At 69.9% G+C, this 57671-nt stretch carries 49 protein-coding genes (2 of these 49 running past the window's edge); 23 read left to right on the top strand and 26 right to left on the bottom strand.

Annotated elements, in window-relative coordinates; genetic code table 11:
* The 3 genes in view from AB0B96_RS03940 to AB0B96_RS03930 are tightly spaced (at most 1 nt apart) and all read right to left on the bottom strand, a layout consistent with a single transcriptional unit that may run on beyond the window.
* A protein-coding gene (locus tag AB0B96_RS03940) for an ATPase, T2SS/T4P/T4SS family (protein WP_362896293.1) crosses the window boundary here: on the bottom strand, window positions 1-61 show its beginning. The gene continues 1241 nt to the left of window position 1, outside the view; 61 of the gene's 1302 nt are visible here — the first part of the coding sequence; its start codon is at window positions 59-61; its stop codon lies beyond the left edge, outside the window.
* Window positions 58-888 (bottom strand): hypothetical protein, encoded by an 831-nt coding sequence (locus tag AB0B96_RS03935; protein WP_362896291.1) that lies wholly within the window; start codon window positions 886-888, stop codon window positions 58-60. The genes AB0B96_RS03940 and AB0B96_RS03935 overlap by 4 nt, the downstream gene beginning before the upstream one ends.
* 1 nt (window position 889) lies before the next feature.
* Window positions 890-1591, bottom strand: coding sequence for a hypothetical protein (locus tag AB0B96_RS03930; RefSeq protein WP_362502529.1), 702 nt, complete (start codon window positions 1589-1591; stop codon window positions 890-892).
* A gap of 562 nt (window positions 1592-2153) precedes the next feature.
* Here AB0B96_RS03930 and AB0B96_RS03925 point away from each other — a divergent pair.
* A complete protein-coding gene (locus AB0B96_RS03925) occupies window positions 2154-6758 on the top strand; it encodes an FtsK/SpoIIIE domain-containing protein (protein WP_362896289.1) in 4605 nt (1534 codons plus the stop codon).
* A 130-nt stretch (window positions 6759-6888) separates the two neighbouring features.
* Here AB0B96_RS03925 and AB0B96_RS03920 read toward each other — a convergent pair whose 3' ends face one another.
* On the bottom strand, window positions 6889-7161 hold the full coding sequence (locus AB0B96_RS03920; RefSeq protein WP_350946392.1) for a WXG100 family type VII secretion target: 273 nt from the start codon (window positions 7159-7161) through the stop codon (window positions 6889-6891).
* Between the two features lie 463 nt (window positions 7162-7624).
* Between AB0B96_RS03920 and AB0B96_RS03915 the strand changes: the two genes are divergently transcribed.
* Together AB0B96_RS03915 and AB0B96_RS03910 are read left to right on the top strand one after the other, a co-directional pair.
* Window positions 7625-9382, top strand: coding sequence for a biotin carboxylase N-terminal domain-containing protein (locus AB0B96_RS03915; protein ID WP_362896287.1), 1758 nt, complete (start codon window positions 7625-7627; stop codon window positions 9380-9382).
* 263 nt (window positions 9383-9645) lie between these two features.
* Window positions 9646-11016 (top strand): hypothetical protein, encoded by a 1371-nt coding sequence (locus AB0B96_RS03910; RefSeq protein WP_362896285.1) that lies wholly within the window; start codon window positions 9646-9648, stop codon window positions 11014-11016.
* Between the two features lie 350 nt (window positions 11017-11366).
* Here the strand turns inward: AB0B96_RS03910 and AB0B96_RS03905 are convergent, their stop codons facing one another.
* The 3 genes from AB0B96_RS03905 to AB0B96_RS03895 form a co-directional block, all read right to left on the bottom strand.
* Window positions 11367-12356: a LacI family DNA-binding transcriptional regulator gene (locus AB0B96_RS03905; protein ID WP_362896283.1), complete on the bottom strand. Its 990-nt coding sequence runs from the start codon at window positions 12354-12356 to the stop codon at window positions 11367-11369.
* 11 nt (window positions 12357-12367) lie between these two features.
* The gene (locus tag AB0B96_RS03900; RefSeq protein ID WP_362896281.1) at window positions 12368-15163 is read right to left on the bottom strand and encodes a glycoside hydrolase family 3 C-terminal domain-containing protein; all 2796 of its coding nucleotides are present in this window, start codon (window positions 15161-15163) and stop codon (window positions 12368-12370) included.
* A gap of 325 nt (window positions 15164-15488) precedes the next feature.
* A complete protein-coding gene (locus tag AB0B96_RS03895) occupies window positions 15489-16694 on the bottom strand; it encodes an ROK family transcriptional regulator (protein ID WP_362896279.1) in 1206 nt (401 codons plus the stop codon).
* Between the two features lie 214 nt (window positions 16695-16908).
* Between AB0B96_RS03895 and AB0B96_RS03890 the strand changes: the two genes are divergently transcribed.
* Genes AB0B96_RS03890 through AB0B96_RS03880 form a run of 3 tightly spaced genes read left to right on the top strand, consistent with a single transcriptional unit; the run spans window position 16909 to window position 20526 of the window.
* Window positions 16909-18603: an extracellular solute-binding protein gene (locus AB0B96_RS03890; RefSeq protein WP_362896277.1), complete on the top strand. Its 1695-nt coding sequence runs from the start codon at window positions 16909-16911 to the stop codon at window positions 18601-18603.
* Window positions 18604-18646: 43 nt separating this feature from the next.
* Window positions 18647-19630, top strand: a complete 984-nt coding sequence (locus AB0B96_RS03885) for an ABC transporter permease subunit (RefSeq protein WP_362896419.1) — start codon at window positions 18647-18649, stop codon at window positions 19628-19630.
* Window positions 19627-20526, top strand: coding sequence for a carbohydrate ABC transporter permease (locus AB0B96_RS03880; RefSeq protein WP_362896275.1), 900 nt, complete (start codon window positions 19627-19629; stop codon window positions 20524-20526). Before AB0B96_RS03885 ends, AB0B96_RS03880 begins: the two co-directional genes overlap by 4 nt.
* A gap of 78 nt (window positions 20527-20604) precedes the next feature.
* Here the strand turns inward: AB0B96_RS03880 and AB0B96_RS03875 are convergent, their stop codons facing one another.
* From AB0B96_RS03875 to AB0B96_RS03825, 11 genes are all read right to left on the bottom strand, one after another.
* Window positions 20605-20928, bottom strand: coding sequence for a MerR family transcriptional regulator (locus AB0B96_RS03875; RefSeq protein ID WP_350946384.1), 324 nt, complete (start codon window positions 20926-20928; stop codon window positions 20605-20607).
* A gap of 154 nt (window positions 20929-21082) precedes the next feature.
* Window positions 21083-21538, bottom strand: coding sequence for an Hsp20/alpha crystallin family protein (locus tag AB0B96_RS03870; RefSeq protein ID WP_362896273.1), 456 nt, complete (start codon window positions 21536-21538; stop codon window positions 21083-21085).
* Window positions 21539-21663: 125 nt separating this feature from the next.
* A complete protein-coding gene (locus AB0B96_RS03865; RefSeq protein WP_362896271.1) occupies window positions 21664-22530 on the bottom strand; it encodes an aldo/keto reductase in 867 nt (288 codons plus the stop codon).
* 151 nt (window positions 22531-22681) lie between these two features.
* Window positions 22682-23116, bottom strand: coding sequence for a DUF86 domain-containing protein (locus AB0B96_RS03860; protein ID WP_362896269.1), 435 nt, complete (start codon window positions 23114-23116; stop codon window positions 22682-22684).
* Window positions 23106-23402: a nucleotidyltransferase family protein gene (locus tag AB0B96_RS03855; protein ID WP_362896267.1), complete on the bottom strand. Its 297-nt coding sequence runs from the start codon at window positions 23400-23402 to the stop codon at window positions 23106-23108. The genes AB0B96_RS03860 and AB0B96_RS03855 overlap by 11 nt, the downstream gene beginning before the upstream one ends.
* Window positions 23403-23531: 129 nt before the next feature.
* Window positions 23532-24347, bottom strand: a complete 816-nt coding sequence (locus AB0B96_RS03850; RefSeq protein ID WP_362896265.1) for a carbohydrate ABC transporter permease — start codon at window positions 24345-24347, stop codon at window positions 23532-23534.
* Entirely contained in the window at window positions 24344-25222 is an 879-nt protein-coding gene (locus AB0B96_RS03845; protein WP_362896263.1) for a sugar ABC transporter permease, read from the bottom strand. The genes AB0B96_RS03850 and AB0B96_RS03845 overlap by 4 nt, the downstream gene beginning before the upstream one ends.
* 204 nt (window positions 25223-25426) lie before the next feature.
* Entirely contained in the window at window positions 25427-26731 is a 1305-nt protein-coding gene (locus AB0B96_RS03840) for an extracellular solute-binding protein (protein WP_350943503.1), read from the bottom strand.
* 10 nt (window positions 26732-26741) lie between these two features.
* Window positions 26742-29057: a TIM-barrel domain-containing protein gene (locus AB0B96_RS03835; RefSeq protein WP_362896261.1), complete on the bottom strand. Its 2316-nt coding sequence runs from the start codon at window positions 29055-29057 to the stop codon at window positions 26742-26744.
* A 284-nt stretch (window positions 29058-29341) separates the two neighbouring features.
* Window positions 29342-30175, bottom strand: coding sequence for a permease-like cell division protein FtsX (locus AB0B96_RS03830; protein WP_362896259.1), 834 nt, complete (start codon window positions 30173-30175; stop codon window positions 29342-29344).
* A complete protein-coding gene (locus AB0B96_RS03825) occupies window positions 30168-30860 on the bottom strand; it encodes an RNA polymerase sigma factor (RefSeq protein WP_362896257.1) in 693 nt (230 codons plus the stop codon). Before AB0B96_RS03825 ends, AB0B96_RS03830 begins: the two co-directional genes overlap by 8 nt.
* Window positions 30861-31099: 239 nt before the next feature.
* Here AB0B96_RS03825 and AB0B96_RS03820 point away from each other — a divergent pair, with 239 nt between their 5' ends.
* A complete protein-coding gene (locus AB0B96_RS03820) occupies window positions 31100-33109 on the top strand; it encodes a beta-galactosidase (protein ID WP_362896255.1) in 2010 nt (669 codons plus the stop codon).
* A 65-nt stretch (window positions 33110-33174) separates the two neighbouring features.
* Here the strand turns inward: AB0B96_RS03820 and AB0B96_RS03815 are convergent, their stop codons facing one another.
* On the bottom strand, window positions 33175-33975 hold the full coding sequence (locus AB0B96_RS03815; RefSeq protein ID WP_362896253.1) for a hypothetical protein: 801 nt from the start codon (window positions 33973-33975) through the stop codon (window positions 33175-33177).
* Between the two features lie 316 nt (window positions 33976-34291).
* Here AB0B96_RS03815 and AB0B96_RS03810 point away from each other — a divergent pair, with 316 nt between their 5' ends.
* The 3 genes from AB0B96_RS03810 to AB0B96_RS03800 all read left to right on the top strand — a co-directional run bounded on the left by AB0B96_RS03810 (window position 34292) and on the right by AB0B96_RS03800 (window position 37892).
* Entirely contained in the window at window positions 34292-34438 is a 147-nt protein-coding gene (locus tag AB0B96_RS03810; protein ID WP_362896251.1) for a hypothetical protein, read from the top strand.
* A gap of 144 nt (window positions 34439-34582) precedes the next feature.
* On the top strand, window positions 34583-35830 hold the full coding sequence (locus tag AB0B96_RS03805) for a YcaO-like family protein (RefSeq protein WP_362896249.1): 1248 nt from the start codon (window positions 34583-34585) through the stop codon (window positions 35828-35830).
* Between the two features lie 259 nt (window positions 35831-36089).
* Window positions 36090-37892, top strand: a complete 1803-nt coding sequence (locus AB0B96_RS03800; protein ID WP_362896247.1) for a hypothetical protein — start codon at window positions 36090-36092, stop codon at window positions 37890-37892.
* A 143-nt stretch (window positions 37893-38035) separates the two neighbouring features.
* On the opposite strand, the gene AB0B96_RS03795 is transcribed toward AB0B96_RS03800, so the two are convergent.
* Both AB0B96_RS03795 and AB0B96_RS03790 read right to left on the bottom strand, forming a co-directional pair.
* Entirely contained in the window at window positions 38036-38365 is a 330-nt protein-coding gene (locus tag AB0B96_RS03795) for a hypothetical protein (RefSeq protein ID WP_362896245.1), read from the bottom strand.
* A gap of 116 nt (window positions 38366-38481) precedes the next feature.
* Entirely contained in the window at window positions 38482-39528 is a 1047-nt protein-coding gene (locus tag AB0B96_RS03790) for an SIS domain-containing protein (protein ID WP_362896243.1), read from the bottom strand.
* An 89-nt stretch (window positions 39529-39617) separates the two neighbouring features.
* Between AB0B96_RS03790 and AB0B96_RS03785 the strand changes: the two genes are divergently transcribed.
* The 5 genes from AB0B96_RS03785 to AB0B96_RS03765 all read left to right on the top strand — a co-directional run bounded on the left by AB0B96_RS03785 (window position 39618) and on the right by AB0B96_RS03765 (window position 44208).
* Window positions 39618-40391, top strand: coding sequence for an ATP-binding cassette domain-containing protein (locus AB0B96_RS03785; protein ID WP_362896241.1), 774 nt, complete (start codon window positions 39618-39620; stop codon window positions 40389-40391).
* Window positions 40388-41404 (top strand): ABC transporter permease, encoded by a 1017-nt coding sequence (locus tag AB0B96_RS03780; protein WP_362896239.1) that lies wholly within the window; start codon window positions 40388-40390, stop codon window positions 41402-41404. The genes AB0B96_RS03785 and AB0B96_RS03780 overlap by 4 nt, the downstream gene beginning before the upstream one ends.
* A 24-nt stretch (window positions 41405-41428) precedes the next feature.
* Window positions 41429-42412: an ABC transporter substrate-binding protein gene (locus AB0B96_RS03775; RefSeq protein WP_362896237.1), complete on the top strand. Its 984-nt coding sequence runs from the start codon at window positions 41429-41431 to the stop codon at window positions 42410-42412.
* Between the two features lie 127 nt (window positions 42413-42539).
* Window positions 42540-43304: a DeoR/GlpR family DNA-binding transcription regulator gene (locus AB0B96_RS03770; RefSeq protein ID WP_362896235.1), complete on the top strand. Its 765-nt coding sequence runs from the start codon at window positions 42540-42542 to the stop codon at window positions 43302-43304.
* A 1-nt stretch (window position 43305) separates the two neighbouring features.
* The gene (locus tag AB0B96_RS03765) at window positions 43306-44208 is read left to right on the top strand and encodes an ROK family protein (protein ID WP_362896233.1); all 903 of its coding nucleotides are present in this window, start codon (window positions 43306-43308) and stop codon (window positions 44206-44208) included.
* A 76-nt stretch (window positions 44209-44284) separates the two neighbouring features.
* On the opposite strand, the gene AB0B96_RS03760 is transcribed toward AB0B96_RS03765, so the two are convergent.
* A complete protein-coding gene (locus AB0B96_RS03760; protein ID WP_362896231.1) occupies window positions 44285-45088 on the bottom strand; it encodes an ABC transporter permease in 804 nt (267 codons plus the stop codon).
* 67 nt (window positions 45089-45155) lie between these two features.
* A complete protein-coding gene (locus AB0B96_RS03755; RefSeq protein WP_362896229.1) occupies window positions 45156-46133 on the bottom strand; it encodes an ATP-binding cassette domain-containing protein in 978 nt (325 codons plus the stop codon).
* Window positions 46134-46233: 100 nt separating this feature from the next.
* Between AB0B96_RS03755 and AB0B96_RS03750 the strand changes: the two genes are divergently transcribed.
* Genes AB0B96_RS03750 through AB0B96_RS03740 form a run of 3 tightly spaced genes read left to right on the top strand, consistent with a single transcriptional unit; the run spans window position 46234 to window position 49687 of the window.
* Window positions 46234-47379 (top strand): helix-turn-helix domain-containing protein, encoded by a 1146-nt coding sequence (locus AB0B96_RS03750; RefSeq protein WP_362896227.1) that lies wholly within the window; start codon window positions 46234-46236, stop codon window positions 47377-47379.
* On the top strand, window positions 47376-48008 hold the full coding sequence (locus tag AB0B96_RS03745) for a transcriptional regulator (protein WP_362896225.1): 633 nt from the start codon (window positions 47376-47378) through the stop codon (window positions 48006-48008). The genes AB0B96_RS03750 and AB0B96_RS03745 overlap by 4 nt, the downstream gene beginning before the upstream one ends.
* A complete protein-coding gene (locus tag AB0B96_RS03740) occupies window positions 48005-49687 on the top strand; it encodes a pyruvate, phosphate dikinase (protein WP_362896223.1) in 1683 nt (560 codons plus the stop codon). The genes AB0B96_RS03745 and AB0B96_RS03740 overlap by 4 nt, the downstream gene beginning before the upstream one ends.
* A gap of 140 nt (window positions 49688-49827) precedes the next feature.
* Here the strand turns inward: AB0B96_RS03740 and AB0B96_RS03735 are convergent, their stop codons facing one another.
* Together AB0B96_RS03735 and AB0B96_RS03730 are read right to left on the bottom strand one after the other, a co-directional pair.
* Window positions 49828-50553, bottom strand: coding sequence for an alpha/beta hydrolase (locus tag AB0B96_RS03735; protein ID WP_362896221.1), 726 nt, complete (start codon window positions 50551-50553; stop codon window positions 49828-49830).
* A gap of 308 nt (window positions 50554-50861) precedes the next feature.
* Window positions 50862-51449, bottom strand: coding sequence for a histidine phosphatase family protein (locus AB0B96_RS03730; RefSeq protein ID WP_362896219.1), 588 nt, complete (start codon window positions 51447-51449; stop codon window positions 50862-50864).
* Window positions 51450-51816: 367 nt separating this feature from the next.
* Here AB0B96_RS03730 and AB0B96_RS03725 point away from each other — a divergent pair, with 367 nt between their 5' ends.
* Window positions 51817-53013, top strand: coding sequence for a pentapeptide repeat-containing protein (locus AB0B96_RS03725; protein WP_362896217.1), 1197 nt, complete (start codon window positions 51817-51819; stop codon window positions 53011-53013).
* A gap of 43 nt (window positions 53014-53056) precedes the next feature.
* Here the strand turns inward: AB0B96_RS03725 and AB0B96_RS03720 are convergent, their stop codons facing one another.
* Entirely contained in the window at window positions 53057-54451 is a 1395-nt protein-coding gene (locus AB0B96_RS03720) for an NAD(P)H-quinone dehydrogenase (protein WP_350943476.1), read from the bottom strand.
* Window positions 54452-54604: 153 nt separating this feature from the next.
* Here AB0B96_RS03720 and AB0B96_RS03715 point away from each other — a divergent pair, with 153 nt between their 5' ends.
* The 4 genes from AB0B96_RS03715 to AB0B96_RS03700 form a co-directional block, all read left to right on the top strand.
* Window positions 54605-55057 (top strand): gamma-glutamylcyclotransferase, encoded by a 453-nt coding sequence (locus AB0B96_RS03715; RefSeq protein WP_350943474.1) that lies wholly within the window; start codon window positions 54605-54607, stop codon window positions 55055-55057.
* A 365-nt stretch (window positions 55058-55422) separates the two neighbouring features.
* Window positions 55423-56622: a chromate efflux transporter gene (gene chrA / locus AB0B96_RS03710; RefSeq protein WP_362896215.1), complete on the top strand. Its 1200-nt coding sequence runs from the start codon at window positions 55423-55425 to the stop codon at window positions 56620-56622.
* 189 nt (window positions 56623-56811) lie between these two features.
* Window positions 56812-57615 (top strand): purine-nucleoside phosphorylase, encoded by an 804-nt coding sequence (locus AB0B96_RS03705; RefSeq protein WP_362896213.1) that lies wholly within the window; start codon window positions 56812-56814, stop codon window positions 57613-57615.
* Between the two features lie 14 nt (window positions 57616-57629).
* On the top strand, window positions 57630-57671 hold the start of the coding sequence (locus tag AB0B96_RS03700; protein WP_362896211.1) for a phospho-sugar mutase. Its footprint extends 1602 nt past the window's final position; the window shows 42 of its 1644 coding nt (coding positions 1-42); the start codon lies at window positions 57630-57632; its stop codon lies off the right edge, out of view.

The raw sequence follows: 57671 nt of genomic DNA, 5'->3' as shown, positions 1-57671 counted from the left end.
GGGCGAGCCTGTCGCCGACGTCCTGCCGGAAACGCTTCACCAGCGTGTGGTCGATGGTCACGGCCTCGCTCCGCTCGACGGCTCGGCGGGCTTGACCGGCGAGCGTGCGGCCTGCTCCCGTGCGCGGAAGGCCGACTCCGCCGACTCCTGGGCGCGGAGCTGAGCGTCGAGACGGCCGCCCAGCTCCCTGGCGGTGCGGATCAGCAGGGAGCGGTCCAGACGTCCGCCCCACTGGCCGCGCAACAGCTCGGCGCCCTTGGGGTCGTGCGCGAGCCCGCTCACGAAGGCGATGTGCCTGCCGGTGCCCGCGACGATCCGGCGCACCTCGTCGATGGTCGTGCGGTACTGGCGGGGGTCGGCGATCACCACCACGCCCACCTGGGGCTCGCGCGGCATGATCTGCAGGCGTTCGCGCAGGTGGGCGACGTGGTCGAGGCTCGCCCTGGTGAACAGCACCACCAGCGCGGCCTCAGCGGTCAGCTCGGCGAGCTGCGGGTGTCCGCCGAGACGCCCGCAGTCGGCGAGCACGTCGGCGTCGGGCAGTGTGGCCAGCGCCCGGCCGAGCGGACCCCAGAGCCAGGTCAGCCCGGACGCCTGCTCGCCGTGGGTGAGCCCGGCCAGCACGTCCAGACCACCGACGATCTTCTGGGTGTGCTCGTGGATCTGGTCGGGGTGCAGGCCCCTGCGGGCCGTGGCCCCCAGGGTGAGCAGTCCGCGCGCGGGGTTGAGCACGCCGCCGTCGGCGGCGGGCAGGCGGTAGGCGAGGTCGCCGCCCGCCGGGTCGCACTCGGCGAGCAGCACCGGGCGCGGCCAGATCGCGCCGAGCGCGGTGGCCGCCGTGGTCACGCCGGGCGCGCCCTTGTCGGCGGCCAGCACGATGAGCGCCACGTCAGCGCGCTCCCGGCAGCTCGGCGAGGGCGATCTCACCCGCGGAGGCGTACGCGACGATCTGCGGCGAGACGGAGCTGTCCACGATGATGGTGACCAGGCCGTTCGCCCCCGTCCTGCCCGGCGTGCCGATCTGGTGGACGAGGGCGCTCTGCGCCAGCACCCGGCTCTCCCGGTCGGCGCCGCCGCCCTTGCTCGGCACGTGGACGACCTGGACCCGGTCGCCGCGCTCCAGGGTGCCCGGTGTCTGGCCGGGTTTGAGCGCGAGGCCGACCTGGGCCTTGCCCGGGCCGAGCTCCCTGCTGGAGGAGACCACCATGTCGCGGGTGAGGAGCGTGCCGGGCAGGAGGGTGACGCGGGCGAAGTTCTCGGTGACGCGGGCACGCTGGGACCAGGCCACGTAGCCGATGCCGGTGTCGGCGATCTGGACCTCCTTGAGCATCGCCTCGGTGAAGGGCTGTCCGGCGCCGATCTGCTGGGAGACGGCGATCGCCGAGACGCGGTCGCCGCTGCGCAGGACGAGCAGCGTGGTGGCGAGGGCGCCGCCCAGGATGAGGAGGACGGCGAGGGCGGCGAGGGCGGGTTTGCGCTCGCGTGGGGGCACGGGGAGCTTGCGCGACGCCGGACCCGACAGGGCGCCCGCCGAGGTCTGACGCTCGGCGTTCACCGGGACGCGGCCCGTTGGCTTCTCACTGGTCCTCATGGGTTAGGGGGACTCCCAGAGTGATCAAAATATGGGGAACTACTGGTCGAATTTACGCCATTATGCGCACCATGCGGACGGGCTGTCGGACAAAAGCCAGGACCCATGCTCGTTTGATAGGAACACCGCTGTCAACGCCACTTCAGAAGAAGATGTCCGTTTGGCTAGCTGACGGGAGGCTTATCCGGGTGATATGGACGGTAATTAACTCTCGCACCAATCACCCCAGCTTTTTCACCCCTCATTCCCGTGTCCGGCATGCCCGCCCCGCAAGGGGATGCCGCCGGTTTCCGGATCCGGAGCGGAGCGCGCGACTTCCCCCCGGTTCTCCGAACAGGTTTTCCACAGCCCCGCATCACGAGCAGGTCACCGCCCCGAAGCCTCCGCAGCGACAAATGCCCACTTGAGACGGTATAACCGGCCATCATCCCCAGGCAGTTATCCACAGGCTTTACCGTTTTCCACATACCGGCGGTGAGTCACGACATTGCCGCGAACACTCCCACCGGGATGGTTTTCCCTCTGTACGGTGGACCCGCGGCCCGACCCGAGGAGAGCGGCGATGCGAATCATGCTCACCGTGCTCAGCGAGCACGCCGACCGCGATGTCGTGGTCGAGGGCGACGAGACGACCACGGTGGCACGACTCGCGGAGTCCCTGGCGGGCCAGGGCGGCGAGCGACCGAGCAACGTGGTGCGGCTGACGCGCAGCAAGGCCCCGTACGGGCTGGATCGCGACTCCGCCGGGGCCGAGCCCCCGACGCTGTGGATGGACGGCCGCCCCCTCGACCCCGCCGCCCCCGCGCTCGGCCTGCTCCGCGACGGCGACCTCGTCACCCTCGACCGCTCCCTCGCGACGGCCACCCTCGCCGAGGAACCCGGCGGGATCGTGGAGATCCGGGTGGTCGGCGGACCCGCCGCGGGCTCCGTGCACCGCCTCAGCCTGGGCGTGCACACCATCGGCTCCGACCCCGCCTGCTCGGTCTCCGTGGCCGACCCCCGGCTGCCCGCGCGGGCCGCGGTGGTACGGCTCACCCCGGACGCCATCACCGTGGAACCCGGGGAGGGCACGGCGCCCCTGCTGGGCCGCGCCCCCCTGGAAGGCCCGCTGCCCTGGCCGGAACACGCCCTGCTGAGCTGCGGCGGCACCGTGCTCACCCTCAAGGCGGTGGAACCGCCCGACGCCCACCTGGACGCGCAACCCGACGGCGGGCTCGCCTACAACCGGCCGCCCAGGTTCCGGCCACCGGGCGGCGCGCGGCGCTTCGAGGTCCCGGCCGAGCCCAGGCGGGCGGAGACGATGCGGCTGCAGCTGCTCACCGCGTTCCTGCCCGCCGCGCTGGGCGTGGGCCTCGCCATCGCCCTCAAATCGCCGTACTTCCTGCTGTTCGCGTTCATGACACCACTGATCATGATCGGCCAGTGGTGGAGCGACAGGCGGCACGGCCGCAAGCAGTACCGCCAGCAGCTCAAGGAGTACAAGCAGCGGCTGGAGGTCTTCGAGGCGGCCGTGGACCGGGCGCGCGCCGACGACGAGACCGCCCGCCGCGCCGCCGCGCCCGACCCCGCCGAGGTGCTGCTCACCGTGACCGGCCCCCGGCGGCGGCTCTGGGAGCGGCGCGACCACGACCCCGACGCGCTGCGGCTGCGGGTCGGCCTCGCCGACCTCCCCGCCGACCTGGAGTTCACCCCCGAGCGCTCCGCACCGGCCGACGCCCCGCTGCCCGCGCTGCCCACCTGTCAGGCGGTACCGGTGGCGCTGGCCATGCGCCGCCTGGGCGTCGCCGGCCTCACCGGGCCGAGGAACACGACGGCGGGGGTGGCGCGCTGGCTGGTCGGCCAGGCCGCCGCCCTGCACAGCCCGCGCGACCTGGCGATCGTCGTCCTGTCCGCGCACGGCGACGGCGAGGAACGCTGGAACTGGGTCCGCTGGCTGCCGCACTGCGCCCCGCGCGGCGGCGAGGACTGCGTGGCCCTGGTCGGCGCCGACCCGGAGAGCGCGGCCCGCCGGGTGAGCGAGCTCGCCGCGCTGATCGACGAGCGCCTCGGCGACGACGCCGCCGCGGGTCCCGCGGCCAAGCTGGGCCGCATCCCGGCCGGCTGGGGCGACCTGGGCGGCGGCGCGGGCACCGGCGCCGACCAGTTGTACGCCGCCCCCGTCTACGACGAGCGTCCCTACGACGTGCTGGTCGTGCTCGACGGCGCGCAGGCACTGCGCGCCCTGCCCGGCATGCCCCAGGTGCTGCGCCAGGGTCCCAGGGCGGGCGTCCACACCCTGGCCGTCGACGGCGACCAGCGGCTGCTGCCCGAGGAGTGCGCCACCGTCGCCGCCGTGGAGGCCGACGGCACGGTGCGGCTGCGCGGCGGCGGCCTGGACGACCTCGGCGAGATCCTCGCCGACCAGGTGACGTCCGCCTGGTGCGACAGGCTGGCCCGCTCGATGGCGCCGATCCGCGACGTCAGCCGCGACGACGCCGGACTCGCCCTGCCGGACTCCGCGCGGCTGCTGGACCTGCTGGAGCTGCCCTCGCTCTCCGGCGCGGCCCTGACCGGGCGCTGGGGACGGGCCACCGAGGCCGTGGTGGGCGTGGGCCCCGAGGGGCCGTTCTCCGTCGACCTGCGCAGGGACGGGCCGCACGCGCTCATCGCGGGCACCACGGGCGCGGGCAAGTCGGAACTGCTGCAGACCCTGATCTCCTCGCTCGCGGTGGCGAACCGGCCGGACGAGATGACGTTCGTGCTCATCGACTACAAGGGCGGCGCCGCGTTCAAGGAGTGCGTGCGGCTGCCGCACACCGTCGGCATGGTGAGCGACCTAGACGGCCACCTCACCCAGCGGGCCCTCGCCTCGCTCGCCGCGGAGATCCGCCGCCGCGAGCGCCTGCTGCTCGCCGCGGGGGCGAAGGACATCGAGGACTACCACGAGCTGCGCGACACCCGCACCGCCCGCGCCTCCCGCGACCTGCTCGTCGCCGGAGGCGGCCCCCAGGTCAGGCCGCTGCGCGGGCGCACAGCGGCCTCGGCGACCTCTGCGTCCTTGGAGCCCCCGCCGCCGCTGCCCCGGCTGGTGCTGGTCATCGACGAGTTCGCGGCCATGGTGAGCGAGCTGCCCGACTTCATGACCGGGCTGGTCGACATCGCCAGGCGGGGACGCTCGCTGGGCATCCACCTCATCCTCGCCACCCAGCGGCCCGGCGGTGTGGTGACCGCCGACATCCAGGCCAACACCTCCCTGCGGATCGCCCTGCGGGTCACCGAGGCGTCGGAGTCGGCCGACGTCATCGACCGCCCCGACGCCTCGTACATCCCCAAGTCCGCGCCCGGCCGCTGCTACGTGAAGTCGGGCGCGGGAGCGGCGACGTCCGTGCAGACCGCGCGGATCGGCGGCCGGAGTCCCGGCGCCTCCGGAGGCGAGGTGAGGGTACGGGTGACGGAGGTCGGCTGGCAGGCCCTGGGACGGCCCAGGCCGGTCCACGCCGGGGCCGAGAGCGGCCACGTCACCGACCTCTCCCTGCTCGTCGACGCCCTGGTCGAGGCGGCCCGCCTGGACGGGGTCGCCGAGCAGCCGAGCCCCTGGCTCGAACCGCTCCCCGACCTCGTGACCGTCCCCGTCCTTCCCGCGACGCCCGTGCTTCCCGATGACGCGCCCCGCGCCCTGCCGTACCGCGCGGGGGTCGAGGAGGTGCCGCCGCTCGCCTTCGGGATCACCGACCTGCCCTGGGCACAGGACCGGCGCGCGCTCGCGCTCGACCTCGCCCACGGGGGGCACCTGCTCGTCGCGGGCGCCTCGCGCAGCGGTCGCTCCACCGCGCTGCGCACGCTGGCCGGGGCGATCGCCGCCGGAGCCTCCCCCGACGACGTCCACCTGCACGCGATCGACTGCGGCTCGGGATCACTGCTGCCCCTGGTGGCGATGCCGCACTGCGGGGCGGTGGTGACCCGCGACCAGCTCGACCGGGTGGAACGGCTGCTGGCCAGGCTCCGCGCGGAGGTGGGACGGCGCCAGCAACTCCTCGCCGAGGCCGGGTACGCCTCGCTCGCCGAGCTGCGCGCCGCCGAGGACGGGCCGCGGCTGCCGTGGCTGGTCCTGATGCTCGACCGGTGGGAGGGGTTCGTCGCCGCGTTCGAGGCGTACGACTACGGGCGGCTGATCGAGTCGCTGATGCAGCTGTTGCGCGAAGGCCCCGCGGTGGGACTGCGGGCCGTGGTGACCGGCGACAGGTCGGCGCTGATCGGGCAGATCTCCACGGTCTTCGACGACCGGCTGATCCTGCGGCTGGCCGACCCCACCGACTACGGCCTGGCCGGGCTGTCCATCAAGGACCTGCCGGCCACCCTCGCGCCGGGCCGCGCGCTGTCCACCGGCGAGCACGGCACGATCGAGAGCCAGATCGCGCTGCTGTGCAACGACCCCTCGGGACCGGCGCAGGTCGCCACGCTCCAGGCACTGGCCCGCTCGGCGCCGAAGATCACCGCGGAGCCGCCGATGCGGGTGGACGCGCTGCCGATGCGCGTCACCGCCGCGCAGGTCCTGGACCTCGCGCCCTCCTTCCGGCCTCCCTCACCGCTGTGGGCGCTGCTCGGCGCGGGAGGCGACTCGCTGGCACCGCTCGGCGTCGACCTGCTCGCGCACGGCCCGGCGGCGGTCGTCGCGGGTCCGCCCAGGTCGGGCAGGTCGACGGCCCTGCTGACCGCCACCCACTCGCTGCTCTCCCACGGCACCCCCGCCGTCCTCGTCACCCCTCGGCGCAGCCCTCTGTGCACGCTGGTGGACACCCCCGGCGTGCTGGCCGTGCTGGACTCGAACGGCGACCTGCACGAGGCCGTCGCGGGGCAGGACCGCTACGTCGTGATCGTCGACGACGCCGAGCTGATCTCCCCCGACTCCCCCCTGGGTACCGCGCTGGAACAGGTGCTGCGCAGCGGCAGGGACGGCGAGCACGGCCTGCTCGTCGGCGGCACCACCGGCGATCTGACCACCGCCTACCGGGGGTTCGCGGCCGAGGCCCGCAAGGGCAGGACGGGCCTGCTGCTCGCGGTCCAGAGTCCCGCCGACGGCGACCTGTTCACCGTCCGCCTGCCCCGCGGCGCGGTCGGCGGCCCTCCCGGCCGCGGCCTGCTCGTGACCCTGGGCTCGGTCACCCCCATCCAGGCCGCCGTCACATGAGAGGCCGCCGTCGTACGACGGTTCGTCATCGCACGAGAGGCCCTCGTGTCGGCGCACTCTCCGCTGCCGATGCGTCCAGTGCGGAAATGCCCCGTCCCTTGTGGGACGGGGCATTTCGGCGGACCGTTTTCTAGCGCGTGGCGGACTCGATATTGCCGCGGTAGGTGTTGATGACCCGAGAAGCCTCGGACAGCTCCTCGGACATGCGCTGGAAAGCGGCGCGGTAGTTCTGCCAGGCCTCGCTGAAACGCTGGGCACCGGGCCCCGTCCAGGCGGTGCCGACCTTCGCGGCCTCCCGGTCGAGGGCGGCCACGGTGGCCCTCACCTGGTCGGCCTGCTGGGTGAACTGGGTGGCCATCTGCTGCATTTCCGCGGGATTGCCGCCGAGCAAGTTCTGGCTCATGCCAGTCTCCTTAGGATCGGTGTCGGGGAGAGTCGGTCGCCAAACGAAAACACGATAGGCGCAAGGATCACAGAGGTGCCCGGGTTATGCCAAGCGGCTATGGACGTTCCCTCGGTGGCCGAGAGGCTAAACGTTCTCCATTGCTGTGATTTTTCGTAATTCAGAGGGGTTATAGGACTGTTATGCGAGATCGCGGTAAGGGGCGGGACCTCGGGAGCGGCCGGGCGGGGCTCCTCCGCGCCCCGGCCGGGGCCGAGACCGGGACGAGGACCACGACCGAGGTCGAAACCGGGGCCGGGGCTGAGAGCAGGGGCAGGGGCAATATCGGAAACGGGACCCGGAGGCATGACCAGGACTGCGGGACCCACCCACCCCTTGCCGTCAGGCGACGCCTACACTCCGTTGAAGGCCCGCCAGTCCTCTCCTCCGCACGTACTGGCACGTACTGAAGGGAACGACGTCGGTGCACAAGGTCCTGATCGCCAACCGTGGTGAGATCGCCGTACGAATCGCCCGTGCCTGCAAGGACGCCGGGCTGGCCAGCGTCGCCGTCTACTCCGACCAGGATCTGGACGCGCTCCATGTCCGGGTCGCGGACGAGGCCCGCGCGCTCGGCGGCGAGACTCCCGCGGAGACCTACCTCGACGTCGGCAAGCTGCTGGGCGTCGCCGCCGAGGCCGGAGCCGACGCCGTGCACCCCGGCTACGGCTTCCTCGCCGAGAACGCCGCCTTCGCCCAGGCCGTGATCGACGCGGGGCTGACCTGGATCGGCCCGCCGCCGGCCGCGATCACCGCGCTCGGCGACAAGGTGCAGGCCCGGCACATCGCCCAGAAGGTCGGCGCGCCGCTCGTGGCGGGCACCACGGATCCGGTCTCGGGGAGCGAGGAGGTCGTCGCCTTCGCCGCCGAACACGGCCTGCCGATCGCGATCAAGGCCGCGTACGGCGGCGGCGGGCGCGGGCTGAAGGTCGCGCGCACCCTGGAGGAGATCCCCGACCTGTACGACAGCGCGGTCCGCGAGGCCGTCACCGCCTTCGGCAGGGGCGAGTGCTTCGTCGAGCGCTACCTGGACCGGCCCCGGCACGTGGAGACCCAGTGCCTCGCCGACGCCCACGGCACCGTGGTCGTGGTGTCCACCCGCGACTGCTCGCTGCAGCGCCGCCACCAGAAGCTGGTCGAGGAGGCACCGGCCCCGTTCCTGTCGCCCGAGCAGCTCGACCTGCTCTACACCAGTTCCAAGGCGATCCTGCGCGAGGCGGGTTACGTCGGCGCCGGCACGTGCGAGTTCCTGGTGGGCCAGGACGGCACGATCTCCTTCCTGGAGGTCAACACCCGTCTGCAGGTCGAGCACCCGGTGACCGAGGAGGTAGCGGGCATCGATCTCGTACGGGAGATGTTCCGCATCGCCGACGGTGAGGAGCTCGGCTACGGCGACCCCGTGGCGCGCGGCCACTCGATCGAGTTCCGCGTCAACGCCGAGGACGCCGGGCGCGGCTTCCTGCCCGCCCCCGGCACGATCACGAGCATGAGCGCCCCCTCGGGTCCCGGGGTGCGCCTGGACGCCGGCTACGAGGCGGGCATGACCGTCCCGCAGTCCTTCGACTCGCTGGTCGCCAAGCTGATCGTGACCGGTGCGACCCGGCGGCAGGCACTGGAGCGCTCGCGCAGGGCCCTGGCGGAGTTCGAGATCGGCGGCATGCCGACCGTGCTGCCCTTCCACCGGGCCGTGGTGGACGACCCCGCGTTCACGGGCGAGCCGTTCTCGGTGCACACCCGGTGGATCGAGACCGAGTTCGACACCGTGATCCCGCCGTACGAGGGAGAGCCGGGCACGGCCGGGGAGCCGGGCGAGCGGGAGCGGATCACCGTCGAGGTGGGCGGCAAGCGGCTTGAGGTGGTGCTGCCCTCGGGATTCGCCGTCGGCAACGCCGCGGGGGCGGGCCGCGCGGCCTCGAAGGCGCCGCGCCGGAGCGGCGGCGGGGTGGCGGGGAAGGCCGCGAGCGGCGACTCCCTGATCAGCCCGATGCAGGGCACGATCGTCAAGATCGTCGTCGCCGACGGCGACACCGTCGCGGCCGGTGACACGATCGTCGTGCTCGAGGCGATGAAGATGGAGCAGCCGCTCGCCGCCCACAAGGCGGGCACCGTCACGGGACTGGCGGCGTCGGTCGGCCAGACCATCTCCTCCGGCGCCACGATCTGCGAGATCAAGGACACCTGAGCGCGCCCGCGGGCCACGGCCCGGTGGGCCGCGGTTCGGTGGAGCGGGAAAAGGGGCCCCGCGAACCCGCGCCGGGCCGGGGACGCGTGCGCGTACCGGGTCGAACCGGGCGAGGACGGGCGCCAGGCCGGGAGGGGCAGGGTGACGATCCCCTACCGAGGTGGGCGGGGGACGCCTGACCCGGCCCTGAAGGGGATACGGTCGATGAGTAGGGAACTCTGTCGTCCACTCATTCGTCTTCAGGACGAAGGAGGCTTTCTGCCGTGACCATCACAAAAGCCGCGCCAGGTCGTTTCGGTGCCATGATCATGGCATTGTTCGTCGGGCTACTGGCCATGTCCATGATCGCCCCGGCGGCCCACGCCGCGGCGCCAGACCCCAGTGCGATCGTCTCTGAGCTGACGGACGGGGACAACTTCTACGCCGATCCCGCTGCGGGTCTGCCCACCGATGCCGTCGACGCCATGCGCAAGGCTGCCGACGAGACTTCCTCCGTCTACGTGGCGCTGCTGCCCAAGGGCTCGATCAGCAGCCAGTCCCAGGCGAGGACTCTGTTGAGTTCGATCCTCAAGGGCGTCGGTTCCAAGTCCGTCGTCCTGGTGATGAGCGGCACCACGCCGTTCGGCGTCACCAACATCAAGGGCGTCGACGTCGACGAGCTGCTCGGGCGGGCGAAGACCGCCTCCAGCCCGACCGACAACGTGATCAACTTCGTCAAGCTGGCCGACGCGGCGGCCGTCGGTGGCGGTGCCCCGGCCGGCTCCTCTGACTCCTCCTCCGCTTCCTCCAGCCCTTCCGGCGGTTCCAGCACGGGCGTGCTGGTCGGCATCCTGGTGCTCGCCCTCGCCGGTGGCGCGGGCATCTTCTTCTACTCCCGCAAGAAGAAGAAGCAGCGCGAGGAGCGCGAGGCCGCCGAGCTGGCCGCGGTCAAGCAGACCGTGGACGAGGACGTCACCAAGTTCGGTGAGGAGATCACCGACCTCGACACCGACGTCAAGCTGCTCAACGACGGCGCCGACCACCAGCAGGACTGGCAGCGCGCCCTCGACTCCTACGAGCGGGCCAAGCTGGAGCTCGCGGCGGTCAACCGCCCCGACGAGCTCCGTGGCGTGACCACCGCGTTGGAGGAGGGCCGCTACGCCCTCGCCTGCGTGAAGGCGCGCGTCAACAACCAGCCGCTGCCCGAGCGACGCTCCCCGTGCTTCTTCAACCCGCAGCACGGCCCCTCCGTCCGCGACGTGCGCTGGGCCCCGCCCGGCGGTGCACTGCGCGACGTGCCCGCCTGCGCGGCCGACGCGGAGGCCGTCGAGCGCGGCTTCGAGCCGCAGGCGCGTGAGGTCATGGTCAACGGTCAGCGCCGCCCGTACTACGACGCGGGCCCGGCCTACCAGCCCTACGCCCAGGGCTACTACGGCGGCTTCGGCGACGTCATGACCGGCATGCTGGTCGGCACGATGATCGGCAGCATGATGAGCGGCGGCTTCGGCGGCTACGGCTATGGCGGCTACGGCGGCGGCGACAGCAGCGGCGCCACCGACTTCGGCGGCGGAGGCGACTTCGGCGGTGGGGGCTGGGGTGACTTCGGCGGCGGAGGCGACTTCGGTGGCGGTGACTTCGGCGGCGGCGACTGGTAGTCGTTCCGCGCGGAACACCCGGCAGAAGCCGAACAGGTAGGACAGTACGCACGCAAGACCGGCGGGCGCGTTTCCCTTGGGGGAGCGCGCCCGTCGCCGTTGAGAGGAAACAGGGGGTTCGCCGGGAAAACCTTGGCGGGAAGCCGCCGGGTCGGGCGCCTCAAGAGCCGTCGAGGACGGTGAGAACCTCGGCGCAGGGCGCCTCGGATGCCGTCGCGGGCGGTGGGGCCTCTGGGTGCGGGGAAACCGTCGGAAGGCAGCGCCTCAGATGCCGTCGTGGATGGCGATGACCTCGGCGAAAGACACCTCAGGAGCCGTCGGGAACGGCGAGGACCTCGGCGAAAGGCACCTCAGGTGCTGTCGCGGACGGTGAGCCTCGGCTGGAGCAGGGTACCGTCGGGGACGGCGCGGCCTTCGAGTTTCTCCATGAGCAGCCGGACCGCCTGGCGGCCCACCTCCTCGGCCGGGATCAGCACCGAGGTGAGCGGCGGACTGGAGCGTTCCGCGATGTCGTCGGGGCAGATCGCCACCACGGCGACGTCGTCGGGCACCCGCCTGCCGTACTGGCGCAGCGCCCCCAGCACGTGACCGACCGCGGCCTCGTTGTGCACGACCAGCCCGGACAGGCCCGGCCTGCTGTCGAGAAGCTCGGCGATCGTGGCGGAGACCTGGTCGAAGTTCTCCTCGCACGGCAGGGCCACCCCGGTCAGGCCGGTCTCGTCCACGGCCGCGACGAAGCCCTCCCTGGTGCGGCGGGCGAAGCCGGTGCCCCGGTCGTAGACGACCGAGGGGGCGCCGAGCAGCGCGACCTCCCGGTGCCCGCGCTCGGCCAGGTGCTCCACACAGAGCGCGCCCGCCCGCGCGAAGTCGAGGTCGACGCAGGTGAGGCCGGCCGAGTCGGCGGGGAAGCCGATCAGCACGCTGGGTTCCGCGAGATCCCTGAGCAGCGGTACCCGGCTGTCGTGGAGCTCCACGTCCATCACGACCAGCCCGTCGACCAGGGCGCTCGCCGCCGCCCTGCGCAGCCCGTCGGAGCCCTCGTCGGCGGTGAGCAGCAGCACGTCGTGGTCGTACCTGCGCGCGGCGGTGACCACCGAGGTGGCGAACTGCATCAGCACCGGGACGTGCACGCCCGCCCGAAGGGGCAGTACCAGTGCGATGACGTTGGCCCGCTTGCTGGCCAGGGCCCTCGCACCGGCGTTGGGGTGGTATCCGAGGACCCGCACGCTGTCGAGCACCCGGCGCCGGGTGTCGGCCGAGATCGCGCGCTTCCCGCTGAGGACGTACGACACCGTGCTCACGGCCACTCCGGCGTGCCTGGCGACCTCGCTGATCGTCACCGCCCGCCCACTCACGTGACCGCGCCGAAGCTCAGGGAGGCGAGGGTGATCCCCGCGTTCTCGAACACCACATAAAGATCGTGGACTCCTCCGGCCTCCGCAAGCCCGGCGCGTATCTCGGCGAGGTCGTAGCGGCCCGCGCGGGGAACGGGGAGGTCGCCGACGACGGGCCCGTAGAGGGGGTCGTCCAGGCGCAGGGTGAGCACGCCGCCCTCGGCGCTGGTCGCGGTGGCCGAGCAGGACGCGGCCCCCTCCCCCAGGTCGACCGAGCGGAACACGATCCACGCGCCCTCGGCGGTGGACCGTACGGCGTCACCCGAGACCCTGGCCGCGTCCACGAACGCCACCGAGTCGTACTCGTCGTGGTCCACGGCGGCGATCGGGCCCGCGAAGGCGTCGCGCGGCGGGATCCGCTCGCCGTCCACGTGGAAGGGGGCGCACAGCCGGATGTCCCGCGCGGAGCCACCGACCATGACCTTGTGGGGTGCGTCCTCGACGACGAACCGGCCCCTGGTGACGTCCCAGAAGGCCAGTTCCGCGATGTCGAGCCCCCAGTCGACCCGGGTGCTCTCGCCGGGGGCGAGACGCACCTTGACGAAGCCCCGCAGGTGGCGCAGCGCCTGCTTGACCCGGGAGCGCCGCTGGCGGGTGTAGATCTGGACGACCTCCACCCCTTCGCGGGAGCCGGTGTTGGTGACGGTGACCGAGGCGGTGAGCCTGCCGCCCTCCACCGAGACGGCCAGGTCGGCGTACTCGAAGGTGGTGTAGCCGAGACCGTGCCCGAAGGGGTAGAGCGGGGTCCCCCTGAAGTACTGGTAGGTCGCGTCGGTGGCGATGATGTCGTAGTCGAGCAGGTCGGGCAGCTCGCTCGCCGAGCGGTACCAGGTCTGGGTGAGTCTCCCCTCGGGGTCGGCGTCGCCGAACAGCACCTCGGCCAGCGCGTGGCCGTACTCCTGGCCCCCGTGCGAGGACCACAGCACCGCGGGCGGGTCGTCGCCGTCCCAGCTCACCGGGTAGCCGCTGCTGATCACCATCACGGTTCTCGGGTTCGCCTCGCGCACCGCCCGCACCACGGCCTGCTGCGCGGCGGGCAGCGCGAGGTCGAGGCGGTCCTCGGTCTCCCTGCCGTTGACCAGGGGATGGTCGCCGACGACCACCACGGCCACGTCCGCGGTCGCGGCGAGCGCGGCGGCGGCCTCGGCGCCGCTCACCACCCGCTCCACGGTGAGCCAGGCCGCGGCGTCGGCGTCGTCGGCGAGACGGAAGACCTCACCGTCGAAGGCGAGGTAGCGGCCGGTGGAGATGTGCCGGAGCGCGAGCGCGCCTCGGGGGCGGTCCTCGGTGCGGAAGGTCTGGCGCACCTCCCAGCCGTTGGGACCCGGCTGGTCGTTGACCAGCACTCCCTCCTCGTCGACGGACAGGTGGCGGCCGGTCGTCACGGCCCGCAGGGCGTAGCAGCCGCCGCCCCAGTCGAACAGGTCGAACAGGTCGGGCTCGCCGCCGAGCCCGAGCGGCCCGCCGTCGGGGTCGGCGACGACGAAACGGCCGTTCGTTCCTTCCGCGCCACCGTCCACCGAGATGGTGATCCGGTCCACGGCCTCGCAGAAGACGGTCTCGCACCGCTCGGCGAGCCCGGCGCGGGCGGTGACGGCGTACGGGAGGGTCCCCGAGTACCAGTCCTCCATGAGCGTGTCGCCGAGCTGGCCGATGACCGCGATCCTGCGCACCGAGGCGTCGAACGGCAGGAGGCCGTCGTTGCGCAGCAGCACGATCGAGCGCCTGGCGGCCTCGCGGGCGAGGCTCTGGTGCTCGGGGCAGTTGACGACCGCCTCGTCGATGTCGTCGTACGGGGTGGTGGGGTCGAACTCGCCCAGCCGGAAGCGGACGGACAGCGCGTGCCCCACGGCGGCGTCGACGTCCTCCTCGGTGAGCAGGCCGCGCTCCAGCGCGGCGCGGATGTGGCCGAGGGTGGCCTCGGAACGACCGTCGTCCTGGGTGAAGCTGTCGAGCCCGGCCCTGATCGCGTGGGCGTACGCCTCGGGCAGGTCGTCGTGGTATCCCTGCGCGCCGGTGAGGTTGCCCGGCGCGTACGCGTCACTGACGACGAGGATGTCGTCGGGCGCCCATGCCCGCAGCACCTCCTCGATCAGCGGGCTGAGGTGGGCGGGGCGGCCGTTGACCAGGTTGTAGGAGGGCATCACGGCGACCGCGGCGCCGCTCTCCAGCGCGGGCCGGTAGGCCGGGAGTTCGTACTCGCGCAGCACCCGGGGCGGCAGCTCGCTGGAGGTGACGCAGCGGTCGGTCTCGTTGTTGTAGCCGAGGAAGTGCTTGAGGGTGGGCGCGGTCTTCAGCACCGCGGGATCGCTCCCCCGAAGGCCGGACGCGTACGCCGTCGCCATGAGGCCGGTCAGCCACGGGTCCTCGGAGTAGCCCTCCTCGTTGCGGCCCCAGCGGGGGTCGCGCAGCGGGTTGACGACCGGAGCCCAGACGTTGAGCCCCGCCCCCGTCGGATCCTTGTGGTGGAAGGCGAGGACCTCGTCGCTCGTGGCCTCGCCGACCCGCCGGACCAGATCGGGGTCCCAGGTGCTGGCCAGCCCGATCGCCTGCGGGAACACCGTCGCCGGACCGAGCCAGGCGAGGCCGTGCAGCGCCTCGGTGCCGGTGCGGAACGGGCCGACCCCCAGGCGGGTCACCGGCTGCTGGTACTGGTGCAGCAGCCCGACCTTCTCCTCCAGGGTGAGCCTGCCTCGCAGGTCTGCGATCCGCCGCGCGAGGGGGAGTTCCGGGTCACGGAACGGTTCGTTCATCGGGGACCATCCCTTTGAGAGCGTCGAAGCGCTTCGACTTTCCGGCGTGGAAGGGCGCTTCAGTCGAAGCGCTTCGATAATCGGTCCGGGAAAACTCCGTCGTCACCCGCGCGCCCCGGTCTTCGTTACGCGCGTGTTTCGAACGGAGCTTCCCTGAAGGGTGCACTCCTGTGCGGCCGAGGTCAAGAGTTACTCGGCAAACGGCCCGAATCCACCCGGATCCGGATCGAAAGAACGCCTGCCGACGACCGGAAATCCCCGGATCCGGGTCAGCGGATCTCCTGAAAACAGCATGAATCCAACGGGCCGTCCGCCCGGACGCGGATCACGAGACCCGCGGCAGGTGACCGGCGTCCACGGAGTCGAGCACCCGGGCGGCGCCCCCCAGCGCGGCCGCCCCGTACCCGAGTGTGGAGGCCACCACCCGGCAGCCCCCGGCGTCCGGCGCGATCGTGCGTCCCGCGATCTCCGCCTCCACCGCGGGCAGCAACCACGGCGCGAGCGGCACGTAGTAGCCGCCCAGGATGACCACCTCGGGGTTGAGCAGGTTGGCCAGCAGGGCCACGCCCTTGCCGAGGTTGTGGCCCACGGTGCTCAGCACGGCGAGCGTGCGCTCGTCGCCCACGCGGGCAAGTCGCGCCACCTCTTCGAGCTCGGTCTCGACCTCGGCGGGCGAGATCGCGGCGTGTTCCAGCACGGCGCCGATCCCGGCGACGGCCTCCAGGCAGCCCAGGCGTCCGCAGCGGCACTCGGCGCCGAGGGGGTCGATCTGGATGTGGCCGATCTCCCCGCCGTATCCCTGGCCCCCGCGGCGCAGCCGTCCGTCGAGGATGATCCCGGCCCCGACCCCGATCTCGCCGGTGAGGTAGATCAGGTTCGCCGTCCCCGCGTGCGGGCCGAAGCGGTGCTCGGCCAGGGCCGCGAGGTTGGCGTCGTTGTCGACCTGCACGGGGAAGCCCGGGTCACGCAGGGCCTTGGTGAGGTCGCCGCAGAGGTCGGCGTCACGCCAGCCGAGGTTGGGGGCGACGCGCACGGCGCCGTCGGTGCCGATCAGTCCTGGCACGCCCACGGTGAGCCCCAGGACCTGGCGCTCCTCCTTCGCCATCCGGCTCACCACCCGGCGGACGATTCCGGCGACGGTGGCCATCGCCTGGCCCGCCGTACCGGCCGCGCCGGGAAAGGACCGGCGCCAGGACAGCAGCTTCTCCCCCGACAGGTCCACCGCGACCGCGGTGACGTAGTCGACGTTCACCTCGATGCCGATCGCCGCGTACGGCGAGCCGTCGAGCACGAGCATCGTGGCGGGGCGGCCGACGCGGTTCTCCGTCAGGCCGGTCTCCCTGACCAGCCGGCGGTCGATCAGATCGGCGACCAGGCTCGACACGGTCGCCTTGTTGAGACCGGTGGACGCCGCGATGTCGGCCCGCGAGCACGGCGCGTGCCCGCGTACGAACCTCAGCACGACGGCGAGGTTGGTGGCCCGCACGTCGGCGAAGTCCGCCGGCCGCGGATCAGTCGTAGATGTGATCAAGGTGAGTCCCGCTCCCGCTCGGCCAGGCTGGCCCCATCATGCCCCATCGTTCACCAATCCGTGACCGCTCCCCCGTGCCCCGCGATCGGCGGTCCCTTGTGGCGGCGGCCACCCTCGACTAATTTGTTTGGTCGAAAGACGAACTAATTCTACCCCGGAGCCATCCTCCACGACACCCCCCCGATCCACCACGAACCAACGAAGGGAGCGCCCCGTGAACGACCTTCCCCAGGGCGCGTTGACCAGCCGCCGCGGATTCCTCGGGCTGGTGGGGCTCACCGCCGCGATGACCGCGGGCGGCGGCCTGCTGAGCGCGTGCTCCGCGCCGAGCGGCCCCCGGCCCGGCAGCGGAGGCGCCACGGCCGCCGCGGCGGACAAGCTCACGTCCCTCACCCCCACCTACACCGCCTTCCCCGGCCTCAAGCCCGACATCCCCGGCACGATCTCCACCCTTCCCGGGGTACCCGACGTCAGCGGCGGCTTCACCTCCTACCCGGCCACCCCCACCCCGGCGCTCACCCAGAAGGCGGGCAAGGGCGGCACCTACAAGGCGATGACCCCGCTGTGGGGCCCGCCGCCGCCCGGTCTGGCGAGCAACTCCTACTTCCAGGCCGTCAACGCCGACATCGGCTCCACCGTGGAGTTCCAGATCGCCGACGGCAACGTCTACGTCGACAAGGTCATCGCCAGGCTCGCCGCCGGGGACATCCCGGAGATCATGTGCATCCCCAGCTGGGAGATCGACAAGATGGCGGACTTCAACACCGCCGTCGACAAGGCCTTCGAGGACCTCACCCCCTACCTGCAGGGCGACAAGGTCAAGCCCTACCAGCTGCTGGCCAACCTGCCGACCGCCGCGTGGCAGTGGTCGGTCTGGAACGACAAGCTCATGGCGGTGCCGTTCCCGACCGAGCCGTACCCCCTCGCGCTGCTCTACCGCAAGGACCTGTTCGACAAGAACGGCTGGAACACCAACCCCAAGACCGCCGACGAGCTGTTCGAGCTCGGCAAGGAGATCACCGACGCCAAGGCCAAGCGCTGGGCGTTCGGCGCCATCCACGAGATGATGTGGCCGACCTTCCGCATCCCGCAGGAGTGGCGGTACGAGGGCGGCAAGCTCGTCCACAAGTACGAGACCCCCGAGTACGAGCCGATGCTGGAGTTCATGCGGAAGGTCTTCAAGGAGGGGCTGGTCCACCCGAGCGTCGTCGGCAGCAAGGGCGCCAACGAGAAGGAGCTGATGGGAAGCGGGCAGATCCTGATCTACCGCGACGGGCTCGGCGGCTGGAAGGAGCTCCTGCAGCAGCACCGCGGCAGGAACCCCGAGTTCGGCCTGGGCGTCTTCCCGCTCTTCGCCCACGACGGCGGCACTCCGCTGATGTACCACAACAACGCGGCGAACCTCTTCACCTTCGTCAAGAAGGGCCTGCCGAAGGAACAGGTGGAGGAGATCATCTCCATCCTCAACTGGTGCGCGGCGCCGTACGGGACCAGGGAGTACGAGCTCTCCAACTTCGGTGTGGAGGGCAAGCACTTCAAGCGGGACGCGAAGGGCATCCCCGAGGCGACCGACCTCGGCCGCAAGGAGGTCGCCTACACCTACGGCTTCCTCGCTGGGCGCCCACTGTACGTGGACTGGGCCTTCCCCGACGCCGTCAAGCTCAACATGGAGTGGCAGAACGCGAGCTTCCAGTATCTGGAGAAGGGTCCTTTCGACGGGATCAGGATCCAGAAGCCGTCGAAGTACTCCGGTCTGCAGGTCCCCACCGAGGACAAGTTCACCGACATCATGCGGGGCCGGCGACCGGTGAGCGACGCCAAGCAGATCGTCACGGAGTGGCGGCGGGACGGCGGGGACGAGGCCCGCGAGTTCTACATGAAGGTCCTGCGGGACAACGGCCGTGCTTAGGACCGCCCCCGAAGACAGCGAAGGGACCGGGCCGGCGGGTGACCTGACCTCACCCGCCGGCGCCGGCACCTCCAAGGATGTCCGCAAAAGGGGTCCGAGGACAAGCCGGGCGCGCCCGCAACCCTTCGGATCGCGACTGAAACGTGACTGGCAGCTGCTGCTGATGACCCTGCCCGCCATCGGGCTGCTCATCCTGTTCCACTATGTCCCGCTGCTCGGCAACGTGATCGCGTTCCAGGACTACTCGCCGTACGTGGGCATCGGGGACAGTCCGTGGGTGGGGTTCGCCAACTTCCACTGGCTGATGTTCGACGCGAGCTTCTGGGACGCGACGATCAACACCCTCACGATCACCACGTTTCAGCTGATCTTCTACTTCCCCATACCGATCCTGCTCGCCGTGCTCCTGGACAGCGTGGTGCGGCCCCGGCTGCGGCTGTTCATCCAGAGCATCGTCTACATGCCGCACTTCTTCTCGTGGGTGCTGGTGGTCACGCTGTTCCAGCAGATGTTCGGAGGCGCGGGCCTGCTCGCGCAGACGCTGCGGGACCACGGGTACGACGGCATCGATCTCATGACAAATCCGGATACGTTCATCGTGCTGGTCACGGCGGAGACGGTCTGGAAGGACGCCGGCTGGGGAACGATCATCTTCCTCGCCGCGCTCGCCGCCATCAACCAGAACCTCTACGAGGCCGCCGCCGTCGACGGCGCGAGCCGCTGGCGACGGCTGTGGCACATCACCCTGCCCGGCCTGCGCCCGGTCATCGTGCTGCTGCTCATCCTGCGCCTCGGCGAGGCACTGAACGTCGGCTTCGAGCAGTTCTTCCTGCAGCGCGACGCGGTCGGCAGGGAGGCCGCCGAGGTGCTGGACACGTTCGTGTACTGGCGCACGCTGCTCACCGGCGAGTGGAGCTACGGCGCGGCGGCCGGTCTGGTGAAGGGCCTGGTGGGACTGGTGCTGATCCTGGTGGCCAACAAGGTCGCCCACCGATTCGGCGAGCAGGGAATCTACAAACGATCATGACGACTCTTCCCCCCTGGGCCGAGCGGCCCAGCCGCGTCGGCGGGCTCCTCAAGGGGTTCGTCCTCACGCTCATCGTCGCGTGCGTGCTCTTCCCGATCTACATGGTCGTGCTGACCAGCCTGTCCACCCAGGAGGCGGTGACGGAGGCCGGCGGCCTGGTCACCGTGCCGAACGGGCTGTCCTTCGCCGCGTACGAGGAACTGTTCGCGGGCGGCGTGGTGACCAGGTCGGTGATGGTGAGCCTCGGCGTCACCCTCGTCGGCACCGCGATCAGCCTCACCGTCACCGTGCTCGCCGCCTACGGCCTGTCACGGCCCGGCTCGCTGCTGCACCGGCCGATGCTGTTCCTGGTCCTGCTCACCTTCCTGTTCGGACCGGGGCTGATCCCCAACTATCTGCTGGTCAGCTCGCTGGGACTGATCGACACCTACTGGTCGCTCATCCTGCCGGGCGCGGTCACCGCGTTCAACCTGGTGGTGATGCGGGCGTTCTTCATGAACATCCCCGACGAGGTGACCGACAGCGCCCGCATCGACGGCGCGAGCGAGTTCCGCATCCTGCGGACGATCGTGCTGCCCATGTCGAAGGGCGTCACCGCCGTCATCGGCATGTTCTACGCGGTCGGCTACTGGAACTCGTTCTTCAACGCCGTCCTCTATCTCAACGACAACGCCAAGTGGCCGCTGCAGGTGGTGCTGCGGCAGTACGTGCTCCAGGGCCAGTCGCTGATCGTCGGACAGACCGGCGTCGGCACCATCGCCGGGCAGTCACCACCGCCGAGCCTCGCCATCCAGATGGCCATCGTCGTCCTCGCGCTGCTGCCGGTGCTGTTCCTCTACCCGTTCGTCCAGCGGCACTTCACCAAGGGGGTCATCATCGGCGCCATCAAGGGCTGAGCGGATCCTGCCGCCCCTGCCGCTCGGCGGAGCGCTCCTCTCCTCGGGCGGCACGCCCCCTGGCAGGCTCCTCCCGTCCTACCGCTCGGCGGAGCGCTCCTCCTGCCGGGCGGCACGCTCCCTGGCCAGTTCCTCCTGCAGGTCGCGGACCTGCTGCTGCAGGGTGAAGATCCGGCGTACGGCGGCGAGGCTCATACCCTCGCCGACGAGCCGGATGGCGTCTTGCAGGTCACCGATCTCGTGGCGGGTGTAGCGCCGCTGGCCGCCGGTGGAGCGGGCCGGGCTGACCACGTCGTGCTCGTCGAGCCTGCGCAGGAACGCCTGCTCGACCTCGAGCATGTCGGCGACCTGGCCGACGGAGTACAGCGGGGCGTGCTCGTCGTCGAAGGGTAACCGGGCCATCACCGCTCCTTTCCCTTGCGGGGTCATGGGGTTCCCTTACGGGGTCGTGGGGTTCGTGGATGGTTCCCCAGGAGGGGACGGGGCGGGAAACGCGCGGGGTGGGTGCCGGAACCGGCACCCACCCCGAGGAGGTTCTGCGGTCAGACCCTGGACCTCACGCCTTGATCGACTTCTGGTCGGCCGTGCTCTCGGCCTTCTGGATCGCGACCTTGCGGGGCTTGGCCCGCTCGATGACCGGGATGCGCACCGCCAGGACCCCGTTGGAGTAGGCGGCGTCGACCTTGTCGCTGTCGAGGTGCTCGGACAGGTAGACGCGGCGGGTGAAGGTGCCCATCGGGCGCTCGCGGACGAACAGGCGGTCCTCCTCCCCGTACTCCTCCTCACGACCGGCGCTCACCGAGAGCACCCCGCGGTCGACGGTCACCTCGATGGTGTCGGGGTCGATGCCCGGGAGGTCGAACTTCAGGAGGACGTCGTCCTTGCGGCGGACCCCGTCGAGCGGCATGGCCACCCGCGCGGCCCCCTCGCCCGACCCCAGGACCTGGCGGGAGAGCCGGTCGAACTGGCGGTCGAACTCCTGGATGAACGGGTCGATCGACGTCAGCAGCATCGGTAACCACCTCCGTGTGAACTGGCAGGTATCCTCAAGCCTGCCTTCTCGGAAACCTCTTACTCCAGTTATAGGTTAGCGGCTCTTCGGTTCGCAAGTATCCTCGGGAAAATTCTCAGCAATCCTCAGACGCCCCTGGTCAGAGCGTTGAACTCCTCGTCGGTCAACCGGACGGCCGCGGCGGCGACGTTGTCCTCCAGGTGGGCGACCGTCGAGGTGCCGGGGATCGGCAGCATCACCGGGGAACGGCGCAGCAGCCACGCCAGGGCGAGCTGCGAAGGGGTAGCGCCGTGCTCCCTCGCCGCCGCGGCGAGCGGGCCGCCCTCCGCCGCCAGCCTGCCGGTCGCGAGCGGGAACCAGGGGATGAAACCGATGCCGTTCGCCTCCGAGTACTCCAGCAGGGGCTCGGCGTCGCGGTGCGCGAGGTTGTAGAGGTTCTGCACCGAGACGATCGTCGCGGACTTCCCCGCCTCCTCGACGTCCTCGACGCTCACCTCGCTGAGGCCGATGTGGCGGATCTTGCCCTCCCGCTGCATCAGCGCGAGCTCCCCGACCTGGTCGGCGACGGGGACGGCCGGGTCGATGCGGTGCAGCTGCAGCAGGTCGATCCGCTCGACGCCGAGGTGGCGCAGGCTCAGCTCGACCTGCTGGCGCAGGTACTCGGGACGGCCGACCGGCGTCCAGAGCCCGGGACCCTGCCGGGTGAACCCCGCCTTGGTCGCGATCACCAGGTCGTCGGGGTAGGGGTGCAGCGCCTTCTTGATGAGCAGCTCGGCGACGAACGGGCCGTAGGAGTCGGCGGTGTCGATGAGGTTCACGCCGAGCTCGACCGCCCTGCGCAGGACCCGGACGGCCTCGTCGGGGTCGCGTGGGTCTCCCCACACTCCCTCGCCGGTGAGCTGCATCGACCCGTAGCCCAGGCGGTTGACGGTGAGGTCGCCCCCGATGGTGAACTGCCCGGAGGCCTCGGCGGGACGCGTCGTGGTCGTCATGATGTCCTCCTGGAATTCGGTCTGCGTTCATGATTCGCAACAGGGTGTCGAAGTGACCGATTCCCCCCGCACCCCGCGTCACTCGTAAACCTTCCGGCACGCACTCGCAAAGCACCTCGGATGAGGATGCGGCAGCGATTTTGCCGGAGAGCTAAGAAGCCGAACCCGTTGAGGGTTCGGTGCGCGCATCCTCAGGAGGAGCGGATAAGGTGCGTGCCTCCTCTTGCTCCAGACGCTCGAAGAGGTCCGGGTAGGCGCGCTGAAGCAAGTTTCGTACTTGGCGCTCCAGGTCGGGGACGTTCACCGTGGCGGCGCTGTGCACGATCTTCCAGTCGACGCTGAAGTAACGGTGAACCACGTTGTTACGCAACCCTCTGATCAGTTTCCACGGGATCTCAGGGGTGGAAGCTCGGGTCTCGTCCGAAATCCCTCCGACGGCCTCACCGATGATGGACAGCTGCCAGATGACCGCATCACGGCGCATCGAGTCAGCCGACCACATCTCAGGCGAGACACCTTCGAGGTACGAAGCGATCTTTCTGGCGGCTTCCACGATGTCCACCAGATACAGGCCCTCACGCTGCATACAACACCTGGGCGTCGTTGAGGACCTGATCACGAATGACCCAGTGGAGCCCTTCCTTGGAGACCACATCGACCTTGCGGCCCAGAAGCTCCTCCAACTCCTCCTGGAAGCCGAAGAACTCGATCCCAATGTCACTGCCAGGTTTCAGAACATAGAGGAGGTCGACGTCGCTCCCCTCCCCGTCCTCACCACGGGCGACTGAGCCGAAGACAGCCAACTCGACGACACCGTACTTCTCGCACAATTCAACTAACCCTGTGTAGACGGTTGTGAAGTCAACGCTCATGACACCTCCCGCCCTTCATGCTGTCACCTCAGTCGGGCCACCGCACCATTTGGAGCTAGCCTTCCCCCATCTCGACATCCCGAAATCCGTAAAAAGGAAGCATGAGGTCGAACGGGAGGCGAGGTGCGGTCATTTGACGGCGCCCACGGTCACGCCGCGGGTGAGGGTCCGCTGGAAGATGAGGAAGAAGGCGACCGCGGGCAGGATGCCGAGCAGCGCCGAGGCGCTGGACATCGTGGCGTCCATCATCTTGTCCCCCTGCAACACCCCGAGCGCGACCGGGACGGTCTGGTTCTCGTTGGAGATGAGGAAGACGAGAGGCAGGAAGAACTCGTTCCAGGTCCAGATGAAGAAGAAGATGAGCAGCACGCTCAGCGTCGGCCTGCTGATCGGCACGACGACCTGCCACAGGGCCCGCCATTTGCCCGCGCCGTCCAGGGCCGCCGCCTCCAGGATCTCGCGCGGGAAGCGGCCGAGCACCGAGGCGAGCAGGTACGTCCCGAAGGCGCTCTGGATCACCGTGAAGATGATGATCACACCGAGCCTGGTGTCGTACAGTCCGACCTGCTTGGCCAGGTAGTACAGCGGGTAGACCAGCGCCTCCTGCGGCAGCGTGTTCGCCACCAGGAAGACGACGAGGATCCACACCCGCCCGCGCACCCTGCCGATGCCGAGCGCGTAGGCGTTGAGCACAGAAAGGACCGTGGCGAACACCGCGACCGAGCCGCTGATCAGCAGGCTGTTCCACAGCTTGCCGCCGAAGTCGACCCGGTTCCAGAAGTCGACGATCCCGTCGAGATACAGCTCGCTCGGCAGTCCCAGCGGCCCGCCCGAGGAGTAGTCGGCCGGGGACTTCACCGCGTTGAGCGTGACGATGGCGAACGGCACCAGCATCGCGACGGCCAGCACGACCAGCGAGACCAGGACCGAGTATTTCCGGATCATGATTCCCTGTCCTGAACCCGCAGGAAGAACACCGTCACCGCGATGATCACGAGGGTGAGCACGGTGGCGATCGCCGCCCCGTACCCGACGTTGGCCTTCTCGAAGAAGTTCTGGTAGCTGAAGTAGGACGGCACGAGCGTGGCACCGCCGGGACCGCCCCTGGTCAGCACGAAGATCGGCCCGAAGACCTTGAGCGCGGCGATCGTGCAGGTGAGCAGGACCACGTAGATCTCCGGCCGGATCTGCGGGATCGTGATGTGCCAGAACCGCCGCCACCACGAGGCGCCGTCCATCTCGGCGGCCTCGTACAGCGCGGGATCGACCCGCTGCAGCCCCGCCATGAAGATGACGACCGGGTAGCCGATCTGGAACCACACCATGATCGCCATCACGCTCGGCAACGCCCAGGCCGGGTCACCGAGCCAGTTCCTCGGCTCCATCCCCAGCAGCCCGAGCAGGTCGTTGAGCGCCCCGAAGCGCGGGTGCATGATCCAGCCCCAGACGATCCCGGCCACCGCGACCGGCAGCACCTGCGGCAGGTAGTACGCGGCCCGCAGCACGCTGGCCGCACGGGGACCGACCTTCTTGCCCACGTAGTCGAAGAGCGTGGCGGCCAGGACGAGGCCGATGAGCGTCGGGACGATCGCCATCGCCACGATGAGCGCGACGTTGTTGCGGAAGGAGGACCAGAACCGCTCGTCGGCGAGGAGGCGGGTGTAGTTCTCCAGCCCGATCCACCTCGGGTCGCCGATCCCCTGCCAGCGGGTGAAGCCGATGCCGACGTTCATCAGGAACGGCACGACGATGACCGCGGTGAAGAGCACGGCGCTCGGCAGCAGGAACACCCAGTACCCGCGGTCGCGAGACCTCGGCATCGGAGGTCTCCTTTCTCTGTTCTGTGCGTACGGCTTTCTCTGTTCCGTGGGCACGCTCTGCTCCGTGCGCGTGTCCCGCGCACGTGTTCTGTGTTCTGCGCGGACGCTCTGCTCCGTGCACTGCTCCGTGCGCGGGCCGCGTGTTCGGTACGCGCGGCCCGCGCCGTGACACCGTGATCGTCACGGCGCGGGCCGTGGGAGACGTCAGTTGCCGATGTCGGCGAGGTTCTCCTCGTACGGAGCGGCGATCTCGTCCAGGACCGCGTCGGGGGTCTTGGTGCCGTTGATGAGGTTCTGCACGCCCGAGACGAGCACGTCGTAGTAGCCCGGCGCCGGCCAGTCGGGGTAGAAGGCCAGCCCGTCGGAGGTCGAGAGCCTGTTGAAGTTCTCGATCAGCTCCTTGCTCTTCTCGTCGGTGATCGCGTCCGTGTCGGCGGCGACCGGGATGCCGCCGGAGTTGCCGAGCAGGTTCTGGATGTCCTTCTTCATCGTGATGTCGATGAAGTCGTAGGCGAGATCCTTGTTCTTGGCGTTCTCGGGGACGACCCAGATGTTGCCGCTGGATCCGGCGCTCATCGTGTTACCCGGCCACAGGAACGAGCCCCACTCGAAGTCCTTGACGTCGCTGGCGAAGCGGCCGTACCACCAGCTGCCGGAGACCAGGATCGGATACTTGCCGCCGATGAAGGAGGTGCCCATGTCCTCGGCCTTGATCGCGGCGGAGTCCTTGTCGACGTAGCCCTTCTTGACCCAGTCGGCGAAGGTGTCGGCCGCGTACTTGAACTCGGGTCCCTTGAAGTCGACCTTGCCCTTGTAGAGCTGGAAGGCGTCCACCCACGGTCGCTGCGCCTTGCTCAGCGCGAGCTGGTAGAAGATCTGCTGCGCGGGATACTCGGCGCCGCCGACCGCGATGGGGGTGGTCCCCGCCTTGACGAACGTGTCGAGCGCGGCGGTGAACTCCTCGAAGGTGGTGGGTACCTCGACGCCCGCCTTCTTGAAGGCGTCCTTGTTGTAGTAGACCATCACGTACTCGGCGTAGTTGGGGACGCCGTACCACTTGCCCCCGCCCATCACCCCGCGCTCGTCGTATCTCGCGGTCGTCTGGATCGAGGGGCTGAGCAGCTTGTCCCAGCCGCGCTTGGTCACCTCGGGGGTGAGGTCGGTGAGCAGACCCTGCTTCGACAGCAGACCGGCCGTGGCGTTGCCCTTGTTGTACTCCATCACGTCGGGGGCCTCGTCCGAGTTGAGGATCATCCCCGCCGACTGGCGGATCTGCTCGAACGCCTTCTCCTCGAACTTGACCGTCACGCCGGGGTGCGAGGCCTCGAACTGCTTGACGGCCTCGGCCCACGCCTTGCCCATCGCGCTGTCGGCGCCTTCGTAGTGCCAGAGCTTCAGGACACGGGGGCCCTCCGCGGCGGGGGTGTCCGCCGCGGGTTCGGTGCCGCCGCAGGCGGCGAGCGCCATGAGCGCCGCCACCGCGGCGACACCGACTTTCAGGTTGAACATGGTCTTTCTCCTAGATGGTGGTGATGACGAGTGGTATGTCGGCCCCCACCAACTCGACGCCCGCGATCCGCGCGCTCCCCGAGACGGTCACCCGCAGGCCCTCCCCCTCGGGGACCGCGGTGATCACGGTGTCCCCGTCGAGGTCGGAGACGACGGTACGGATCTCGCCGCTGTCGGCTCCGACTCCGTACGCGATCAGGGTGATCTCCCCGAACGGCCCGTCCCCGACGGTCCCGCCCGCCTCGGTCCCGCCCTGCTCGGTGAGAACGGGGACGACGGCCCCGCGCCGGACGTACAGCGGAACGCGGTCCAGCGGCGTGGCGGCCGTGACGTACCGGCCGCCGGACAGGATCTCGCCCGTCCAGTGGTCCACCCACTCCCCCTCGGGCAGGTAGACCTTCCTCACCTGCTCGGGCGAGGTCATCGGCGCCACCAGCAGGTCGCGGCCAAGGAGATACTGCAGGTCCGCCTGCCAGGCCACCGGGTCGTCCGGGTAGTCCACGCACAGCGCCCGCATCATCGGGGCCCCGGTCCTGGCCGCCTCGACGGCCGCCGTGTAGATGTACGGCATGAGCCGGTAGCGCAGCCTCAGCGCCTCGACCGCCTCCGCCTCGACCTCGGGAAACTCCCACGGCTCCCTGCTGGTGGTGCCGTGCAGGCGCAGCAGCGGGGAGAGCGCGCCGAACTGGGTCCACCTGACGTACAGGTCGTCGGTGGGGCGGCCGGTGAACCCGCCCGCGTCGTGGCTCCAGAACGGGACGCCGGACAGGCCGTGCGCCAGCCCGCCGCGCAGCGTGCTGCCCATCGCGGCGTAGCTGGTGTAGGTGTCGCCGCTCCACTGCGCCGAATGCCGCTGCCCGCCGAGGAACGACGAGCGCGCCCAGACCATGCCGTGCCCCGCGACCTCCTTGGTCACCTCGGAGACGGCGTCGTTGAACAGCAGCGTGTAGACGTTGTGCAGGTCGGTGCCGGACATGCCGTTGGCCGCGACCGCGTCGTGCGGCACGCCCTCGGCGAAGTCGGTCTTGAAGACCTGGACGCCCTGTTCGAGCAGCGGGCGCAGCAGTCCCTTGAACCACTCGGTGGCGGCCGGGTCGGTGAAGTCGACGATGCCGCAGGCCGGGTAGGAGCCGTGCCAGCAGTCGGCGACATAGACCTCGCCATCAGGCTTCTTCAGGAAATATCCACTCTCGGCCGCTTCAGCGAAGATCGGGCTGAGGTGAGAGATGTACGGGTTCATCCACAGGCAGACCTTGAACCCCATCTCCTTCAGCTCGGCCAGCATGCCGGTGGGGTCGGGGAAGCCCTCGGCGTCCCAGCGCAGGTCGGACCAGTGGCCGTCGGTCTGCCAGTACGTGTCCAGGTGCAGCACGTCACACGGGATGCCGCGCTCGCGGATCCTCCGCGCCCGCGCCATCACCCGCTCCTGGGTGTCCACGAAGAACCCCGAGGAGATCCAGGTGCCGAACGCCCACTTCGGCGGGAGCAGCGGCCGGCAGGTCAGCAGGTCGAACCGCTCCAGCACCTCCGACGGGGTCGGCCCGGCGATCACGTAGTAGTCGATCAGGTCGTCCGGGACCACGATCTGCACGCAGCTGTGCGTGGACTGGCACACGTCGAACTCCACCGGCGTCCCGCTGTCCACCAGCACGCCGTAACCCCTGCTGGACAGGTAGAACGGGATGTTCTTGTACGCCCGCTGCGACTCGGCGCCAAACGCGTCGAAGTTCCACATCACCGGCCGCTGGCCGCGCTTGTCGAGCCGGGTGAACGACTCGCCGAACCCGCTGAACGCCTCGTCGGCGGGGGCCACGAAGCTCTCGTGGTAGCCGACCACCGCGCCACCCGAGCTGGAACGGCCGAACGGCAGCGTGCGCAACCGGCCGCTGATGTCGGTGTGCCCCCGGTCCTGCTCGAGCAGCGGCGCCCCGCTCGCGTCGGTGAACCTCAGATGCCAGGGAGCCAGGGTGATCTCCGCGCGCAACGAACCCGCGTCCAGCAGGATCGTCCCCTCGCGGCTCTCCACCCGAGCCCCGGCGAACTCGCCCGGCGTGACCATCGAGATCGCCGCGGCCGACCGGGTCCGCGCGTCCGCGTCCTGCCCGAGCCGGACCCGGATCACCCCCTCGCCCGCCACACTCAACTGGACTAAAAGCGTCTCCTCGGCCGATGTCACGGCCTTCAGGATCACCCCTGCCGCATCGGAGGCGACCGGCTCAGCCGAGATCAACGCCGACAGGCCCCCCTCACCGTGCGAGCGTACGGGCAGCTCAGGCGGGTCGGCGACGAAGTACTCGTGCGCGACCAACGGGGGACGGTAAGGCATGGGAACTCCAGCGCTCGGGCCTGCATCTGCCGAGTTAGTTTTACGTCCAAACCAACAAACGTCAATGCCTGCACCTGCCGGAGCTCACCTGGACCCCCCTCTTCGAGCCCGTACGCGCCTCGCCTCGAATGCGACCCGTCATCCCCGAAGCCGCGCCTCACGGGCAGGACGGGCGAGCCGGATGCCCGTCCGGCCCGCCCGTGACGCCCCCTGGCACCGCGACGTCATCGAACGCCGCGCTCACCCACCGGCACGGGTTCGGTCGGTCCTCGGTCGGTCCTCGGTCAGTCCCCGTAACCACCCGAAGCGCACAGGGTCCTGTCCCTCTCGACGATCTCCCGGGCGTTCTCGGTGCGGCACTTGCGGTTGACCACGTTGGCCACTCCCCGCAGCGTCTCGGCCTTCTCGATCACGGCATTCCAGTCGGTGCCGGGCCGCATCTTCAAGGTGAACGACTCGTTCATGTCCTCCACGTCGAGGATCTCGGACAGCTTCCCGGACGGCCCGTCCTCGCGACGCAGGTCGGCGTAAGCCTCCTGCTTACTCACGAAGGAGATCGCCTCCACCTGCGGCATGGCCCCGAGCGTCCGCTCGATCACCGCCACGTCCCGCGACGTGGCGGCTTTGCCACCCAGGATGGGTTCCGGCGGCGGACCGAGGCCACCGTCGTCCACGGCGAAGCCACCGCCACCGCACAACAGGAAGGGCGAGTCGTCCTTGCAGAGGAACACCACGATCTCGGGGTCCCCCTCGCGCCACACCTCCCGATCACCCGTGGCGGCGGGCGTGGGCGGCCGCTCCTCACCTGGCCCCCGTGCGATCACCGTCGTCGTCGTCACCACCGCGACGACGGTGGCCGCGACACCGACCGTGGCCATGAGGTGCGAGAGCGGGCGCGACCATCGCCGTCGCGAGGCCGGCGGGCCCGCCACGGCGAGCCTCCGGCGCGATCCTGGCAGCCGGATCGAACGCCGGGCTACCCGCCTGAGCCACCCGGAGACGCCGCGTTCGGACTCCTCGGCGACGCCACGAAGGCGGTTGAGTGCGGAGGCGACCGCCTCTGGCCGCGGAGCGGGCTGGGCCTCGGCCCGGTCACGAAGCAGGTTCATCTCATCCATCGTGTCGTCTCCCCTTGCTTGCGACGTCCCTGTCCAGAACCTTCCTGACCTGCCTGCGGGCCCGGTTCAGGCGGGACCCGACGGTGCCAACGGGGATGCCCAGGGCGTCGGACACCTCCGCGTAGCTGAGCTCGCCGTACGCGACCAGCAGGAGTGCCTCCCGGTCACCGGCTTTCAACACGGCGAGCGCACCCGCCAGGCGGCGCTGCGCGAGGTCGGCGTCGGCGCGGTCCACCGGTGACACTCCCGAGTCGGTGACGGAGGCGTCCCTCGCCCGCTCCAGCGCGCGGTACAGGCGCACCTCGTCCCTGCGGTGCCGCCTGATCAGGTTGGTGGCGATGCCGAACAGCCACGCGCGCGCGTCGTGACGGGACAGGTCGTAGCGCTCCCGCTGCCGGAAGGCCGCGAGGAACGTCTCCGCCGCGACGTCGTCCGCGGCGTCGGCGCCCAGTCTGGCGGAGGCGTACCGATGGATAGCGGCGAAGTATTTGTGGAAGACCTCGGCGAACCGTTCCGGATCGCGCAGCGACAGCCGGATCACCTCGGCGTCACTCGCGACCGCGGCCTCCACCGGCACGGCGTCCCCTGCCACGTCGTCCCCGACCGCCTCGTCCGTGAGGAACGATGCCGGCAAGGCCAGGCCGGGAAGGACGCGATCGGGCGGACGATCGCTGTTTACTCTCATGCGGAGGATGCCTTTCGTGGGGCAACGGACGTGGTTATTGCCCGCACCCCGCCGCCGTCTTCACGAGAAGGCTCACATACCGCCGCCAATCCGTACCCGACAACCCCGACGAATCCTGTCCCTCGCGCGGACCGTCCGTGGGCAAGAGGATACAAAGGCGCGGGCCAGAGCCGCCCTCTTGAGCCCGGCCCGCCGCACGTGGATAATTAGTTTAGTTTCCATCCAAACAAAGGGGAGCCGTGGACTGGTCGGAACGGCTCGGCGGGCTGTGTTACGGCGGGGACTACAACCCCGAGCAGTGGCCGGAGGATGTCTGGAAGGAGGACGTCGAGCTGATGCGGCGGGCCGGGGTGAACCTGGTCAGCGTCGGCGTCTTCTCCTGGGCGCGCCTGGAGCCCGCACCCGGCGTCCACGACCTCGGCTGGCTCGACCGCGTCCTCGACCTGCTGCACGACGGCGGGATCCGCGTCAACCTCGCCACCCCGACCGCCTCGCCACCCCCCTGGTTCGGCCTCGCCCACCCCGACGCCCTCACCGTCACCCACGACGGCACCCGCCTCACCCACGGCAGCCGCGACACCTACTGCGTGCACTCCCCCGCCTACCTCGCCGCCTGCGCCGGAATCGCCCGCACGCTCGCCGAGCGCTACCGCGACCACCCGGCGCTCGCCATGTGGCACGTGCACAACGAGTACGGCACCACCTGCCACTGCGACCACGCCGCCGACGCCTTCAGGACCTGGCTGCGGGCCCGGCACGGCACCCTGGAGGCGCTGAACGACGCCTGGACCACCTCGTTCTGGAGCCAGCACTACTCCGCGTGGGAGCAGATCACCACCCCCCGCGCCACCCAGTACCTGCCCAACCCCTCCCAGGCCTTGGACTTCCGGCGGTTCGTCTCCGACGCGATGCTCGACCACTTCCGCGAGCAGAAGGCGGTGCTGCGCGAACTCACCCCGGACATCCCGATCACCACGAACTTCGTCCTCGGCGACTGGGTGCCGGTGAACCACCGCCACTGGGCGGCCGAGGTCGACCTGGTGGCGATCGACCACTACCCGTCCACCGACCCGCCCGCCGAAACCGCCTTCGCCGCCGACCTGGCCCGCGGCTGGGCCACCGGGAAGCCCTGGCTGCTGATGGAGCAGGCGGTGGTCACCTACACCGGCCCCCGGATGCGCGCCAAGCACCCCGGTGAGATCACCAGGCTGAGCCTGTCGCACATCGCGCGCGGCTCACGGGGAGCCATGTTCTTCCAGTGGCGGGCCTCCCGGGGCGGCGCCGAACTCTGGCACGGCGGCATGGTCCCGCACGCCGGACCCGACTCGCGGATCTTCCGCGAGATCTGCGACCTGGGCGCCCTGCTGCCCACACTGGAGGACGCCTGCGCGGCTCCCGTCGAGGCCGGGGCCGCGATCCTCTGGGACGCCGAGGCGAACTGGGCACTCCAGGCACCCGGGCTGCCCTCCACCGAACTGAACTACACCGAGGCCGTACGCCAGGCCCACCGGGTCCTCTACCGGCACGGCGTCACCGCCGACGTCGTCCACCCCTCCGCCGACCTGTCGGCCTACCCGCTCGTCCTCGTCCCCAGCCTCTACCTGATCTCCGACGCCGACGCCGACAACCTGCGCCGCTACGTCTCCGGCGGCGGCACCCTCGTGGTCTCCTACCTCAGCGGCATCGCCGACGAACACGCCCGCGTCCGCCTCGGCGGCTACCCCGGCGCCCTCCGCGACCTGCTCGGCATCCGCGTCGAGGAGTTCCACCCCCTGCCCCCCGACGTCGCCCTCACCCTGTCAGCTCCTGACGTCCTCGCCCCCCGGAGCACCTCCCCCCGGGCCGAAATACCCGCACGTCCCCCGACCGACGAGGCGACGTTTTCCGATGAAACGACGTTCCCCGGCGACCGGCCGGAGACCGGCACCTTCTGGAGCGAACACGTCCATCTGGAGGGCGCCGAGGCGCTGGCCGTCTACACCGGCCCGCACACCCTCGCCACCCCCCTCTCCGGCCAACCCGCCATCACCCGCCACCCGTACGGCTCAGGAACGGCCCTCTACATCTCCACCCGCCTGACCGACGACGCCTACGCCCGCCTGCTCGGCCTCTCCCCCACCCCCGTGGAACTCGTACGACGCGGCGACTGGCTCTTCGCCATCAACCACGGAGACGAGGAACACGAACCGGGCGACCTGCTCCTACCCCCGGGCGGTTTCGCCGTACGACCACACGTTGAGCGAGAGTGACAACGGCGGCCACCTCGATGCCGAACCGCCCGACGATCAGCGCCCCGTCAGGCCGCCGACCGCTGTCACAACCCGTCCCTGTCCTCAAGCTTGGTCGTCACCTTGTTCGCGGGCGGCGCCTTGATGGAGACCCTGCTGCCCCAGCCGGTGAAACGGGTCTCGACGCTGATCGTCTTGCCCTCCCACCCGGTGCTGTCGAAGATGCCGACGACAGGGAAGGACGTGGTCAGGTGCTGTGGCAGGTGGTTTCTGTCCACGGTGAGCTTGAACGTCACCACGGTCTTGTCGCTCGACCGGAGCGGCAAAGTGGCGCGGAACCAGGGCGAGACTTTGGCGAGCCTGCCGAAGGTGGTGGTGCCGCTGTAGGTGGTACGGGACTTCTTGGCGCCCTTGAGCAGGCTGGTGAGGGTCGCCGGCTCTGCGACGTTCACCAACTGGCTGAACCAGCCGTCCGTACCGCCCGTCATGCCGCTCGGGTCCTTGTACCAACTCTTGCCTCGCGGCATTTTGTCGCGATAGGTGCCACCTTGGGAGTAGCTCGTGGTGCCGACCCGGATCGTCCGTTCGGGGACGGGCGGATTGAGGCGATCGTCGGCCGGGCGGGCACTCTGCGAGCTGATGTCGGAGGCGACGACCCCGCCTCGGCCGAACTGGAAGGAACCGGTGCGCCGCAGGTAAGGCTGGCCCTCGCCATCTTCGATCATGGTGCTCCGGTCGCTGAACCTCACCCCCTTGCCCGGAACGAACTGGCTCTTCACCGCCTTGACCGGATCGGCGGGGGCTGCCTGAGCCTGGGCTTGGGCCGGTGCCCCGGTCGCGAGCGCGACGGCCGTGACCGCGGAGATGCTCGCGATCATTCGCTTCATAGGGGTTCCTTGATAGTCCGGGAAAGAAGGAGCAATCTTCCCCGATCTTGATCACGGACGTGTCTCGTCTCTCTGCGGGAGGTCATGGCCGAGCACCGGGAACACCGCTCGTTTCGAGGAGTCCGAAGAGCCGGCCGACGACCACGACATTGAGCACGAAGACGCAGGCCGGCCCCCTGTACCAAACGATGAAACTCTTCGGAGAGGTGAGGAGGCATGTATCTATCATCTACAAATGGGAGATTTTAGGATCTTTTGCAACGCATGCGCCATCCATGGTGTTCGCTGGACCCGTTTCCGGGCACCATGAGCGCACTTGCGTGAAGGGATGGTGAGCCTCATGGGCCACGGTGCGGACTACATGAAATCCGAGTCGTTGGACAGAAGCCGCCAGGAACTGACCGAAGCCGAACGTGAGCAGCTGAAAGAACTGCTTCGCACGGCGAAGGTCGACGGTGAGTAGATGCGGAAACCAAACAAAGGGCACGGGACGGCCTCTCCCGCACCTACCGTCTGTTGCCTGAATTAACCGGCGACAGAAGACGGCAAGGAAATGGAGCCGAAAGCAGAGCGTACATGTGCTCCACCATTCGAGAGGGAGCGCACGGTGCCACTGCCGGAGGCCATGAGGCGGGTGATGGTCGCGCTGGCGGAATTGGGCTTGGAGCCGGAGCTCATCGATCTGGGCCAGGGCGGAGATCCAACCGCCTGGTCGTGCCGAATGCTCACCGACGGCGGAGTCATGCCGCCGATGGCTCAGGGGATGGGCAAGGGCCGGCGTGAGGAGGCACGCGTGGGAGCGCTGTACGAGGCGCTCGAGCACTACCTCACCGGCCCGGCCCTGTTCGACCCCACAGCCGTGGAGCCGGCTGAATCCACTCAGATAGCGGCCGGGCCGCTGCGGAACGAGGCCTGCGGCATGCTACTGGCCCAGACACCCGGCCGACAGCTGGCCTGCCATCGCTATCACCCCCTGGGAGGAGGGCAGGAGACGCTGGTGCCGCTGTTCTTGTCGGCCCCCTGGTATGTCGAGACCCACGCCGGTCGGCTGCGCGAACAGATCGCGGATACCTACGACTACCGCCATCTGATGCGCTACAGCTGCAACAGCGGCTCGGCGGTCGGCGTCACCGAAGACGAAGCGCTGCTGCACGCCCTCAACGAGACCATCGAACGCGACGCCTTGTCCCTACTTCTGGTGCGGTCGTTCCTGTGCACCGCCGACTTCCGGCCCACCGTGATCGATCCGGCCACTCTCCCGGCCGAACCGGCGCACGCGTACTCGGCAGCCGAGCGGCTCGCCGACTCTCCGGTGTATCTGCTGGACATCACCAGCGACTTCGGGGTGCCCACCATGCTCGCCTACACCGCCCCCACCCCGCACCACCCACACCGGCGCGGCGCCGGCACCTCACTCAGCCCCGTCTATGCCGCCTGGCGCGCCCTCACCGAACTGCTTCAGACCACCTTGGGGGAAACCTCGTCGTGGTCCGATGCCCCACTGCGCGGTGAACTCGCGGGGCTCGCCCCCTATCCCGCCCTGCACGCGTGCGGGCGGTTCGACCTCACCGATCACCTGCGCGGCGCCCGCACGATCCCCTTCACCTCGGTCGGCGGGACGCCCGATCAGCCCCATGCGCAGTTGCACCGGCTGATAGCCACCCTGACCGCGCACGGCTATCCGCCCTACCATCGCACAGTGGCCAGACTTCCAGGCGCTATCACCGCCGTACACGTGATCGTGCCTGGCTTGGAACGTTTCCTACTGATCACCGACGGCAACCTCATCCTTCCCGGACCCCGTGGACAAGCCACCGCTCAAGGTCACGAAGGTCGACCGGCTCCTCAACAGTGACCCCCGAGGTCTATCGCCCGTCAAGGAGGGCTGGGACGGCCTTTGTCTGGCGGGCAGCAGATTTGCGAAGGGTTAGAACCGGCCGGAGCCAAATCCCCTAGCCGATGAATCGCCACAGTATGCACGGTGGCAGTAGGGAAGACAGCCAGGTCGGCCGCCGGAAACACGGGGACCCTGCCTCCTCGGCGTCGTATACGGCTTCGCTGACTGCGGCAAGGTACGCCTCGCCTCCCGCGTGAGTGGAGGGGAAGGGGGACGGATGCGAAAACCCATCCCCGTATCTCAGAAAATTCCCGACAACGAGGTGCACCGACTCCTTGAGTTCTACGATCGGGCGATGCTGCAGGCGACCTTGTTGCCGTTGATCGAGTGGCTGCCCTGTCGTCCTTCCCGGTGGCGGCTCCTCCGACCGTTTTCCCGGTTGCCGCGGCTGACCTTGGGTACGCGGACGCTGATTATTCGACATATCGATCAATCCCTCTCCGCGCTCGGGCATCGTTACACGGCTCGAGAGGCTCTCGACACGTCCTCGCCCAGGCCGACAGAAGACCGCGACACATGCGTGCGATACCGCGAGTCCCTGCCGATCGGACGACACAGGTGGATGGTGGTCGGTTTCGCGGTGCCGGCACTGTTCCTCACCGCGGTGCTGATCGAGGCGGCCAGTCGCTGGACCTCGGAGGGGAGGAAGATCAAAGAGCTCCTGGCGGCGATGCTCGCGTACTTTGCCGTCGGTTCGCGGTCGGCCGATGCCGAGAAGATCATCACCAAGGCCTTCGAACTGGGAATTACCGGCCTGCTGGCATCCCTGGCGATCCTGTTGATCGGTTGCTACGTGCTGACCCGGCCGTTCGTTCCGGCGTTTCGGCTCAAGCGTCAGATCCTCAACCTCTCCGATCAGGACGACCACGACATTCGTGAGTCGGCGAGTAGCTGGCACGTCACCAAGTCGGTCGGGGCCTACCAGCAGGAGCGGAAGGTCTTCACCGATCTCGGTTACCGACCACCCCGGGAGTTCCCGCTCGATCTTGTGGTCCTGATCTTCCCGATCGCCTGCCTGACAGTAGCGGCGATAGCTCTGGCGTGGAGTGCGGCTGTCCCGGTGACCATCCGGTGGTGGGCCCTGTGGCTCGCAGGTTTGGCCGGGCTACGTGCGGTGTGGCTGTGGTCGGTTTGGCGTGGCCGCCAAGACCAGGACCGGACACCACCTGCGGCCGGCGTCGCGAAAGGCACCGGCCGCTATGTGGAGTCCCGGCCCATCACCGAAGCCGTGGCCCTGCCGTTTCTGATCTTCACAGCCCTCTGGCTGTATCCACTGCTGGGGGCGGTCACCTTCTATCGCTTCGCCCTGACCGCAGACCGATTACGTGCCGCGGCAGCCATCCGCGACGAACGCCTTCCACGTGGTGGCCGGCCCCTGCTGGCAGTTGGGGCATTCGCCATCGCCACACTGATCTATATTCCGATCCGCTTCGTATGGAAGAGGATGCCCGAGCTTCTCCAGGTAACAGCTTGGGCCTTGGTCGTCGCCGCACCCATCGTTGTTCTGGTCCTCCACCTGTGGCGGTTGACCGAACTTTTCGATGTCGACCGGCCGGCGCGCCGTCGGTATCGGAGATGCGCCGCCGTGGCCTGTTCACTCCTGCTGGTCCTGCTGGTCTCGTGGTTCCTGCAGAGGATAATGACACCGGAGCAAGAACTCCAGAAATTAGTGCTGGTCGGGACCATCTCTTCCGGCATTCTCGCGCTGTATGCGCTGCTAATGGGAGCGATTCAACGTTGCCAAAACCGTCTTGTGACGGAAGAACGCCTAACCATACCGGTCCCGAACGGTATCTGCGAGGGCAGTACTACTCTCGATCAGATATCGACATCTTCACACGAAGCTCTCGGACGCTTGGTCCCACCCCGCCATCCAGCGAGTCGGCGTCATATGTCGGGTCGATTGTCTTGGCCTGTTCAGGTATTCATCGAGTATCGTCACGGCGATGTCGACCGACAGCGGAGGAGACATCACGCCTCCAATGTGATGGATAAATCGGGTGACAGTCACCCTTCGTAGCGGACTAGCCAGGCCGACGTTCACCTGTCGCGTGTGACGGCGTACCGCTCTCCGCGTTCCAGTCCATCCACCTGCGTCCTTCGGCGCAGAAGGCGGAACCACAGAGCGGGTGCCCATCCACGCACGGATGGGCACCCGTTCCGCTACTTAAGGATCCAGAGCTCGTACTTCGGGTTACCGTTCCAGCCCTTTGCGTAGTAGCGGCATTCGTAGGAGCCACCCCACAGCTTGCCGTCGGCCCGGCATTTGGACGCACCGGCAGAGGTGCCGGGATACGTCGCGACGTATTCCCAGCCGAGGGCGGTCGCTGCCCCGGCGACCGCGCCCGCCGGGGCCGCGGCCGCCCCGATGCCCGCGACCACTGCGGCCGCCACCAAAAGGGAGCCCATTCCATGCTTGAGACTGATCATGTGCCTCCGTTCGCCTTCGAACATGATCTTCTCTGTTTTGCCTAACAAGTCAGCACGTTGCATGGGTTATGGGTAAAGGCCGGAGTACGCCAGGCAGAGGTCATGCACCGTCCTCCGCGACTCGCCTCTGCCGTAGGCACGGCGGTAAGAGCCTTAGGGTCGTCGTTGACGTGCTGGTTTCACAGGACGCGGGTCACGCGGCTGGCATGGCGGAACGCGCCCGGCTGCAGCCCGTTGTCCAGGGCACTCGCAACGCTCAGCATCTGCAGCGGCAAGATCTCGGCGATCGGCCGGGCCGCACCGGTGAGGGTGGGGGCCGCGAGGTTCACCCCGGGCCCCTCTCCCGGCCCGACCCAGAGCACCTGCCCGTCGCGGTCGAGGATGTCCTGCGCCATGCGCCGGTTGAGTGACGCCGTCGCCCGGGCCCCCGCCAGCATGACGGCCGTGAAGCGGTCGTCCACCAGGTCGAGCGGGCCGTGACGGAACTCGCTGGCGGCCAGCGCCTCCGCGTGCACCTTGCCCGCCTCCTTCACGAGCAGCGCCCCGGTGCGCGCCGACGCCAGCGACGGGCCGCGGCCCAGCACCACGAATGTGCGACTGGCCAGCTCCAGCGGGCGGGCGATGTCAAGGTGATCGTCGAGGGCCTCGACGTACCGCCGCACCTCGGACACAGCGGGCGCGAAGTCCGCCGAATGATCTTCGCCGAGCGCGGCGTCCACCAGGCGCGCGCCGGCCACGATCGTGTTGATGTACGTCCCCGTGCCGGCGGTGTCCTCGCGCGCGGCCCCTACGTGGAGGGGATAGACGACGTCCGCGGCGCGGGCGAGCGGCGAGCTCAGGTTGTTCACCACCGCCAGGATCGTAGGGCGCTTCGGACCGAGCGTGTCGAGCAGGGCGAGCACCTCCGCCGACTCGCCCGACTGTGAGACGACCACAAGCAGCTTGTCGGGGGTCAGCAGGCCGGGCGCGTAGTTGATCAGCTCGGCGGTCTCGACGACCCAGGCGGGCACGCCGGCCGATACGAGCCGCAGCCACGCCGGGTAGGACGCGAACGGCCCCGAGCCCATGCCGGTGAACACGATGCCGTTGTAGCGCGCCAGCCGGTCGCGCACCAGGCGGCCGACGTCGTCGGGGATCGGAGCGTCGAGGATGGCGCGGAGGGTGTGGACCTGTTGGGCGATGCCACGCACATAGGGAGGCGTCATGTCGGAGGAGGAGGAGTTCACGCGGTCAACTTATCACCTTCCTGTTACATCCAAAATTTTTTCTGTTCGCTTCTTGCCATAAATGTTTGAATGAACATAACCTCTCCGCCATGACATCCTCACTGGCAGAGCCGTTGCTTGAGGCACGCAACGTCGTGAAGACGTTCGGTCACGTGCAGGCGCTGCGCGGCGCCGACTTCGCGGTCGGTGCGGGCGAAGTGGTCGCACTGATGGGCGACAACGGCGCGGGCAAGAGCACCCTCATCAAGATCCTTTCCGGTGTCCAGCCCCCGACCAGCGGCGAAGTCCTGATGGACGGCGAGCCCGTCGAGCTGCGAAGTCCCGACGCCGCTCGCGCCCTGGGGATCGAGACCGTCTACCAGGACCTCGCGCTCGCCGACTCCCTCGACGCGGCCAGCAACCTGTTCCTCGGAAGGGAACACATGCGCTCCGGACTACTCGGGCGCCTCGGCTTTCTCGACAAGAAGGCCATGCGCAACGAGGCCGCACGGGTCTTCAGCGAGTTGTCGGTGACGGTCACACCAAGCGGGCAGACGGTCCGTGGCATGTCCGGCGGCCAGCGTCAGGGGGTCGCCGTCTGCCGCGCCGTCATGTGGGCCAACCGCGTCGTTTTCATGGACGAGCCCACGGCCGCGCTGGGCGTGGCCCAGACCAGGAACGTCCTCGACCTCATCAAACGGGTGCGTGACCGGGGCATCGCGGTCGTCCTCATCAGCCACAGCGTCCCCGACGTGCTGGATGTCGCCGACCGGATCGAGGTGCTGCGGCTCGGGCGGCGCGTCGCCCGGCTTGACGCCCGCGTCACAAACACCCAGGAAGTGGTCGCCGCCATCACCGGCGCGCGCCAGGAGGAGATGAGATGAGTCCCCCAAGTGCCGTCACGGCGGCCCCGGCTACCGGGACGGAGTCCCCGCGCGCTCGGCTGACCGGCCTCCTGCTACGTCCGAGCACGGTCACGTTCATCATTCTGTTCGTGATCGTCGCTGTGTTCGCGACCATCGCGCCCGTCTCGTTCACCAGTGCGAGCAACACGCGGGCCATCCTCACCGACGCCTCGATCCTGCTCATCCTCTCCATCGCGATCAACTTTCCGATGATCACGGCAGGCATCGACCTCTCGACCGGCTCGGTGCTGGTGTTCTCCGGAGTGATGTCGGTCAAGGCCATGCAGGCGTTCGGCGGCGACGGCCCCGGGGTGGCCGTCCTTGGTGGCGTCGTCGCGGTCGCCAGCGGCCTGGCCTGGGGTGTGCTGCACGGCGTGCTCGTCGCGTACGGGCGAATCCCGGCCTTCATCGCGACACTGGGCACTCTCGGTGCGGCGCTCGGGCTCTCCTACATCATCACGGGCGGGTTCGACCTGCAGGACGTGCCGTCCTCGGTCACCGCCATCGGGTCGCAGCGCCTGCTCGGAGTGCCGTGGCTCGTGGTGGCGGCCGCGGCCGTCGCCATCGTCTTCGGAGTGTTGCTGCAGGCCACCCGCTTCGGCCGCCACACCTACGCCATCGGCGCCAATGAGGAGGCCGCCCGACGCGCCTCCATCAACGTCAACATCCACCTCGTGAAGGTGTACGTCATCGCGGGCGGGCTCACCGGCCTGGCCGGGTTCCTGTCGCTCGCCCGGTTCGCCACCACCACCCTCGCCGGGCACGCCACCGACAACCTCCAGGCCGTCACCGCCGTCGTCCTCGGCGGCACCAGCCTGTTCGGCGGAACGGGCGCCATCGTCGGCACCGTCGCCGGCGTCTTCATCCCCACGGTGCTGCAGAACGGGTTCGTCGTCACGGGCGTGACGCCCTACTGGCAGCAGGTCGCCGTGGGCATCGTCCTCATCGCCGCCGTCTACCTCGACAAGATTCGCCGCAGCCGCTCCGTCTGAACGGCCATACCTCGAAGGAAACCCATGAAGCCGTCCCTGCGTGCCCTCGGACACGCCGCCCTCGTCACGTCGGTGATCGCGGGCCTCACCGCCTGCGGCGCCGCGGAACGCTCCAACGACACGGCCACGGCCACCGCCTCCGCCAGCATGTCCCTCATCGTGGGCAACCTCGGCGACGCCTACTACCAGTCGCTCATGTGCGGGGCCAAAAAGGAGGCCGCGGCCAAGGGCGTCGCGCTCGATCTGCTGGGGCCGAAGGCGTTCGACACCTCGCAGCAGGTGCCTATCGTCAACGGCGCCACCGCGAAGAAGCCCGACGCCATCATCATCGCGCCGACCGACTCCAAGGCTCTCTTTCCACCGCTCCAGCAGGCGCACCAGGACGGCTCCAAGATCGTCACAGTGGACACGACGCTCGACGACACCTCGTTCCTGTCCTCTCAGATATCCGCCAACTGGACGCAGATGGGGACGCTCGGTGCTCAGGAGCTCGCCAAGGCCGTCGGTGACAAGGGAACCGTCCTGGCGATCTTCTCGCCGCCCGGCGTCACCACCAACGATCTGGGACGCAAGGCGTTCCTCAAGGAGATGGCGGAACACCCCGACATCGAGCCGGTCATCCAGTACAGCCAGGGCGACGCGGGCAAGTCCGCCTCGATCGTGGCCGCGGCGCTGGCCCGGCACCCCGGGCTGGCAGGTGTGATGACCTTCAACGGCGGCGACGCCGAAGGCGCGGTCACCGGCCTCCGTGAGGCGGGGAAGGCCGGAAAGATCCCCCTGGTGGCCGGAGGCGCCCGCGAGTATCAGGTCGGGTTGCTCAAGGACGGCATCGCCAAGGCACTCCTCGTGCCCGCGCCGTCGAAGATCGGCGCCGCCGCGGTGGACCAGGCGCTGGCGGCGGCGAAGGGCTCGGCCACGCAGCCGACCGTCGACACGGACATCGTCGTCGCCACCCGCGACAACATGGACGATCCCGCCATCGCCCAGTCGTTCTACGTGCCCTGCTGACCCGGCCGATGACGGCGCGGGCGCACCTTCGACGCGCCCGCGCCGTCATCGGACAGCCACCGTGCGCTGCCCCCGCATCCCGCCGACCGGCACTACGCTGAACACGATCACTCACCGGAGGAACGTGATGAAGAAGTCCGACCGGCACCGCCTGATCCTGGACGTGATCCAGCGGACCGGCCGTCTCCGCATCTCCGACATCGCCCGAGAGAGCGGCATGACCGAGATGACCATCCGCCGCGACCTGGAGGCGCTGGAGCAGACCGGTGCGCTCAGCCGTGTTCACGGCGGAGCCGTCTCCATCGTCTCGCAGAGCCACTCGCCGCGCTATCAGGCGCGCATCCTCAGTAACGCCGAGAACAAGCAACACATCGGCAAGGCCGCCGCCGAGCAGATCCGCGAGGGCGAGACGATCATCCTCGATGCCGGGTCCACCACCGCGAACGTCGCCCGCGCCCTCCTCGGAAGGCGCAACATCCGCGTCCTCACCGTGGACCTGCGCATCGCCTCCGAACTCGCCGACGACCCCGGCCTCACCGTCCTGCTCGCGGGCGGCGTGGTGAGACCGGTGGAGCACACGCTGTACGGCACCGAGACGCAGCGCGCGTTCGCCGAGTACAACTTCGACACCTACATCATGAGTGCGAGCGGCCTGGACGCGGTCAGCGGCGTCACCGAGTACAACCCCGACGACGCGTTCGTCAAGCGTTCCGCCCTGGCCAGCGCCCGCCGCACCATCCTGGTCGCCGACGGCGGCAAGTTCGGCGTCACGACGTACGCGAAGGTGTGCGGTCTGGACGACGTCGACATCGTCGTCACCGATGAGCAGGGCGCCGCGACCGAGACGGCCCGCGCGGCCGAGAGCGCCGGCACCCGGATCGTGAGCACCTGACATGAGCCGGCCCACAGCCATCGCCGGTGTCGACGTCGGCGGCACGAAGATCGCCGTCGGCGTTCTGCACGCCGACGGCACCAGTACCCGGATAGGGGTCGAGCCGACCGTCCGCGGCACGGGCGAGGCCAACGCCGCCACCGTGCGCACGCTGCTCCGCCGGGCCTGCGACACCTTCGCCATCGCGGCCGTCGGCCTTTCCGTCACCACTACGGTCGACGGCGACGGCCGCTTTCGCGACCTCACCTCCTGGATCGGCTGGCGCGGCTGGACGCCCGCCGACGTCCTGGGCGACATGCCCCGCGAGCTCCGGGACGGCGGCTCCGTCATCGCCGCGAACGACGCCGCCTGCGGCGCCCTGGCCGAATGGTCGCTCGGTGCCGGGCGCGGCGCGAACGACACCCTCTTCGTCAGTCTCGGCACCGGCCTGTCGCACTCGCTCGTGCACGACGGTCGAGTACTGACCGGCGCACACGGCGGCGCGCTCTTCAGCGGGTACGCGCCTCCGGCACGCTGCCCCTGGTCGACGTGCGAGGCAGGCACCGTGGAAGACATCTGCTCCGGTCCCGCACTGGCGGAGGCGTACCGGGGGCCGGGCGCGAGAGACGCCAGACCCGTCCTGGACGACGCCCGTGACGGAGTTCCCGCCGCCGGAGACGTCGTGGACCACGCGGCCTGGCACCTCGGCGCGTACCTCGCCGGACTGGTCCAGTCGTACGACCCCGAGGTGGTCGTCATCGGCGGAGGGCTTGGCACCGGCGCGCCCGGCTACGTCGAGCCGGCCGTGCGTATCGCCCGTGACCTCATCCGGCTGCCCTTCGCGTCCCGCGTTCCCTTCACGCCCGCGGCACTCGGCGCCGACTCCGGCTGGCTGGGCGCCGCCCTCACCGCTGCTCACGGGTGAGACCCCGCGTAGCGGTGGGTGGCCGAGGTCCGACGGGCCGAGGCTCGCGCTCCGCCACGTACGAAAACCGCCGGGGTCATTGCCGGCGGCTGTAGGCGCGGATGGCGAGGGGGCAGAACACCACGAAGAGGACCGCGCACCAGATGAGCGTGGTGGTGACGGTGCCGCCGACCGGGGTGCCGTTGAGGAGAGCGCGGCAGGCGTCCATGGCGTGGGTGACGGGGTTGATCTCGGCCCAGGCTCGCAGCCAGCCGGGCAGGGTCTCGACGGGAGCGGCGAGGCTGGTGCCGAGCTGCAACGGCAGGAAACTGATGAAGCTGATCGCGAGGACGGTGTCGGCGCTCCTGACGAGGACGCCGAAGAACACGGTGACCCAGCTCAGGCAGAAGCCGAAGGTGATGGCGAGGCCGGCGGCGGCGAGGACCGCGGGGAGACCACCGTGGGCGCGGAAGCCGAGGAGCGTGCCGATGGCGAAGAGGATGGCGACGGCGAGCAGATAGCGGACGATGTCGGCCAGTACCGAGCCGAGCAGGGGCGCGAGGCGGCTGATGGGCAGGCTGCGGAACCGGTCGGTGACGCCGTTCTTGAGGTCGAGGTTGATGTTGGTGCCGGTCGAGACCAACCCGGCGAGGCCGGCGCCCATGACGAGGATGCCGGGGAAGAGGTACCGCAGGTAGTCGGCGGTGGAGCCGGCCACGGAGCCGCCGAAGAGATAGAGGAAGAGCACCATGAACAGGGCGGGTGTGACGACCCCGTTGACGATCGGGCCGGGGTTGCGGGTGGTCTTGGCGAGGCTGCGGCCGGCGAGCACGAAGCTGTGCCGTAGCCAGGCGAGGGGCCGGGTGCGCGGTGGTTCGATGCTGGACACGGTGGCGGTCATCGGGCGGCCCTCGTCGGTTCGTCGGCGGCGGTGGTAGGTATTCCGGTACGCGATCGTTCGGTGGCGGTCATCTGGCGGCTTTCGTCGGTTCTTCGGCGGAGGCGGCAGGGGTGGCGGGTGTTCCGGTCAGGGCGAGGAAGACCTCGTCGAGGCTGGGCAGGCGCAGCGACAGTTCGGAGACGCCTATACGGCGTTCGCGCAGCCGGGCGGCGATCTCGAAGAAGTCCCCGTCACCGGTGACGGGCACGACCAGCTCGTGGCGGCTGGAGCGCTCCGGGGCCCGGCCCGCGACGTCGGCCAGGATGCGGGCGGCCACGTCGGTGTCGGCGGGGTCGTTCGGCCGCACGGCGATGGTGTGCCCGCCGACTTCTCGTTTCAGCTCGGCGGGGGTGCCGGAGGCGATGACCCGTCCCTGGTCGATGACGGCGATGGCGTCGGCGAGGGCGTCGGCCTCTTCGAGGTACTGGGTGGTGAGCAGGACGGTGACGCCGTCCGCGCTCAGGCCCCGGATCATCTGCCACAGCTCGTCGCGTTTGCCGGGGTCCAGTCCCACCGAGGGCTCGTCGAGGAAGACCACCTTGGGGTGTCCGACCATGCTCGCGGCGAGATCGAGGCGGCGGCGCATGCCACCGGAGTAGCCGGCCACCGGTCTTTTCGCCGCGTCCTCCAGGCCGAAACGGGCGAGCAGGTCGGTGGCGCGCAGGAGAGCCTGCGGTCGGGACAGGTCGAGGAGCCGGCCGATCATGACCAGGTTCGCCAGGCCGGTCAGCTCCTCGTCCACGCTGGTGTGCTGGCCCGACAGCGCGATCCGGCGACGCACCTCCGCCGGTCGGCGTGCCACGTCGAACCCGGCCACGGACGCGCGCCCGCTGTCGGGGCGCAGCAGGGTCGCGAGGACGCGGATCACGGTGGTCTTTCCCGCGCCGTTGGGGCCCAGCAGGCCGAGCACCTGCCCGCGCGGGGCGGCCAGATCGACACCGTCCAGCGCGGTGACCTTGCCGAACGCCTTGGTCAGCCCTTCGGTCTCGAACCCATGATCGCTCACCTTCACCATCCCTCATCTCGATCGTCTCGCGATTCAGATGTTTATAACATCTGAATTTTGAGAGTATCCTAATGCCGATGGTTCGCAGAAAGGAACGGTGATGGTTCGACTGACGCGGGTGCAGCAGCAGGAGCGCACCCGGAGGTTCGTGCTGACGGCGGCGAGGGAGGAGTTCACCGAGCACGGCTACGCGGCGGCCAAGGTCGACCGGATCGCCGATCGGGCCGACCTGACCCGCGGGGCGGTCTACTCGAACTTCCCGAGCAAGCGTGCGCTGTATCTCGCGGTGCTGATCGACATGGTCGAGAACCCCACCGCGGACGAGCCGCCGACGCCGCCACCCCCACCGACGACGGCCGATGCGCTGGGCGCGTTCGCCAGGACCTGGCTCGAACGGCTGCCTCTGGTCGGCGACACGGCCTCCGGAGGGCGCCTGCACCTGCGCTCGCTCGGCGGCGTCCTCGACGACGAGCGGGGGCGCACGGTGCTGGCGCAGGTCGTCAGGGTGGAGGCGTTGCTGCTCGCCCTCGCCCTGGAGTCGTGCGAACCGGCCCGCGCGACGCCGGTGCGGCGGGTACGGCTCGCCGAGCTGACGCTGACGCTACTGGACGGTTCGGGTCACCTGGCCGAGAGCGCACCGGGATTCGGCGACCCCTTCGACCTGGCACGCGCGTGTGAGCATCTGGCCGGGATCGAGCTCACCGACACCTGGGAGCCGCCGTATCTTCCCTATGTCACTCCGGCGCGACCGTGCGAGGACGCGTGGGATCCGCCCACCGAACTCACGGATCGGATCAGCGGGGGTCGGGTCGACCTCGGCGCCGACGGGCTGATCACGGTGCTGGGAGCCGGCCGTCTCGCCGCCGTCGAGGAGGCCGTCCGTTCCGCCCGGCCCGGCGAGCAGGTGACGGTGGTCGTCGTCACGGACGACGCCGCCGAGACGGGCCGCCTCGTACGGCTCAGGATCACCGATCTCGTCGGCTGCCTGCGGCGGGTCTTCGCTCCCGACGCCTGGCGGCGTGTCCGGCTCGTCCTCGACGACGACGCCCTGGTGGCGTCGGCGATCGGCCTGACGGACCTCGACGACGAGACGGAGTCCGCCGTACGCGTCCGGAACGGCGCGATCGTCGCCCGAGCCCACGGACGAGGCGCCGCGTACGCGGCCTCGACCTCCGACGTCTCGACCTCCGGCGCCTCGAACGCCGGCACCTCGAACGACACCCGGCCGAAGGGGCCCACGTCATGACCCGATCGGAGTCTTTCGCGACCGACACCGGCCTGTCGGTGCTCCACGCCCTGCGCTGCAGCGGCGCCTCCGGCCTCACCCGCCTCGCCGGCACCACGGGGCTCGGTGAATCCGACGTCGAGTCCGAGCTGATCGATCTCGCGGTCGCCGGTCTCGTCACGTATGCGGGCGGCGACTTCGGCGGATGGAGTCTCACCGACGTCGGCCGTGCCGTGAACGCCGAACGCCTCAACGCCGAGTTGGAGTCGGCCGGAGCCCGTGCCGCCGTGCAGGCGGCGTTCGACGACTTCCTCGTACTCAACCCGGAACTGCTCGAACTGTGCACGGCGTGGCAGATCCGGTCCGTCGACGGTGTCATGGCCGCCAACGACCACCGCGACGCCTCCTACGACGCCCGCGTCCTCGCCCGGTTCGTCGACTTCGACCGGCGTGCCGCCGTCGTCGGCGCCCGGCTGTCCGCGGCGTTGCCCCGCTTCGGCCGCTACCGGGTTCGTCTCACCGAGGCACTCGAGCGTGCCGCCGCCGGCGAGTTGGCGTACGTGGCCGACGACTTCTCGTCGTACCACATCGTGTGGGCGGAGCTTCACGAGGACCTGCACGCCACACTCGGGATCCCCCGATGGGTATGAGATGGGTTCGCCCGCTCTCTCCGCGTGTCGAGGAGACGGCGGAGACGCTGGGCGGCAAGGCACACGGTCTCCTGGTCCTGAGGCGTCTCGGGTTGCCGGTGCCTCCCGGGTTCGTCGTCACCACCCACGCGTGTCGCGCGTTCCTGCGCGACGGGCGTCTTCCCGACGGACTCGACGACGAACTCGCGGCGGCCGTCGCCGATCTCGAAGCCTCCACCGGGCGTCGCTTCGGGGGATCACGGACGCCGTTGGCGGTCTCCGTTCGCTCCGGGGCCGAGGTGTCGATGCCCGGCATGATGAACACGATCCTCAACCTCGGCCTCACGGCCGAGGCCACGGCCGCCTTGGCGTCCGAGATGGGCGACGCGCGGTTCGCGCTGAACTCACGGTTGCGGTTCCTGGCCGGCTTCGCCGCCGCGATCGTCAACGTGGACGACGGAGCCCTCGCACGAGGGGCAGGCGACGAGCAGGCACGGATCGAGGCGGTCGAGGATCTCATCCGGCGACGGTGGGGCCGGCCGATCCCGGACGACGCGGCGCGGCAACTGGAGTCGGCGGTCGAGGCCGTGTTCTCGTCGTGGGACACGCCGCGCGCCAGAACCTACCGCGAGCTGCACGACATCCCGCACGACCTCGGTACGGCCGTGATCGTGCAGACGATGGTCTTCGGGAACCGCGATGCCCACAGCGGCACCGGGGTCGCGTTCAGCCGCGACCCCAACACCGGGGAGAACGTCCCGTTCGGCGAGGTCCTGTTCGGGCACCAGGGTGAGGACGTCGTCTCCGGCAGCTCACTCACCCGGCCCCTGCGCGAACTCGCCGACCGGGAACCGGCGGTGTGGACCGGCCTCCTGGACGCGCTGCGCCGGGTCGAGGGGCACTACCGCGACGCGTGCTATGTCGAGTTCACCTTCCAGGCCGGGGAGCTGTGGATTCTGCAGGTCCGGCCGGGAAGGTTCGTCGGGGGTGCCGCCGTCCGCGTCGCGACCGACCTCGCCGACGAGCGGGTGATCGGGCGGCACGAAGCGCTGCTCAGGATCTCACCGCGGCACCTCCCGCACGTCCGCACACCCCGGATCGCGGGAACCGCCGACATCCTGGCCAGGGGAATCGGCGCCTGCCCCGGTGTCGCGGCCGGCAGGGTGGCGACCACCTCGGACGGAGCGGTACGCATGGCCGCGGACGGCCCGGTCATCCTGGTACGGCCGGAGACCTCCCCGCACGACATGCACGGTCTGGCGGCCGCCGCCGGGATCGTCACCGCCCGCGGCGGGCCGGCCAGCCACGCCGCGGTCGTCGCGCGATCGATGGGAAAGCCCGCTGTGGTGGGGATCGGCGACCTCACCGTCGACGTCACCGGCGCCTCGGTGCGGGCCGGTGGACGCACCGTCGGTGAGGGCACCCTCGTCACCATCGACGGGACCGGCGGTGAGGTCGCCCTCGGCAGTCCCGGTGTCGTCACGACCGGGGCCGACATCCACCTGCGCCGGCTCCTCGAATGGGCCGACGAGGTGTCGGGCGACCACTCGGAACGCGACGAGGCCCTACGCCTCGGCGCCGCCCATGCCGTACTCCGTCACGGCCAGGACCTTGGGTCCTCGGGTGGGCGAGAGACCGACGCGTCCCGTCACGGGGGCACGGGTCGATCGCGGTTGGGAGACGGTGACTCTTCGACGTGACCGCTCGCCGCGCGGGCGTGAAGCCTCATCTTCCCGTATCCGCACGAACCGGCCGTGGGAGTCCGGTCCCGTCCGGGCCCCTCACATGGATCAACGGTCATCCATCCGGGTGAGGAGCCCGGGGAACGCGTCAAACGGTTCTATCCAAAGTGCCGGGCGAAGAAGCGCAGCGCGGTGTCGGTTTCGAACTCGGGGACTCCCCCGTGGTCGCCGAGGTTGGCGTGCAGCGTCTTCTCGGCCGAGCCCAGGGCGTCGAACAGCGCCAGCGCCTGGTCCCTGGGAACCCGCGTGTCGTCCCACTGGAGCAGGAACTGCACCGGCACGGTGACCCGGGCGGCGCTCTCGGCCAGCCCGTGCACACCGAGCAGGCCCAGCACCGCGGCGCGGATCCGGGGCTCGACGGCGAGGAGCGGCACGCCGAGCCCACAGCCCATCGACACCCCCCAGTAGCCGACCGGGCCCGCGCCCACATGGTCGAGTTCCTGGACCGCGGTCAGAACGGCCTGCCAGTCGGCGACCGCCTGCTCTGCCAGCAGGTCGTGCATGGCCCCGACCAGCCCGGCCGGATCCTCGCCGGCGGCCATGCGGGCCCGCATGTCGCCCGCGAACCGGAGGAACCGTTCGCTTTTCCGCCGCTCGCCGTGGTTGGGAGCGTCGATCGCCGCGACGGCGAAACCTCCCTCGGCGGCGAACCGGTACGCGCCGGCCAGGACGCCGGGTGCTCTCCTGTGCTGGCCGCCGCCGTGGCCCATCAGGATCAGCGGGCGGGGTCCGGTGGCGCCTTCCGGCGTGAACAACACGCCGGGGATCTCGCCGAGGGTGAAGGACCGTTCGGTGACGCCGTCGGTCGACGTCTGAGAGGTCAAGCTGAAGCGCATGGCGTTCGAAGCCTTTCGGGGGTGCCTTGTCGGGCGCTCCCTAGACCATGCGAGGGAGGGAGCCCCGATCTGTCGTCACAGCGTTGATCGGTCTCACCTCCTTCGGTCGTAGTGCCGCACGGCGCCGCCGAACGTATCACACGGACCTCTGCGGGCACAGGCCGCCCGACGCGGCACCCGGCCTGGCCCGCTCCGGTCCGGCCTCGCCGGGCAACCGGCACGTCGGAGCGGTCGTGCATGCTCCTCGCTCGCCCCGCGCCGTCGAGCGTCCGGGACGGTCCTGGTCGATCGTGTGCTCAGGGCCGCCCGCCCGGCCCGAATCCCGTCCAGCGCAGGTCGGGCGGGAGGTGGCCCATGTCGTTGTACAACAGCACCGTCGGCGCCACGGCGTCGCGATACTCGATCGCCGTCAGCGCCGTGTTTCCGCAGTTCAGCCCCAGCCATCGCACCGGTGGCGCGTCGAGGGCGTGCCGCAGCAGCCAGGCCACCGGATAGGCGTGGGTGACCAGGACCTCGTGGGTCTCGCTCTCCGCCGGGCACGCGAACCTGTCGACCAGCGCGTCCGCGAGGGCCGCGCCCGCGGCGGCCTCCTCCGCGTCGTACCCGTCGAAGAACCCCGCCCACGCGGGGGGCATCTCGTCCGGCACGTACGGCACATGGTCGATCAGCTCGGCCGCTTCGCGCACGGCGACGCCCGACAGGTGCTCGCCGACGATCTGGGCGGAGCGCACCGCCCGGGGAAGGGGCGAATGCCACACGACGTCGACAGGCAGGGCGGCCAGGCGCTTCCCGACCAGCTCGGACTGCCGCTGCCCGACGTCGGTCAACGTGCCGAACGCGTCCGCCGCGCCGTGCCGTATCACGTACAGGTGCCGAGTCGCCATCGTCAGCTCCCAGGTCTCGGAGTGTGGGCACCGGATCCTCCTACGGCTCCGAGGCGCCGTACGGCGAGGGCCGACGCTCCTCTCCGCCGGCCGGTGCGGGCCTGCTCGGAGAGGTCCGAGCACACCGCACCCCGAATCAGCCGGACCATCGCCGCCCCCTTTCCCGGAACAATGAAAATCAGGATACTAACAAAATCCAAATGTCTTCAACATCTGAACAGTGAGAAACGCAAGCCCTGCCGTCACGCGACGGAGGTAGCCCCGTCGGGAGGTCGTCCACGAACCCCGGCGCGAAAGGTGCAAGTGGGTGTCTAGCGTGATGCAATGGTCCGCTGCCACGATCGGGGCTGCTTTGAAGGAGGCTCCCGTGCGTCGTCCCATCCCCCTGGCTCTCATCGTCGCGATCTTCGCGCTCTCGGGGACAGTCATCTCTCCCGCCCAGGCCGCGGCCGGGCCGTGCAAGCCCGGTCAGGGCGTCAACCTGCGCGGCAAGGACTTCACCAGGGGCGCCCAGCTTCCCGTCACCCTGCGCTGCGCCGACCTGACCGGGGCGAAGCTGAACGGCGTGGAGCTCATCCAGAAGGACCTCACCGGAGCGATCCTGCGCGGCGCCTCGCTCAGGCAGGCCAACCTCACCCAGGCCACGCTGAAGTACGCCGACCTGCGGGGCGCCAACCTCACCGAGGCCGACCTGGGGCAGATGCACGCCGACCACGCCGACCTGCGCAAGGCGATCCTGGTCGACGCCGAGGCCGGACAGGCGGAGTTCCCGCACGCGGACCTGACCGGGGCGAAGCTGACCAGGGCCGAGCTGACCCAGGTCAACTTCACCAACGCCAAGCTGGTCGACGCCGACCTGGAGGAGAGCACCCCCGGTCAGCTCAAGGCGCGCAAGGCCGACTTCACCAGGGCCAAGCTCCGCGAGGCCAAGATGAGCCAGGCGAACCTGCGCAACGCGACGTTCAAGGACGCCGACGTGCGCGAGGTCGAGTTCACCCAGGCCGAGCTGGACGGCGCCGACTTCACCGGCGCGCTGGTCGAGGCCGCGTCCTTCATCCAGGCCGACGACGTCGACCTCACCGGCGCCAAGGGCACCCCCACCGGTCTCACCGTCCCGCTCCCGACCTCGCTGCCCGACCTCGACATCTTCGGAGCCAGGGAAACGAACGCCCCGCAGGACGACCCCATCCAGAGCGGCGGCCCGTCCGTCGGACTCGTCATGGTCGTGCTCAGCGCGGTGGGCCTGGCGCTGACCGTGGTGGCCTGGGGTGTCAGCGCCCAGCGGCGGAGCCGGCGCAACGCCCGGTTCGTGCTGATGCGGAACGGCGCGGAGGAGAACATCACCCGGCTGGGCGAGGAGATCGACCAGCTCGACTACGAGTTCCAGGTGAGCGGGCGCGGCGGCATGACCGCCGACCGCGACTGGCGTCTCGCCCTGGACGCCTACGAGGCGGCCAAGCAGGCCCTTCTCGTCGCCCGCCGCGAAGAGGAACTGCACTTCGTGGCCCGCGCCGTCCAGGACGGTAGAGCCGCCCTGGACCGTCTCCGCCCCCGCGTCCACTGACACCGCCCGGCGGGACAAACGGAGCGGGATCCGAAGTACATGATCAGATGCCGCTGGGGGTCATCGGCTGCATGAGGCGGCGGGCGGCCTCGGTGACGGAGCCGGACAGGGAGGGGTAGACCGCGAAGGTGTGGGCGATCTGGTCGACGGTGAGTCTCTGCTGCACGGCGACCGAGACCCCGAGGATCAGCTCGGAGGCGCGGGGGGCGACCACGACGCCGCCGAGGATGATGCCGGTGTTGGGGCGGCAGAAGAGCTTCACGAAGCCGTCGTTGAAACCCTGCATCTTGGCGCGGGCGTTGGTGGCGAGCGGCAGCTTGACGATGTTGGCCTCGATCTCACCGTTCTCGATCGCCCGCTCGGCGATGCCCACGGCGGCGATCTCGGGGTCGGTGAAGATGGCGGAGGCCACGGTCGCGAGGCGGAGCGGGTGCACGGCCTCGCCGAGGGCGTGCCAGACGGCGATCCGGCCCTGCATGGCGGCGACCGAGGCGAGCATCAGGACACCGGTGCAGTCTCCGGCCGCGTAGACGCCGGGCGCGGAGGTGCGGGAGACCTTGTCGACCTGGATGAAGCCGCCCCGGTCAAGGGTGACCCCGGCCTCCTCAAGGCCGATCCCCGCGGTGTTGGGGACCATGCCGACCGTCATCAGGCAGTGGCTGCCCTCGGCGGTCCTGCCGTCCTCCAGGGTGACGACCACGCCGTCCGGGGTGCGCTTGACGGACTCGGCGCGGGAGCGGCCCATGACGTTCATGCCACGGCGCCGGTATACCTCTTCGAGGACCTCGGCGGCGTCGGCGTCCTCGTTGGGCATCATGCGGTCGCGGGAGGAGACGAGCGTGACCTCCGAGCCCAGCGAGCGGTAGGCCCCGGCGAACTCCGCGCCGGTGACGCCGGAGCCGACCACGATGAGGTGTTCGGGCAGCTCCTCCAGGTCGTACAGCTGGCGCCAGGTGAGGATGCGCTCGCCGTCGGGCTCGGCGCCGGTGAGGATGCGCGGGGTCGCGCCGGTCGCCACGATGACGACGTCCGCGCGGATCGTCCGGTCTCCGGCCCTCACCACCTGCGGGTCGACCAGCCGCCCGGGGGCCTTGATCACCTCGACGCCCTCCGCGGCCAGCCGGGCGGCGATGTCCGCGGACTGGGCGCGGGCGAGCTCCTTGACGCGCCTGTTCACCAGTGGCATGTCGGCGATGACGCCGCCGACGTCGCCGTCGGGGCCACCGGTGTAGTGGACTCCCAGCATGCTGGCGTCGAGGAGCGCCTGCTTGCGCACCGAGGTGGCGATCAGCGTCTTGGACGGCACGCAGTCGGTGAGGACGCAGGCCCCGCCGGGGCCGTCCTGTTCGACCACGGTGACCTGCGCTCCGAGCTGGGCGGCGACCAGCGCCGCCTCGTATCCGCCGGGACCGCCACCGATGATCACTATCCTCGTCACATGGCCCATTCTCCCGCATGACGGGACCGGGCATCGCTGGGCACCCCTCCCAAACCACGAAACCACCACAAAACCATCGAGATTCCACCAGTCATCGGCGTGGCCTCGAAGCCGGGTGAGCGTCTCGCGGATCTTGGATTAGTGTTTGTCTCCGTGCCTGTCTACGCCGCTTACGGCAGCAACATGGACCCGAAGCAGATGGCCCAGCGGGCCCCTCACTCCCCGATCAGGGGGACGGGCTGGCTCCAGGGCTGGCGTCTGACCTTCGGCGGGAACGATCTCGGCTGGGAGGGCGCGCTCGCCTCCATCGTCGAGGACCCTGACGACCAGGTCTTCGTCGTCCTCTACGACGTGCCCGAGTGGGACGAGAGCTCCCTCGACCAGTGGGAGGGCGCGGCGCGCGGCCTCTATCACAAGGTCAAGCTCCGGGTGCAGACCATGGAGGGCGAGGTCGTGGCGTGGTTCTACGTGCTCGACGGGTACGAGGGCGGGCTGCCCTCGGCCCGCTACCTCGGCATCCTGGCCGAGGCCGCCGAGCGCGCGGGCGCCCCCGACGACTACGTCAGGGAGCTGCGTGGGCGTCCCTGCACCTCGCTGGGAAGCTGACCTCCCTGCAGAGACCCCCGGGCTCCCTGCGAGCCGAGGCACTCCGGGCGCGCACATGACGATCTCCCGGGGGAACTCCCCCCGGGAGCCTGAGGGCATCGCTCGTCACCTCCCGCACAGGGACACGCGGATCGCCGTCACGCGGAAGGCCGGCGTGAGCAGGCCGCACGCGGGCACGCGCGGGAGGTGGGCCTGACCGAGCCTGACCCGCTCGAACGAGTTCGCCGCACGCGGGCACGCGCAGGGGTGGCAGCACGATCCGCTCCACCATCGGGCGGGCCGAGCCGCACGCGGACACGCGCGGGGAGGTGGAGTTAACCCGGAGGCCACCCCGCCTTCACCTGGAAAAATGTCATGATTCCCTGGTGAATGACGTACCTCCCGAAGATGGCGAAACCGGGCGCGGTTCATCCCTGCGCGAGGTGACCTGGCTGTTCCTGCGGCTGGGCGTCATCGCCTTCGGAGGACCCGCGGCGCACATCGCGATGATGCACGACGAGGTGGTACGGCGGCGCGGCTGGCTGACCGAGCAGCGTTTCCTCGATCTGATCGGCGCGACCAACCTCATCCCCGGCCCCAACTCCACCGAGCTGGCCATCCACATCGGCCACGACCGCGCCGGGTGGCGCGGCCTGGTGTCGGCCGGGGTCTGTTTCATCCTGCCCGCCGCGCTCATGGTCGGCACGCTCGCGGCCCTGTACGTCCACTACGGCCACACCCCTGCGGTGAGCGGGATCCTTTACGGCATCAGGCCCGTCGTCATCGCGATCATCATCTGGGCCCTGCTCTCCCTGGTCCGTACCGCGCTGGGGACCACCTATCTGTGGATCCTGGCCGTGGGTGTCCTGACGGCCTACCTGCTCGGCGTGAACGAGCTGCTCCTGCTCGCCGCCGGAGCCCTGTTGACCGTGGCGGTGCGGACGGCCTCCGCTTGGCGCTCCCGCCCGCGCGGGCCGGGTGAGAAACCTCACGGGAACGGCGCGCGGGCGCTGCTGGCCGCACCGCTGGTCCTCACCGGTGGCCAGGACCCCGACCAGTTGCTCCGGCTCTTCCTAACCATGCTCAAGATCGGGGCCGTCCTGTACGGGAGCGGCTACGTCCTGCTCGCCTTCCTGGAGGGCGACTTCGTCCATCGGCTCGGCTGGCTCACCAGCACCCAGCTCACCGACGCCGTCTCGATCGGCCAGTTCACCCCCGGTCCGGTGTTCACCACGGCCACCTTCGTCGGCTACCTGATCGCCGGGGTCCCCGGCGCGATCGTCGCCACCGTCGCGATCTTCCTGCCGAGCTTCCTGCTGGTCGGGCTGCTCACCAAGATCACCGACCGGATCAGGGCGAGGACCTGGTCGAGCGCGCTGCTCGACGGGGTGAACGCCGCCTCGCTCGCCCTGATGGCCGGAGTCGCGTTCCAGCTCGGCCGCATCTCCCTGGTTGATCCGCTCACCTGGGCGCTCACCGCGGGAACACTGCTCGTGCTGTGGAGGACGAAGCTGAACTCGGCGTGGTTGATCGCGGCCGGAGCGGCGGTCGGCCTGGTCTCGGTGGCCGTCACCGGGCTCGGCTGAACGTCCCGGGCGCGTCGCGTCCTTCACTGGGCGGCCCGGACGCGTCACCCCCTCCGCCGGGCGGGGACGGGCCTGAGCGGGAAACGGATCCGAGGAGGAGACGGACTTGAGCAGGGGAGGGATCGTGCACTCCCCCTGAGCAGCGGACACAACGCTGTGTGAAGGCGAACGACCGGTACGCTCACTGACGTGACCAATGACCCGTATGCACTCGCCACCGACGCCGCGAACGCGCTGAGAAGCGCCGTCGGCGTGGACTCCTTCGATGTCGCGCTGGTGATGGGCTCCGGCTGGGTCCCGGCCGCCGACGTGATCGGTGAGACGGTCGCCGAGGTCCCGGTGACCGATCTGCCCGGCTTCGCGCCGCCCGCCGTGCAGGGCCACGCGGGCCGGATCCGCGCCGTACGAACCGAGTCGGGAAAGAACGCACTGATCTTCCTGGGCCGTACCCACCTCTACGAGGGCCGCGGCGTGGACCCGGTCGTGCACGGCGTACGGACCGCGATCAAGGCCGGGGTGGGCACGGTCGTGCTGACCAACGCCGCCGGGGGCCTGCGCCCCGAGACCCAGGAGGTCGGCGAGGCGGTGCTGATCAGTGACCACATCAACCTGACCGGCGCCAGCCCGATCACCGGCGCCACCTTCGTCGACCTCACCGACGTCTACACCCCGCGCCTGCGCGAACTGGCCCGCGAGGCCGACCCTTCGCTGAAAGAGGGCGTCTACGTGGCCTTCCGCGGCCCGACGTACGAGACTCCGGCCGAGGTTCGCATGTGCCGCATCCTCGGCGGCGACATGGTCGGCATGTCCACCGTGCTCGAGGCGATCGCGGCCCGCGAGGGCGGTGCCGAGGTGCTGGGCATCTCCCTGGTCACGAACCCGGGCGCCGGACTGGTGGGCGAGCCGCTCAACCACGAGGAGGTGCTGGAGGTCGGTCGCGCCACCGCCGCGCGCATGGGCGGCCTGCTGGCCGGCGTCGTCGGCAAGCTGTGACCCGGGAGGTGACGATGAGCAGCGATCTCGCGGGGCTCGCCCGTTCCTGGCTCGCC

The organism is Streptosporangium sp. NPDC049046, assembly GCF_040649155.1.
GTDB lineage: Bacteria > Actinomycetota > Actinomycetes > Streptosporangiales > Streptosporangiaceae > Streptosporangium.
The sequence above is the reverse complement of the archived record's forward strand: the minus strand, read 5'-3'. Positions and strand labels throughout refer to the sequence as shown.

Coding starts and splice junctions, on each gene's coding strand:
- AB0B96_RS03930 (WP_362502529.1), bottom strand. CDS start 1,591: ATGAGGACCAGTGAGAAGCCAACGGGCCGCGTCCCGGTGAACGCCGAG.
- AB0B96_RS03925 (WP_362896289.1), top strand. CDS start 2,154: ATGCGAATCATGCTCACCGTGCTCAGCGAGCACGCCGACCGCGATGTC.
- AB0B96_RS03920 (WP_350946392.1), bottom strand. CDS start 7,161: ATGAGCCAGAACTTGCTCGGCGGCAATCCCGCGGAAATGCAGCAGATG.
- AB0B96_RS03900 (WP_362896281.1), bottom strand. CDS start 15,163: ATGAACGAACCGTTCCGTGACCCGGAACTCCCCCTCGCGCGGCGGATC.
- AB0B96_RS03880 (WP_362896275.1), top strand. CDS start 19,627: ATGACGACTCTTCCCCCCTGGGCCGAGCGGCCCAGCCGCGTCGGCGGG.
- AB0B96_RS03875 (WP_350946384.1), bottom strand. CDS start 20,928: ATGGCCCGGTTACCCTTCGACGACGAGCACGCCCCGCTGTACTCCGTC.
- AB0B96_RS03870 (WP_362896273.1), bottom strand. CDS start 21,538: ATGCTGCTGACGTCGATCGACCCGTTCATCCAGGAGTTCGACCGCCAG.
- AB0B96_RS03865 (WP_362896271.1), bottom strand. CDS start 22,530: ATGACGACCACGACGCGTCCCGCCGAGGCCTCCGGGCAGTTCACCATC.
- AB0B96_RS03860 (WP_362896269.1), bottom strand. CDS start 23,116: ATGCAGCGTGAGGGCCTGTATCTGGTGGACATCGTGGAAGCCGCCAGA.
- AB0B96_RS03855 (WP_362896267.1), bottom strand. CDS start 23,402: ATGAGCGTTGACTTCACAACCGTCTACACAGGGTTAGTTGAATTGTGC.
- AB0B96_RS03850 (WP_362896265.1), bottom strand. CDS start 24,347: ATGATCCGGAAATACTCGGTCCTGGTCTCGCTGGTCGTGCTGGCCGTC.
- AB0B96_RS03845 (WP_362896263.1), bottom strand. CDS start 25,222: ATGCCGAGGTCTCGCGACCGCGGGTACTGGGTGTTCCTGCTGCCGAGC.
- AB0B96_RS03840 (WP_350943503.1), bottom strand. CDS start 26,731: ATGTTCAACCTGAAAGTCGGTGTCGCCGCGGTGGCGGCGCTCATGGCG.
- AB0B96_RS03835 (WP_362896261.1), bottom strand. CDS start 29,057: ATGCCTTACCGTCCCCCGTTGGTCGCGCACGAGTACTTCGTCGCCGAC.
- AB0B96_RS03830 (WP_362896259.1), bottom strand. CDS start 30,175: ATGGATGAGATGAACCTGCTTCGTGACCGGGCCGAGGCCCAGCCCGCT.
- AB0B96_RS03825 (WP_362896257.1), bottom strand. CDS start 30,860: ATGAGAGTAAACAGCGATCGTCCGCCCGATCGCGTCCTTCCCGGCCTG.
- AB0B96_RS03815 (WP_362896253.1), bottom strand. CDS start 33,975: ATGAAGCGAATGATCGCGAGCATCTCCGCGGTCACGGCCGTCGCGCTC.
- AB0B96_RS03800 (WP_362896247.1), top strand. CDS start 36,090: ATGCGAAAACCCATCCCCGTATCTCAGAAAATTCCCGACAACGAGGTG.
- AB0B96_RS03795 (WP_362896245.1), bottom strand. CDS start 38,365: ATGCAACGTGCTGACTTGTTAGGCAAAACAGAGAAGATCATGTTCGAA.
- AB0B96_RS03785 (WP_362896241.1), top strand. CDS start 39,618: ATGACATCCTCACTGGCAGAGCCGTTGCTTGAGGCACGCAACGTCGTG.
- AB0B96_RS03780 (WP_362896239.1), top strand. CDS start 40,388: ATGAGTCCCCCAAGTGCCGTCACGGCGGCCCCGGCTACCGGGACGGAG.
- AB0B96_RS03775 (WP_362896237.1), top strand. CDS start 41,429: ATGAAGCCGTCCCTGCGTGCCCTCGGACACGCCGCCCTCGTCACGTCG.
- AB0B96_RS03770 (WP_362896235.1), top strand. CDS start 42,540: ATGAAGAAGTCCGACCGGCACCGCCTGATCCTGGACGTGATCCAGCGG.
- AB0B96_RS03765 (WP_362896233.1), top strand. CDS start 43,306: ATGAGCCGGCCCACAGCCATCGCCGGTGTCGACGTCGGCGGCACGAAG.
- AB0B96_RS03760 (WP_362896231.1), bottom strand. CDS start 45,088: ATGACCGCCACCGTGTCCAGCATCGAACCACCGCGCACCCGGCCCCTC.
- AB0B96_RS03750 (WP_362896227.1), top strand. CDS start 46,234: ATGGTTCGACTGACGCGGGTGCAGCAGCAGGAGCGCACCCGGAGGTTC.
- AB0B96_RS03745 (WP_362896225.1), top strand. CDS start 47,376: ATGACCCGATCGGAGTCTTTCGCGACCGACACCGGCCTGTCGGTGCTC.
- AB0B96_RS03740 (WP_362896223.1), top strand. CDS start 48,005: ATGAGATGGGTTCGCCCGCTCTCTCCGCGTGTCGAGGAGACGGCGGAG.
- AB0B96_RS03730 (WP_362896219.1), bottom strand. CDS start 51,449: ATGGCGACTCGGCACCTGTACGTGATACGGCACGGCGCGGCGGACGCG.